Genomic DNA, 57,671 nt, shown 5'->3' with positions numbered 1-57,671 from the left:
GGAACAGCAGATCCTGGTGCCGCTGTTTGGTGAGACGCCGGTAGAGCAGGGCATCAACGACGACAACCTGGAAACGGTATTGACGCGGCTGCGGGACGAGCCGGTGTACCCACCGCTGTTCGAGGCGGCTTTCCCGGGGCGGGGCTCAGTGATTGACATGGCCGCCGTGGTCAAGGCGCTGGCGTCGTTTGTGCGCGGTATGGTGTCGTTCGATAGCGCCTTTGATCGTCATGAGCGTGGGGACCTGCAGGCCCTGGACGCCAGTGCACGGCGGGGGCGGGCGCTGTTTTTCAGCGAACAGCTCGAATGCTTCCACTGCCATGGCGGCTACCACCTAAGCGATTCCACCCTGGATCGCACCATGAGCTTTATCGAGCGGCCGTTTCACAACACCGGGCTGTTCAACATCGGCGGTCGCGGTGATTATCCGGAGGACAACCAGGGACTGTTCGAGATTACCGGTGATCCTTCCGACATGGGCAAGTTCCGTGCTCCCACCCTCCGTAACATCGCCCTCACGGCGCCGTACATGCACGATGGCAGCATGGCGGATCTGGCTGAAGTCATTGAATTCTACGCCGCCGGTGGGCGCCAGATTGCCGTTGGCCCCGAGGCGGGCGATGGCCGCCAGAACCCGTTCAAGGACAGCTTTGTGAACGGCTTTGAGCTGCGCCAGCAGGATCAGGAGGATCTCATCGCTTTTCTCAACAGCCTGACCGATTTCAGCTTCATCGCAGACCCCCGATTCTCCAATCCCTGGGAGGCGACCCCATGACCACACCCGTGTTCTCCATCCTGTCCAAACGCCGCTGTCGACGCGGTCGCCTGGTGGCTGCCATGGCTCTGGCGCTGCCTGCCGTGGCAACGGCTCATGGCATCGTGTCCAGCGAGCGGGAGGATTCCCCGCTCAGTGTTGGCGCTGGTGTCTCCGCCAGTCATCGCTGGGATTCGGTGATTGCCGACAGCGGCCGCTGGCAGGTGCCAGGCGTGCTGATGGGCGGCGAGGCTCTGGGCTCGGAGCAGGGATTTACCCTGGATGCCGCCAGCGTCCAGCTGGACTGGCGCGCCGGGGAACGGACCCATGTCCGGCTGGATATCGGTTCCCACCATGCCGGTGAGATCGAACTGGAAGAGGCCCTGGTGGGCTATCGGCTGGCGGACTCGCTGGGCCTTCAGATCGAGGCCGGCCGCATGAAAGCCCGGTTCTCAACGGAGAACCTGAGCCACGCCTACGCCCGGCCCTTCAGTGACAACAACCTGGTGTATGACGCCTTCTACGGCGGCCACGTTGTTGATGAGGGCGCGCGCCTGATGGTGACGCCCTGGGCGGGAATCACCCTGGGGGTGGAAGGCTGGCGCGGCAGCCAGTTCCCGGCGACGGCGGGAGACGATGGCGGTGCCCGGGATGTGTTCCTGCACTGGCGCTGGCAAGATGGCGCCTGGCAGGTGGAGCTGGGCACCTGGGCGCAGTGGGCGGAGGCCCGGGACCGGAGCGACAGCCGCTACACCGGTGGTCACAGTCACGGTGGTGATAGTGACACCGCCGCCGATGCGCTGCGGTTTGATGGTGACCAGGACAGCCAGGGGGCCGGGGCAAGGCTGGCCTGGCAACGTGGTGACTGGTCTGCGGGGCTGGCCGCGGAATTTGTTCAGGTGGATGTGTCCGGTACGCTGCGGGATACAACCCGCCAGGCGGCGTTGTCAGGGGATTACCGGGGCTGGTGGTTGCAGCCCGAGTTGCGCTGGCGGCGTCAGGCACTGACCTTGCGTTACACCAAACTGGTACTGGACAACCATCTGACCGGAGTGGCCGGCCCGGATCTGGCGGCCGTGGCCGGACTCAATCACGCCGGCCATGACCCTGACCAATGGGCCGTGAGCTACCGCTACCAACTGCAGGACGGCCTCGGCCTGCGGCTGGAATGGACCCGCAATCGTGCCACGGCGGAGCCGGTCAATTACCTGGCGGCCGGGCTCTACTGGTCCGGCGCACTCTGGCCGGCGGGTAACTGATCCAGTCGGCGTCCGGACACGGCCAGCGCAACGACTGCCACACCACCACAACCGCCGGCGATCAGCATCAGCGTGCTGTAGCCGGCAACCTCCGCCAACAGACCGCCGGCAACGCCGAACAGACCGGCCGCCACCACCTGCAGCGACGCCTGCACGGTAAAGTCGGTGCCCTCCCAGCCCCGCCGGCACAGGCTCATCATCACCGCGAACAGGGCCACGGTGGAGGCACCATCGGCCAGCTGCTCCAGCATGCCGATGGTATAGACCCGCAGCGGGTCCGCACTGGCCTGATCCACCAGCGCCCAGCCGGCGATGGTCACGGCCTGGGCCAGCCCGGCTGCGAGCAAGCTGCGGCGGCTGCCCAGCATCTGATACAGCCAGCCACCCAGGGCTGCGCCCAACAGACCCACCAGCGATGTCCAGAGCGTGAATTCGCCAATTGCCGTACTACTCCAGCCGCCATCGGTCAGCAGCGGGCGAATCATGCCTGAGGCCAGGGCGTCCGCTACCTTGTAGCTGGCCATCAGCCCCAGCCAGGTCACCATGCCGGGCATACTCACCAAGCCCATCAGGCCAGCCTGCCAACCGGATTCACTGTCCTGGCGAGGCACCGTCTGTGTCAGCAGCCGACCGTTGCGGATCGCCAGAAACAGCACCACCAGCAGTAGTGCGGGCATCAACACCGCCTGGGTTGTTGGCAGCACATCCGCCAGTACCAGTAACAGCGCACCTCCGGCCAGCATCCCCACCTTGTAGCCTGCCACCTGGAGGGTATTGGCGTACCCGCGCCAGCGCGCGGGCAGGGCGCGGACGGCGAGACCGTCGGTGACGATGTCCTGGGTGGCAAGCAGCAGGTTGATGGCCAGTATCAGCATCAGCACCGGCGCCATGCCCGGGCCTGATGGCGCAATGCCATAGAGGGCGAGGGTGGCCAGCAGCAAGGCGGCGGTCAGTTGCAGGACGCCCACCCACCGGCCCGGTGGGCTGCCGTGCTGAAGCCGACGATCCACCATCGGTGCCCATAGCGCCTTCAGCACCCAGGGCAGGGCCAGCAGCTTGAGTGCGCCGATCCAGGCCAGATCGACACCGGCCTGTCGCCAGAACACTGGCAGGGCATGGGCGAACAGCCCGGAGGGCAGGCCCTGGGCGATGTAGAGCGCCAGCAGTACTGGCATCACGGATGAGGTTGGCATCGGATCACGGGTCTGGTGTGGGGGAGACCGGCATAGTCAGCAATAGCGGTGTTCCTGGCAAGGGCGTTGGGAGTATTGGTTGGCAAAAGTGGCATCGACCACTGGACAGGGACCGATTTATTGATCTACTGTAATATTGTCAGACAATAAGTCAATTTTGAATAATGGGAGAGAAGTCATGAATGCCAAGGTGTCCCAATCATCCGTTGAGCCAACGGCCGAAACCCTCCAGCCCGACGAGCTTCAGCCGGGGCCGGCGCCGTCTTCGCGGGCTGATTCGCAGGATGGCAGTGACTGGAAGGACCCCAAACGCTACCTGTGGCTGTTGGGGCCGGGGTTGCCGGTGATTGGGCTGGCAGCGCTGACGGGCTACGCCATTGCGCCGAAGAAGCTGCGGGCCCTGGCCTGGACCGGCCCGGCGCTGGTGCACGGCATTATTCCGTCGCTGGACCAGCTGATCGGCGAAGACGCCAGTAATCCTCCAGAGGCTGCGGTGAAGGTGCTGGAGAATGACAAGTATTACGACCGCATCGTCAAGGCCTTCATCCCCACCCAGTACGCCATGACCGTTCTCGGGGCCTGGCTGGCCAGTCGCAAGAAAACACCGCTGGCGGACAAGGTGGGGTTGACCCTGACCGTTGGTGCCATCAATGGCGTCGGTATCAACACCGCCCATGAACTGGGCCACAAATCCAGCAAGCTGAACAAGCTGATGGCGATGGCGGCGCTGGCGCCCACCGGTTACACCCACTTTGTGGTGGAACACAACTATGGCCACCACCGCCGTGTCGCCACCCCGGAGGACCCCGCCAGCAGCCGGATGGGAGAGAGCTTCTGGAAATTCCTGCCGCGCACTGTGCTGGGCGGCATGAAATCCGCGGTGAAGATCGAAAAGGCCCGCCTCAAACGCCGTGGCAAGTCGTTCTGGTCAACGGACAACGAGCTGTTGCAGGGGTGGGCGATGAGTGCCGGCTTCTTTGGTGCCACCACACTGCTTTGCGGCCCACGCGCCGTGCCGTTCCTGGCGGCCCAGGCGGTTTATGGCGCCAGCCTGCTGGAGACCGTCAATTACCTGGAGCACTACGGCCTGAAGCGTCAGCAGGACGACAACGGCAAGTATGAGCGTACCCGTCCCGAACACAGCTGGAACAGCAACCATGTGGTGACCAACCTGTTCCTCTACCAGTTGCAGCGTCATTCCGACCATCACGCCAACCCGACCCGCAGTTTCCAGGCGCTGCGTAACTTCGAGAATGTGCCGGAGCTGCCGGGTGGCTACGCGTCGATGATTATGCCGGCCTACGTGCCGACCTGGTGGTACGAGATGATGGACAAGCGGGTGATCGAGCACTACAAGGGCGACCTCAGCCGAATCAACTGGGACCCGGACCGCAAGGAGGAACTGATGGCCAAGTACCGCGAGTTTGCCGCCGAAGTGGCCGCCCGCCATCAGGCCGGGGATGCGGACAACGCCAGTGTCGAGGAGGACGGTTCGCAGGCAGCCTGACGTTGGCTGCGCTCTCGGCCGAGTCGCTGTCGTGACAGCCTCGCCACCCTCAACCATAGTGACAGTAACGCCGTCGCGTTCGCCAGACGGGACAGCGGGTTCTCCGGGACTCGATGGTGGTGACTGACCGGCCGCAGCGGATGCGTCCGGCCGGCCGGTGGCAGGCTGGCGGCAAGGGGGTGGCAGAAGTGCGGCAGGAAGGCGGCAGGAGTGCGGCGAGAGCGTGGCGATGAAGGCAGCGATTAAGGCGTTGTGGCACGGGGGAATCTGGCTGTTGCTGGCCGCTTCCACCGGCGCGGTCGCTGCCGGCCAGGACGGTGATACCTCGGTGTGGGCGCTGTCGATGGATAACGACCTGTTTGGGCCGGATCAGGACGATCGGGACTTCACCGCAGGCATGGCCCTGACCTACACCGGCCACCGTGGACGACGGTTCTGGGGGCCACTCGATGATGGCCTGGGCTGGCTCGATCGTACCGGGCCGCTGGCAAGCTACCTGCCGGAGGAAGCGCGCAATGTGCCCTCCATCGAGTTGGGTATCTACGGCTTTACCCCGGACCTGATCACCACGTCCCGGGTGGTCCTGAACGACCGTCCTTACGCCAGCCTGCTGTATCTCGCGGCCGGACGCATCTATTGGGACCCGCGCAGTGGCGATGCCTGGACCTCGTCCCTGACCCTGGGCCTGCTGGGGTTGGACCTGTTTGAGGCCGGGCAGCGCCAGACCCACAGAATTCTCAGTAACTTCCGGGCCGAAGGCTGGGACAACCAGGTGTCCGACGGTGGCGAGCCAACCTTCCGTTACCACCTCGGCTACCACGATCTACACGGTCGCAACCAGGGTCGGGGACGGTGGAAGACCACCTATTACCTCTCGCTGGGGTACCTCACCGAGGCGGGCATGGCGCTGAGTTACCGCAACGGCCTGATTTCGTCACCGGACCACCGGTTTAATCCGGAACTGACGGCCTACGGCGAACGCCTCAATGAATCCAGCCTGGGCGTGGCTTCGGGTGATGAGAGTTATCTGTGGGCGGGTGTGGCGCTGAAGGCCCGCGCCTACAACGTCTTCCTGGAAGGTCAGTTTCGCGACAGTCGCCATACCATCGATCGCAGCCGGGTTCGGTCGACGCTGATGGAAGCCTGGGTAGGGTACACCCTGTCGGTCGCCCGGGACTGGCGGCTGAGTTACGTGTTGCGGGCGCAGTCATCGGAAGTGGAAGGTGGCAAGGCCGACCGGGTGATGCTGTGGGGCGGGCTGGTGTTCAGCCATACCCTGCGGTAGATGACCGCCGGCCTTCAGGCGCGGCGGAAACTGGCCAGGGCGACGGCGGCGGCGACAAACAGGCTGCCAAACACCCGGTTCATCAACTGCTGTTTTTCCGGGGTGGTCATCCAGCGGAACAACTGGCTGGCCAAGAGGGCGTATCCCAGCATGACCACGCAGTCCACGACGATCAGCGTCAGCCCCATGATCGCCAACTGTTCCCCGTGCGCTTCTCCGGCGTGCAGGAACTGGGGAAACAGCGCCACCAGAAACACCGTCGCCTTGGGGTTGGTGAGATTGACCAGCGCTGATTGCCAGAACCGGCGGCTGGCAGCCTCGCTGGCGTTCTCGGTATCGCCGGAGGTCACCGGTTTCTCGTGCCATTTCTTCCAGCCCAGCCACACCAGGTAGGCAACCCCCAGCCATTTGATGACGACCAATGCCCAGGCGGACGAGGCCATGATGGCACCAAGTCCCAGTCCCACCAGCAGGATCTGGGCGCCGTAGCCCAGCTGCAGGCCGAGGATTGCCGGCAGGCTGTTGCGGACGCCGTAACGCAGGCCGCTGCTCATGGTATTCACCGCGCCAGCGCCGGGGGAGATGCTGATCAGCACCGCCGCCACCAGGAATGCCAGCCAGACGCTTGTTGTCATGGTTCGCCTCCGTTATCCCCGGTGATCGGCCACAAAGGGATTGCTTTGTCGTTCGGTGCCAAAGTCCGACATTGGGCCGTGGCCTGGAATGAAGCTGACCTGATCCCCCAGCGGGAACAGCTTTTCCCGGATCGACCGGATCAGCGTGGGGTGATCCCCCTTGGGAAAGTCGGTCCGCCCAATGGAGCCATGAAACAGCACGTCGCCGACCAGCGCCAGCTGCGACTCCGGATGATAGAACACCACATGCCCCGGAGTATGGCCGGGGCAGTGCAATACCTTGAGCGTCTGGTTGCCGATCGTCACTTCCTCGCCATCGTCGAGCCAGCGGTCCGGGGTAAACACGTCCGGCTCGGGAAAACCAAACATCTGGCTCTGCATCGGCAGTCCCTTGATCCAGAATTCGTCCTCCCGGTGCGGACCCTCAATCGGCGCAGCGAGCGCCCGCGCCAGTTCGGCGGTGCCGCCGGCGTGATCAATGTGGGCGTGGGTGAGGAGAATCTTCGCCACCGTCACGCCTTCGGCATTGATTGCCGCCTGGATCCGTTCCAGATCGCCACCGGGGTCGACAACGGCAGCCTTCAGGGTGTCCTCGCACCATAGCAGGGAACAGTTCTGTTGGAACGGCGTGACAGGAATAATGCGGTACTTCAGCGACATAACGAAAACCCGGTGTTGTGATGCAGTGATAACGGTGGGGGACCGATCATGGTACTCCCAAGCGCAGCGGTGGAAAACCGGTGATGGGGCATCCGACGCCGGTCGGTGTAACATTCTCTGTCTGGCGGTGTCTGAAGTGACGAATCCGGAGCGTGATGGCGCGTCTGCGATCGCCAAACACCTTAAACCACGGCTCACTCAAGCCGTCTATGCACCTGCGAAAGGAATTCCAATGGGATATCGACAGATTCTGCTCCTGCTCACTGTGCTGCTGGCCTGGCCGGCTGTGAGCGCAGCCGATGTGAACGCCACGGTCTACCGCCATTACCAGGTTCTGCTGTCGGACCATCTGGTGGAGAAAACCCTTCCGGAAAACGGTCTGGTGTCGGCCTTCGACTACGACGCGGCCCTGACTGGCGAGGGGCTGATGGAGCGGCTGTCGGCGCAGAAGCAGGCATTGAGGGAGTTCAACCCAGGTGAGCTGGAAGGCCGTGAGGCGTCAGTGGCGTTCTGGATCAACGCCTACAACTTCTTCATGCTGGCCCAGATCCTGAGCGAGCAGCCGGAGGGGGCTCTGGTGTCGTCCGTCTGGGATTACGGTGGCCGGCTGAATCCCTTTGTTGACAACGTGTTTGAGCGGCAGCGCTTTAATGTGGGTGGACAAAACTACAGCCTCAACGACATCGAGAAGGGCATCTTGCTGGGTCAGGCCTACGCTGACAAAGGCTGGAAGGATGCCCGGGTCCATTTCGCCGTCAACTGTGCCTCGGTTGGTTGCCCACCGCTCAGAGCCCGTGTCTACACCGCCGACAACCTGGAAACCCTGCTCGCGGAAAACACCCGCCGCGCCTTCAACACCGGCCGCCATTTGCGGGTCGAGGGTGACACGCTCTACCTGACCGAACTGTTCAAGTGGTACGAAGACGACTTCATCCAGGCCGCCGGCTCCGAGCAGGCATTCATCAGTCAATGGGCTACCCCTGCCGTAGCCGAGGCAGTGAAGCAAACCGAATCCATCCGCTACATCGATTACGACTGGCGCCTGAACCGGCCGGATAACTTCGAGATTTTGCAGTGAGATACTGGGAGCAAATGGATACAAGAAAATTGATGGTGCCCCCGACAGGAATCGAACCTGTGACCTAGCGCTTAGGAGGCGCTCGCTCTATCCTACTGAGCTACGGGGGCATTGGGGAAAGTCCGCGGTATGATAGCGATACCGGCGGTGGGTCTCAAGGCGCCCGGTGAATGATCGTCGGTGCGGAGGTTGGAGAAAGGTTTGTCGCAACGCTGCAAGGTGAGTGTGGTGATGCCGGTCTGGCGGGAAGCCGCCGGGATTGAGGCGACGTTGCGGTTGCTGCAACCACTTCGTGCCGAGGGTCATGAGCTGATTGTGGTGGATGGCGGCAGCGATGACGATACGGCGGCGCTGGCGCAGCGCTGGTGCGACCGGCTGCTGATTGCTGAGCCGGGCCGGGCGCGGCAGATGAATGCCGGTGCGAAGGTGGCCTGCGGCGAGGTGTTGCTTTTTCTCCATGCCGATACCTGTCTTCCCGATGGTGCGCTGACGCAGGCAGCTGCCGTGGCTGCGGGTCAGCAGGTCTGGGGTCGGTTTGATGTCCGCCTCAGCGGCCAGCGTCCCCTGTTCCGGGTAATTGCGTTGTTGATGAACCTGCGCTCCCGGCTGACAGCCATCGCCACCGGGGATCAGGCGCTGTTCGTCCGCCGGTCTGTGTTTGAGGCGCTCGGCGGCTATGCGGAGATCCCGCTGATGGAAGACGTGGAACTGAGCCGGCGACTGCGGCTGGCGTCCCGTCCCCGGTGTGTCCGCCCTCCGGTGATCACCGACAGTCGCCGCTGGGAACAGCAGGGCGCCTGGCGGACCATCCTGTTAATGTGGCGGTTGCGCTGGCGCTACTGGCGCGGCGAATCGCCGGAATCCCTTGCACGAGCCTACCGATCCGATGTCCGACACTGAGAACCCTCGTCCCGAATGCGCGTCGCCCGAAGCGGTGGTCATGCAGTTTGCCAAGTGGCCGGTGCCTGGCCGGGTAAAGACCCGACTCAGCCCCCTGCTGGGGGATGAGGGCGCGATGAACGCCCATGTCCGGCTGTCGCGGCGGGTGCTGGCGAACCTGGCGGAGGCCAGGCTGCCCCTGCAATTCTGGTGGGACCGCGCCCTGGTGGCGCCTCCGGTGGCGGCCGGCCCGATTCTGGCCGACCTGGAAACCCTGGGAGTCAGCCAGTGCATCCAGCAGGGCAATGACCTCGGGCAGCGAATGCACGGCGCCCTGGAACTGGCGTTGCAGCGGCATGATAAGGCCGTGATTGTGGGCAGTGACTGCCCGTCAGTGGAGGCCCGCTATGTGCAGGCGGCCCTGGCACTGCTGGATCGGCACGATGTGGTCATGGGGCCTTCGGACGACGGTGGTTACGTGTTGCTGGCGGCAAAACGGACGGTGCCGGCCATGCTCGATGACATCGAGTGGGGCAGTGGGCGGGTTCTGGTGCAGACCCGTGACCGGCTCGACCGGCTGGGGTTGAGTCATGCCTGCCTGGAGCCGCGCTGGGATGTCGACGAACCGGAGGATTGGCAGCGATTTCTGCGGGAGCTGGCGGAAGCCCCGGAGGGGTGAGCGTTTCGGGGAAGAACGGCTGGTGATACCGGGGCGTCATCCTGGGACGCCCCGGTATGTCGATCAGCTGGCAGGCACCGCCGGCTGACTGGTGAGTTGCTCCACCAGTTGCTGGATGGCCTTGGACTGGTCGTCGCTGGGCTGGTCGGTGGAGACCGCCCGCAGGGCCCGGGCGCGCTCCAGCAAGGCCCGACGGAAGGTCTGGTGCAATTCCTCCGCCGAAATGGCCTGCACCGCATCGGCCAGGCGCTGACGTGAGTCGAAACTCAGCTGCTCCCGGTCAATTTCCCGCCAGAACCGCTGTGAGGCATCGCCCAGCTTGCGGTCCTGATCCAGCAGGCCACTGATCACCGCCTGTTTCTCCCGCGCCAACTCGGTTTCGGTCAGTTCCGTCAGCTGTTGATCGAAGGCTTCGGTGAAGTCGGTGACGGCCACCTCGATGTCATCTGCCGAGGCCTCCGGTGACTGCACCACCAGCCCCAGAGCCGGGGTTTCCAGCATCTCAAACGACGTGGCGTAGACGATGTAGCCGAGCTGTCGGCGGGTACGGATTTCCTCGTAGAAGGGACTGCCGATCACCTGGGCCAGCAGGCGGAAGCGGGCGCGCTCGCGGAAGCTGCTGTCTTCGCCCTGGCTGTAGAGGGTGTAGCCGGTATCCGGGTGCTCGATGGCCACCGCAGCTTGGGTTTCACCGTCGGGCAGGGCACGGACGCTACGACTGGCAACCTGCGCCGGTCGGGTATCGGTCAGCAGCAGCGCATTCACCAGCGCCGCCAGGTTCAGGGCCGAGGCTTCGGTGACGTTGCCGTGCACCATCAGCACCGGATCGAGCGCCCGGGTAAAGCGCTGGGCATAGGCCTGCAGTTCCTCAAAGGTGACCGCTTCTGCTGCGGCAATCTGGGCGTCGGTGGGCCAGGCACCCTGGATCAGGCTGGTCTGGATGAAGTCTGCCAGTTGCTGAACCGGGCGGGCCTGGGCCTTGTTGCGTAGGGCGTCCAGCAGGTTGCGCCGGGCAATGGCAAACCGCTGTGGGTCCAGGGTGGGGTTGGCGATCTGAGGCAGGATGCGGGTGAGCAGGCGATGCTGCTTGTCGTTGTAGCCGCCAATTCGCAGCGTCAATCCCCGCAGGTGGGCATACAGGCTGTAGTCGAGCCCGGCCAGCCGGGCGGGGTAGGCCCAGGCATTGAGGTTGGTCTTGATGGCGTCCACCAGCAGCTTCGACAACACCGCGTCGCGGGCGGTATCCCGGGCAACTGGCGAGCGCAGGCTGAGAAAGACGTTGGCCTTGGGCGTATCAAAACGGGTGTCGCGGGCGTACCAGGTGGTCAGCAGATCGTCACTGGCAATGATTTCCGGCTGATCCATGGTCTCGCCGGCCACCAGTTCCAGGTTTTCCGGCAGGAAGGGATTGGGTTCCGGCAGTGCCAGTTGATCGGCCATCCCGGCCGGTGTGGTCAGTGCTTCGGTATCCAGCGGAACCAGTCGGTAGGGGGTGTCGTACCAGGCGGTGGTCGGGGCATCGTCGCCCAGGTCCTGCTGCGACAGCTCCGACACCAGCACGTTGTCCGGGGTCAGCTGGTTCAGTACAGCGCGGTACCCTTGCGGGTCATAGCGCTCCATCATCCAGGGCGCCCGCAAGACATCTTCCGGGGCAACGTGGCGCAACTCCATCGACAGCCGGGTGACCCGGTGTATCGGCTCCTGCTTCTCCTGGAAACGGAAATTGATGGTGGCCTGTTGCTGCATTTCCTCAAAGCGCTGTTCGGAGATGCCGTGCTGCCGCACCTGGTCGATGTAGGCGAAGGTCAGGCCGAGGATGTCATCGCGATGCTCCAGACCCTTGGGTGTCAGCGACATGTTGAGCTCCAGGGTGGCCTGGTGACCGTCATCGGTACCGGAACCGGCGGACAGGGACTCCACCCAGCCCGCGGTCTTGAGCACATCGAACAGACTGCCCGGACCTTCGTGCCCCAGCAGGGAGGCGACGTAGCTGGCAGGCTTGGTGCGGTAATTGGCGATCTGTGACGCAATCGGGAAAGACAGGGTCAGGGTGCGGAGGTCCCGCAGGGCCTCAACCTGCAGCAGAGCTGGCAGATCGCCGTCCCGGAACATCGATGGGTAGTCACGGCTGGTGCCCAGTTGATGGTTCTCGATGGCGCCAAAGCGTGGCAGGACCATGGCCTCCAGTTGGTCGAGGGTCTGGGGGCCGTACACCGCCAGGGTCATCCGGTCGGCGGAGTAGTGCTCGCGCCAGAATTGCACCAGGTCAGGCCGCAGCGGGTTGGTTTCGGTGTCTTCCAGGGTGGTCATGTTGCCAACGGAAAAACCGGTGTAGGGATGGTCCGGATTGAAGGCCTCTTTCTTGGCGGCGTGAAAGCGACGACCGTCTTCCCGCATTTTGGCGGTGAACTCGGAGTGCACCGCCCGCCGTTCCCGTTCCACCAGATCGGCGGTGAACAGCGGTGCGGAAAACTGCTGGGCAAAGCGGTCAAGCGCCGGCTGCAGGTGCTCGGCCTGTACATCGAAGAAGTAGTTGGTGTCCCGGAACGCAGTGAAGGCGTTGTGATGGCCGCCGTGGCTGCTGATGAACTGCTGGTATTCGCCCGGTTCCGGGTATTTTTCGGTACCCAGGAACAGCATGTGCTCAAGGAAGTGGGCGAGGCCGGCGCGATCTGCGGGATCATCACCACTGCCGATGGCCACGTTCAGCGAGGCGGCGGCCTTTTCTGAACCTGGCGCGGAAACCAGCAGCACTTGCAGGCCGTTCTCCAGGGTCAGGTGACGGTAGTGGTTGCGATCGTTACTGCTTTTGACCGGCGTCTGCGCGGCCAGGGTAGGGGAGGTCAACAGAGTCATGGTCAGGGTCAACAGCAGCCAGCGTAGGGCCCGGGGCAGGCCCGGGGTGAAAAAGGCGGTTCTCGGCATGCTCGGCTCTCGCGATCAGGTCAGTGGATGATGGCGTTGCGGGTGCTTTCCGGTTGCTGGTCCAAGGTCTTGCGCGCCAGCTTGGCGGCGGCATCGGCGTCCAGCTGGCCGGAACCAATGCGCTCCAGCACTGAAGCCATCACCGCGACAGACTGGCGATACTCGGCGAACTCGGCCTGGAAGGCGTCGTCGATGGCCTGGTACACCGCCTGGATTTTCTGCTCCCGGGAACTGTCTCCGGCGGCGGTGTCGTTGATGGCTTTCAGGCAGGCCCGGGCGATGGCGATATAACGTTGGGCGTTGGGATCTTGCTGGGACATGTCGGTATCCGTCGGTTGCAGGTAGTCGGGAATGTGATGCCCCGGATTATCGCACTGCCGGCGGGGGCTTGCATGTCTGGTTTGTAATGGCGTGGCGGGTGGCTGCGGTCAGCGCCTGCTGCTGTGCTAGTCTCTGGCAATGTGCCTGGTGGATGTCACCGTTTCAGCGGTGATCCCGGGCTCTGGAAGTGTGCAGTGTGTCACAGGGATGTAGAGCAGATACTCTATTCAAATCAATAAGATAAAAGAGTAAAGACTCTAATAAAGTGGAATACTTGTCAGTCATACTAAAGTACAATCCTACTCGTTTTGGGGCGCCTAACCCGGTTGCTGCACTGGTGCCGGCTACGCGTGACGCCATGGCAGCCCTGAACAGCAAGGACATAACAACAGAATCAATGGAGTGAGGTGGTGAGGCCTGAGGGCGTCCGAGCCGGAAGCTGACCAGGCGAACCTTCCCGCACTCCCCAAGCAGGATGGACAAGCTATGAATTACTTTTTGACGGGTGGTACCGGCTTCATTGGTCGTTTTCTGGTGGAAAAACTGCTTGCCCGAGGCGGCACGGTGCACGTGCTGGTGCGGGAGCAGTCCCAGGACAAGCTGGAGCGTCTGCGGGAACGTTGGGGTGCCGATTCGGATCGGGTGAAGGCGGTGATTGGTGATCTTTCCCGTCCCGGTCTGGGCATTGCCAGTGCCGAACTGGAAGCGCTGCGGGGCAAGGTGGATCACTTTTTCCATCTGGCGGCGGTCTACGACATGGGCGCCGACGAAGATGCCCAGCAAACGGCCAACATTGAAGGCACCCGTCATGCCCTGGAGGCGGCTGAGCAGATGCAGGCCGGCTGCTTTCACCACGTCTCCTCCATCGCTGCGGCGGGGCTTTTCAAGGGCACCTTCCGCGAAGACATGTTCGAGGAAGCGGAAAAGCTTGACCATCCTTACCTGCTGACCAAGCACGAATCCGAACGGGTCGTGCGTGAGAGCTGCAAAGTGCCGTTTCGGATCTACCGCCCGGGAATGGTGATCGGCCATTCCAGCACCGGTGAAATGGATAAAGTGGACGGCCCCTACTACTTCTTCAAATTGATCCAGAAGATCCGCCACGCCATTCCCCAGTGGGTGCCGACCATTGGCATTGAAGGCGGCCGCCTGAACATTGTGCCGGTGGACTTTGTGGTTGATGCGCTGGATCACATAGCCCATGCCGAAGGTGAAGATGGTCAGTGTTTCCATCTGGTGGACACCGACCCCTACAAAGTGGGTGAGATTCTCAATATTTTCTCCGACGCCGGCCATGCACCGCGGATGGCGATGCGGATCGATTCCCGCATGTTTGGCTTTGTGCCGCCGTTTATCCGCCAGAGCCTGAAAAATCTGCCGCCGGTCAAACGCCTGACGGGCGCGGTGCTGGACGATCTGGGCATTCCGCCTTCGGTGATGTCCTTTATCAACTACCCCACCCGGTTTGATGCCCGGGAAACCGAGCGGGTGCTGAAGGGCTCCGGCATCGAGGTGCCCCGGCTGCCGGATTACGCACCGGCGATCTGGGACTACTGGGAACGTCACCTGGACCCGGACCTGTTCAAGGATCGTACCCTCAAGGGTACGGTCGAAGGACGGGTGTGTGTGGTCACCGGTGCCACGTCCGGTATTGGTCTGGCCACGGCCCGCAAGCTGGCCGAAGCCGGTGCGGTGCTGGTGATTGGTGCCCGCACCAAGGAAAAGCTGGATGAAGTGGTGGCGGAACTGGAAGAGCTGGGCGGCAACGTCCACGCCTACCAGTGTGATTTCGCTGACATGGACGACTGCGACCGGTTCGTCAAAACCGTGCTCGACAACCACGGCAAGGTGGACGTTCTGGTGAACAACGCCGGCCGTTCCATTCGTCGTTCGCTGGCGCTGTCGTTTGACCGCTTCCACGATTTTGAGCGCACCATGCAGCTCAACTACTTCGGGGCCGTGCGGCTGATCATGGGCTTTGCGCCGTCGATGCTGGAGCACAACCGGGGCCATGTGGTGAACATTTCCTCCATTGGTGTCCTCACCAATGCGCCCCGCTTCTCATCCTACGTCGCCTCCAAGTCGGCGCTGGATGCGTTCAGTCGCTGTGCGGCGGCAGAATGGTCGGATCGCAACGTTACCTTCACCACCATCAACATGCCGCTGGTGAAGACGCCGATGATCGCGCCCACCAAGATCTATGACTCGGTGCCCACCCTGACGCCAGAGGAAGCGGCGCAGATGGTGGCAGACGCCATCGTCTATCGGCCCAAGCGCATCGCTACCCGCCTGGGGATCTTCGCCCAGGTGCTCCACGCCCTGGCGCCGAAGATGGGTGAGATTGTGATGAACACCGGTTACCGGATGTTCCCGGATACCGCCGCGGCGGCTGGCACCAAATCCGGCGAGAAGCCCAAGGTGTCCACCGAGCAGGTGGCGTTTGCGGCCATCATGCGGGGGATCTACTGGTAACGGCGGGCAATTCAACCGGCTGTAAAGAAACCCCGGCGCTGGCGTCGGGGTTTTTTATTGGCTGTTTGCTGCCTGACGTTCATCACGCTGTGACAAAACCCTCGGTATAGTGCGCCGATGACGGGTTGAATTTGCAGTCGTCTGCCGCAATATCCCCGTAGCAACAGATCATTACGCCGGGCTGGACCCGGCAACACCCCAACTCAGATCATATGGAGATCACACCATGGGCGTACTCGTAGGCAAACCGGCTCCCGACTTTACCGTTCCTGCCGTACTGGGCGATGGCAGCATCGTCGATGAATTCAACCTGGCGGATACCATCAAGGGCAAGCCGGCAATCATCTTCTTCTACCCACTGGACTTCACCTTCGTGTGCCCGTCTGAACTGATTGCCCTGGACAAGCGCATGGATGCCCTGAAAGAGCGTGGCGTGGAAGTGATCAGCGTATCCATCGACTCCCACTTCACCCACAACGCCTGGCGTAACACCCCGGTCAACAATGGCGGCATCGGCCCAGTGAAATACACCATGGCCGCCGACATGAACCACGACATCAGCAAGGCCTATGACGTGGAATCCGAAGGTGGCATGGCGTTCCGTGGCGCCTTCCTGATCGACAAGAACGGCATCGTACGTTCCCAGATCATCAACGACCTGCCACTGGGCCGTAACATTGACGAGCTGGTGCGTCTGGTTGATGCCCTGCAGTTCCACGAAGAGCACGGTGAAGTGTGCCCGGCTGGCTGGAACAAGGGCGACAAGGGCATGAACGCGTCTCCCGAAGGCGTGGCCAAGTACCTGAGTGAGGAAGTTGAAGGCCTGTAAGACAGGTTTCGGCTGACTCAGAGAACCCCGCTTCGGCGGGGATTTTTTATGGCGTCAGAAACAGGGCTGAGCTTTCAGTCACACTGGATCACCAATCTGGCGACTCAGTCCGCCGCTGCGAAGTGTGCCATCTGGTCGGCGTAGGCTTTTTTGAAGGCCGGCCGCGCCGTGGCCCGACACACGTAGTCGTGGCAGTGTGGAGCCTCGGCCAGGCCATCGAACCGGTCAACCAGTCGTAACACATCGGCCATCAGGATATCGGCAATCGAGAAGCCACCAGTAAGCCAGTCACGGTTGGCCAGAATGCCTTCCAGATGCTCCAGGCGAGATGCTAGAAACCCCTCCAGGACGTCGCGCCCGGGGGTGCTTTCCTCGTCGCCGGAGAACTTGTAAAGGGACCAGGGCAGGGTGGCCATCTCAACCGAATTGAGAGCGGCAAACACCCACTGGATCGCATCGCTGCGAGCGGCCGGGTCGGATGGCAGCAGAGTTTCACTGCGTTCACCCAGGTGGAGCAGGATGGCGCCCGTCTCGAAGATCGACTGATCGCCATCGGTCAGCCAGGGAGCCTGACCAAACGGATGGTGGGCAAAATGTGCCTCGCCCCGTTCGCTGAAGGGTGTGGATTCCACCCGATAGGGAAGTCCGGCCTCTTCCAGTGCCCAACGCACGCGTAGATCCCGAACATACCCACGGGGAATGTCGGGCACCCAGTCGAAGGTGGTCAGAATCAGTTCGGTCATACAGCGTCTCCCTTCGCTTGCACCGTTTTGTTGAGGTTCCGGCAGTATGGTTGGAATTTCGCTGGCGGGCCAGGTGGAGTTGGGATGTTTGCCCGATCTGCGGGCATGCTGATAAAGGCTCTTGACCTCAAGTTGGCTTGAGGTCCTAGGCTGTGCCTGACTTGATCTGAGAGGAAGGCGAAATGAACCCGCATGTCATCATTTTTTCCAGCGCGAGACCCGATGGTAATACCCGCCAGGCCGCAGAGACTCTGGCTGGCAAACTGGACGCCAGGGTCATTGTGCTCAACGACTATCGTATCAATCCCTACCGTTACGACCTGCCGGACCAGGCCGATGATTTCAGGCCCCTGGTCACCGAGTTGCTGGCTTTCAAGCATTGGGTGTTTGCCTCCCCGGTTTACTGGTACAACACCACACCGCAGATGAAGGCCTTCTTTGATCGCCTGACCGAGTACATGGATCCGCCCGAGCTGCGGGAACAACTGAGGCAACTGCGCCGAAAACAGGCGTCTTTGCTGTCAACCAGCTACACCAAGCATGCGCCCCATGCCTTTGTGGACCCGTTCATCCATACCGTAAATTATCTGGGAATGGAGTTCGTACACCACTATCACGCCCGCGACAAAACCCCTGATGACGTTCGTCGACAACCGGCTCCCGGGCAGGCTTGGTGGCGGAAGCTCCCGGCGCTGGTTGACCGCAGGGCGGCCTGGGTGGAGTAGAGCCAAAGTGGAATGGGGCGCGGCTGTTGCAGGAAGTCCGTGCTCTTAGGCATTACAATGCAGACGTCATCGCCGCCACAGGGTAGGTGCCGGCATTAGATCCGATAAAGCGTTCGATCATCATGCAAGAGAGCAGGGAGGTGGTAGTGATATCCAGAGAACAGGCAGACGACGTTGCCGAAGCGATACTGGAGCCCTACCGTCGTGAACGGGCGATGAGGCAAAGAAAGAAACGAGCCAGACAACTCCGGCGTTAGTGCTTCCGGTTCGGGGTTGGTGGTTTCTGTTTTGGTGCGGTGCTCGGGGATTATTTTGTTGGCGATGCTTACCCCTGGAGTCTCATCGGGCTGGTAATTGGGTTGCTTCTGGTCGCGTTGTTCAGACGGCTACCTTCGAGTGCCGGAAACTCGGACTGAAGCAGCCGGCCTGCTGCTCGGTATTCGCACGCCAGGCTTTGTTTGAACGAGCAGGACGGCTCGCTGCCGTGCCGTCCTGGCATCTTTCCTTTTCTAACCGGCCACGTCGGCTTCAGCCGCCATCAACTGCAGGATCTGTTCTTCCGCCCTCTGCTTGGCGGGGCGTGCCAGCAGGGGTTTGAGATAGGCTTCAAACACCGGCTTCTTGGGGATCAGATCGAACAGGATGCCAAAGTTCAGCAGTGACGCCACGTAGACATCGGCGGCGCTGAACTGGTCGCCTGCCACGTAGGTGCGATCGCTCAGCCAGTCCGCCATGACCTCAAACGTCTGCTCGAAGCTGCCGTAGCCAAAGCGTTTCTGCAGTTCCGGCGTGTTGGCGTCCCAGCCGGTGGCATGATCACTCATGGCAGGCTCTCCACAGGCGGCGGCAAAAAACAGCCAGCGGTAGTACTCGCCGCGGTTGGTAGGAGCAAGTCCAGCCTCCGGGAACGCGTCTGCCAGGTAGGCACAGATAGCCGCCGCTTCGGTGACCACCACATCGCCGTGCTGGATGGCGGGGACTTTGCCCATAGGATTAATGGCCAGATACTCCGGTGCTTTCATGGTGTTTTCATAGTGCAGCACGTGAGTGGTGTAGGGCTGGCCCAGCTCTTCGAGCATCCAGTGCACGATGTTGCCGCGGGATTGTGGGTTGGTGTAGAACTGCAGTTCCCTGGTCATGTCGGTCTCCTTGCGGTGTTTGGGCGTCGGGACTGACGCCTTCGGTGTGGAGAGACTGTACCCTGGTCTGCTGTCAGTTTTTGTCAGCAGGGTGTTTCAGGACGGTGCTGCAGGACGGTTCTGCAGGATCGTGTCCCGCCACTCTTTCTGCAGGTCCCGGCGCCGCCTTGGCATCCTTGCCGGTAACAGGGTGACGTGTTCAATGCGGTCGACCCGGAAGTGGCGATAGTCGCCACGCAGTTCGCACCAGGCGGCCAGGATCTGGGTGGCGTCCATGTAGCCAACGGTGATCGGCCAGACCACGCGCTCGCTCCGGGCGCCGTGCTGGTCGGCGTAGCCGAGCAACAGCTTGCGCTCCTCGCCCAGGGCCTGACGGATCACTGGCAGGTCTTCCCGCTCCGCGGCTTCCCAGCGGGGAATCACCGCCAGGGCGTCATCTTCGAAGCGATGGCGCAGCTCCGGTGGCAGCACTGCCCCGACCTTGGCCATAGCGTTGCGGGCGGCTTCGCCCATGGGGGCGTCGGTTCGCTGACTGGCCCATTTCAGACCCAGGGCCAGGGCCTCGATTTCTGTGGGTGACAACATCAGTGGTGGCAACAGAAACCCCGGTTTCAGGACATAGCCCATACCGGGTTCGCCGTCGATCTCCGCGCCCATCGACTGCAGTGTGGCGATGTCGCGGTAGAGTGTGCGCAGGGATACGCCGGTTTCCTGCGCCAATACCGCCCCGCTCACCGGTCGGCGATGGCGTCGCAGAATCTGCAGGATGTCGAGCAGGCGCTCCGTTCGTGACATGGCAAAGACCTTTACAATCCCAACTGCAGCAGGGCGCTGACACTGTCCCGGTCGGTCATCGGCGTATCGTCGCTGCGGGTGTACTCCACCCCCACCCGGATCGGGGCGATGTTGAATGCCACCAGTTCCAGCGTCAGGCCCACCCCAAACTGGTTGAAGCTGACGTCTCCGCCCCGGGTGGCGTCGCGGGTATCAACATGGCGGTAACGCAGCGACAGGGCCTCCCGCCGCAGGCTCAGGGGAAAATGGAAGGAATAGGCGTCCAGATTGAGGACCTTGGCCAGGTGAACCTCGCCGTAGTTGGCCTCCCGGGCATAGGTGGCGCCCACCAGGCCGGGGATAACCAGCAGGCTGGGGTCGTCACTGAGGGTGTCGGGGGCGTTGTCGAGAAAGACCCCGCGACGTTGGCCGTGGTGCACGCTGGCGTCGCTGCGGGCGTACTTGCCGCTGACACCGCCATAGAATTGTGCGGGGAAATCGGTGGCCAGGGCCAGGGTACCGCCGCTTACGCTGTCTCCGCGGTCGTTCACCGCGAAGCCCTGAATAAAGGCACGGCTGTTGGGGTAGAAACTGTGACCGAACTGTTCGGTGCGGCTGACCTGAAGCTGTCCGCCGGTTGGCTCCCGTTCCCGCTTGCGGTAGTCCAGATAATGGAAGCCGCTGGCTTCGCCGTACCAGTAGCCGTTTCGCAGGAACGGCCAGCGCAGTTCCGCCCGTACCCCAAAGCCGCGGGAATCGTCGGGCACTTCCAGGTCTTCCAGTTGTTCGTCCAGCACGCCGTAGCCGCGCACGCCCGCCAGCACCGGATACTGGCTGTTGGTGTAACTCACGCCGGCCAGGTGAGACAGGTCGCCGTCCCGCAATGCGAACACGCCAAGGCGATTCTGGGTCAGTGGGTCGGCAAACTGGGCGTTCAGGGTGTAGAGCCAGTGGTCGTCGTCCTCGCCATCCCGATGGCGGGTGGAGACCGTGGAGAGATAGATTTCGGTGCCCTGGTAGTGCAGGTTGCCGAGGGGATGGTAGCGATGCTCAACCCCCGGATTACTGCCATTGGCGACGGATGTCGCGGCCACGTTGTCAGTCTCCGGCACTGGCTGGCGGTCCCAAAACAGCTTTGGCGCATGTGGCTGTCCTGCCACGGGGCGCAGTGGTTGGCGGGTGTACTCGTAGCCGTCCAGGGTCACCGCCATGACCACAGCGTTGTTGTCATCCAGCAACCTAGCGTCGGCCACGTTGTCGCCGGCCAGGACCTGTTCAATGCCCCGGCCGTCAGTGCGGAACAGCCCGGAACCGTGCCTGGTGTTGGTGATGAAGTAGATCCGCCCGCGACTGTCGATGTCTGCCAGGCGGCCGTAGTAACTGTCCAGGCTGAGTAGTGGCTCGTGATTACGGTAAAGCGTTCGCTCACGGCCATCCTGCACAAAGTAGTAGAGCGCGTCATCGGCTCCGATCAGTACCGAGGAATTCACTTCTCGGTAGAAACGGTCACCAACGTAAAGCTGAGGCTCACTGAAAGAGCTGGGAACATCAAAGTACACCGCCCGGCCATCGGACAGATAGCCCTGAACGATACGGCCCTCGGTGCCAGCAAGGATCTGCGCACTGGCATCAAACAGTCCCTGGTGAATGCGGTTGGGGCAGGTGTGGCGACTGCCCTGGACATAACGCTCTCCCTGATGCTCGATCAGTTTGCCGAGGGCATAGGACTGACGCTGCTTGCGAACCGCGCCGCTGTTGCGGTTGATGGTCACCAGCTCCGGTGCCCTGACACCGTTGGGTTGAGCGAGAAAGAACACCTCGTTGTCGTTGCGGTTGAGGTAGCCGGCACTTTGCGAGTGGGCCAGGGGAGGACCGGACACCAGGTTCATGGTGGCGGCCTCGTTGGCCAGGGTTCGGCTCCAGTCATTGATCAGGGTGTTGAAACTGTGGCCAAAGGTGTCCCGGGTGGGCGCATTGACCAGCAGCGGCCAGTGCCAGTACTCGGAGCGGTTCAGAAAGTAGCGGTTGGTACGGTCGAGCCCGAATCGCTCGGCGAGATAGTACTGGTAATAACCACCAAAGACGTAGTGGGCCTCGCGATAGGGGAACGCCAGCGGTTCGTTGTACAGCCGCTCCGGGGTGAGTTGACCGGCCCTGGCCTGCAGCAGGGTCATTGCCTTCATTCGGCCGTTGTAGAGTCGGCCGCCATTGCCGTGCCAGGATTCGTTCAGCACAGCGTTGCCTTCCAGGATGAACGAGGACTCGAACAGGTTGGGGGTGATTGCCGGCACCACTGGCGTGTAGAGGGCTCCGACGCCCAGTAATTCGTAGAGCCCCCGGGATACCGGGTTATTACGGGCATTGGTCTGGTAGTTGTGGGCGGTCTCGTGGTGGATCAGGGTATCGAGCCAGGAGGTGGTGGCGAACCGGTCGACGCTGAGCGCACCACCGCCGTAATTGACCTGGCGGTTGACCGGAAACTGGGTTGAGAAACCGTTGGCAACCTGGTTGTAATCCGACGCCAGAGCGACGTAGAGCCGCTCCCCCAGGGAGAAACCGAAGCTGGCTTCATATCGCGGTTGCAGCGTGGCTTGCAGTTCCGCCACCCGGGCCGCGAAGGCCTGGTTCTGTTCGGTATAGATCAGCCGGGTGTTGCGTACATCGTGGGTGTAATAGGGCTGATCGCCGGCCACCACGGTAGGATTTGGCGTGACCAGTGGGGCGGCATGGCTGGTGGCGATGGACAGGCTGGCCAACAAGGCGACAAACGGTGAATACCGGCGTGCCGGGAACTGCACCCCCATGGAACTCCCTCCCTGGCTGAAAAGGCCTGTTATAGCACACAAGCAGCAGCGCGTGGCATTGACCGGGAAGGATGACCGCAACGCCCCGTCGGATGGGACGCCGCGGTGTTCAGTTTAGACGTCGGTCGGATCCAGGGTGGGCGGTGGGAAACCGCCGAGGTCACGCCAGCGGTTGACGATACCGCAGAACAGATCGGCCGTTTTCTCGGCGTCGTAAGCCGCTGCGTGGGCTTCCTTGTTGCTGAATGCAATGCCGGCAAGCTTGCAGGCCTGGGCCAGTACCGTGTGGCCGTAGGCAAGGCCGGCCAGGGTAGCAGTGTCAAAGGTGGAAAACGGATGGAACGGATTGCGCTTGATGTCGGCACGGGCGGCGGCGGCAAACAGGAAGTTGTGATCAAAGGTGGCGTTGTGACCAACCAGGATCGCACGTTTGCAGTCGTGCAGTTTCACCGCCTTGCGGATCGGGCTGAAGATCTCGCTCAGACCTTCCCGCTCCGGCACGGCTTCCCGGTTGGGATCCCAGGGATCAATGCCGGTAAAGTCCAGCGCCGACTGCTCCAGATTGGCGCCCTCGAAGGGGTCGAGGTGCTGGACGTGGGTTTCGCCCCGTCGCAGGGTGCCGTCATCATCCATGGTCAGCAGAACCGCAGCCACTTCCAGCAGGGCATCGGTGCGGGCGTTGAAGCCGGCGGTTTCCACATCCACCACCACGGGCAGGAATCCGCGAAATCGGGCGGACAGGGGGTGGGGGGCGTTGTTGTCGTCAGTCACTGGGACTCCTAGGTTTCAAATGTCGTTGACGAATATGGGGCGTCCTTCTCGCCCCGTCTTCAGGCCTCGGCCAGGCGCCAGTTCAGGGTCTCACCGGCTTTCAGTGGCACGATGTCACCACCGGCCAGTGGCAGACGCTCCGGCATGTTCCACGGCTCCCGCACCAGGGTGATGGTATCGGTGTTGCGGGGCAGGCCGTAGAAGTCGGCGCCGTTGAAGCTGGCAAAGGCTTCCAGCTGGTCAAGAATGCCCAACTCCTCGAACACATCGGCGTACAGTTCGATGGCGCCGTAGGCGGAGTAGCAACCGGCGCAGCCGCAGCTTGCTTCTTTGCGGTCACGGGCGTGGGGGGCGGAGTCCGTGCCCAGGAAAAAGCGCGGGTTGCCGCTGACCACCGCGTCCCGCAACGCCTGCTGATGGCGGTTGCGCTTGAGGATCGGCAGGCAGTACAGGTGCGGGCGGATGCCGCCCACCAGCATGTGATTACGGTTGTACATCAGGTGCTGGGGCGTCAGCGTGGCGGCAAGGTTGTCGCCGCTGTGCTGCTGTACGAACTCGGCGGAATCGGCGGTGGTGATGTGTTCCAGCACCACCTTCAGGGTCGGGAACCGCTCCAGGGTAGGGGCCAGCACCCGGTCGAGGAACACTTTTTCGCGATCGAAGATATCAATCTCGGCGTCGGTCACTTCGCCGTGCACCAGCAGCAGCATGCCACAGTCCGCCATCGCGGCGAGCACCGGGTCGATGTTGCGGATGTCGGTGACCCCGGAGGCGGAATTGGTGGTGGCGCCGGCCGGGTAGAGTTTGGCGGCCACAATGCCGGCGGCCCGGGCGGCGTGAATGTCCTCGGCGCTGGTGGTCTCGGTCAGGTACAGGGTTACCAGAGGATCGAAACCACTGTCGGTGGGGGTGGCGGCCAGGATACGATCCCGGTACGCCATCGCCTGTTCGACATTGACCACCGGCGGTACCAGATTGGGCATGATGATGGCCCGACCAAAACAGCGCGCCGTTGCCGGTACCACGTCGTTCAGGATGTCGCCATCGCGTACGTGCAGGTGCCAGTCGTCGGGGCGGGTCAGGGTGAGGGTGTTGGTCATGTCCGGTGTCCTGGTCGCAGGGCGCCTTTCCGCCAGGCCTGGCGGATGGAGCCGTGGGTATCGATGCCCATGTGTGTTGATTACTTCGTGGGCGGGAGTATACCAGAACAGACCGGAGGCGCCTTGCTCAACCTGGGATTCCACTGCCACGTGCTTCTTGAGACATTATTCAAAATCCTGGTGATGGATGGCTAAAGAACGCGGGTCAGCAGCCGATACGAGTACAAAGACAACGGACAGGCATCCAGCGGATACGACCATGCTCAGGATTTCCACCATCACAGCAGCCATTGCCCTGACCGCCCTTGGGGTGTCGGGGAATGTATCGGCGGGCAGCTTTGGCGCCGGCATCGAGAACAGCCAATGGTATCTGTCGGAGTCGGTCTTTGACTGCACCCTGAGTCACGATGTGCCGGGCTATGGCAAGGCCATCTTCCAGCATCGTGCCGGCGAATCCCTGCGTTTCTACCTGGAACCGCAGCTGCCTATGATGAAGCCGGGACTGGCCTCGGTGTCGGTGGAAGCGCCGTCCTGGCGGCCGGGCGCGCGGCCAATGCCAGTCGCCCGGGTGAAGGTGGAGGAGAGTGAGCGGCCGCTGTCGCTGGGGCCTCGCCACACCATGCAGCTGGTTCAGGGACTGTTGCGGGGTATGGCACCCACGGTCACCCGTGAGGCTTGGTATGGTCCGGACCCGGTTCGGGTACGGGTGTCCAACATCAATTTTGCCAACCAGTACGATGGCTATCGCCGCTGTGCGGGCGGGCTGCTGCCGGCCAACTATGACCAGATCAAGCGCTCGCGGATTCCGTTTGCGGTGGACAGTGCCCGACTGTCCCAGGCTGATCGCACCCTGCTTGATAACATTGCCACCTATATCCAGGCCGATCCCACGGTCGAGCGGATTTTTGTAGATGGTCACACCGACCGCACCGGTCGCCGAATCCACAACCGGGCGTTGTCGGAAGAACGCGCCGAGGTGGTGGTGGAATACCTCAAGGCCCGCGGTGTGCCCGAGGACATGATTACCTCCCGTGCCCACGGCGACCGCTTCCCGGCGGGGTCACGACTGTCTGAAAACCGCCGCACCACCATCCGCTTGCAGCGTCAGGGGGACCGGCCTGAGTTGCAGCAGGCCAACGGTTACGGCGGTAGCCCCAGCAACGGCTGATCGCCGGTTCTCGAATTGATGTCGGTGTACTGGAAGGGGCTGTTGCGCTAACGAATGCTGGCCAGACCTTCCAGGTGGGCGGCTACGCTTTCAGCCAGACCTTTGAGGTGGTAGCCACCTTCCAGCGTCGACACCAGGCGATCATTGGCGTGATCCGCTGCGACGCTGGTGAGCATGTCGGTGAGCCAGCGGTAGTCTTCCGCTTCCAGGTTCAGTTCGGCCATCGGGTCCAGCCGGTGGCCATCAAACCCCGCCGATACCAGCACCAGCTGGGGGCGAAAGTCCTGTAACCGATGCAGCCAGTCGGCTTCCACCCGCTTACGGTATTCCGCCGCTGAAGTGTTCGCCTCAATCGGGGTGTTGATAATGTTGTCGGCCTGACGGTAAACGTGGGAGTGAGGGTAGAAGGGGTGCTGGAAACTGGAGCACATCAGGATGCGCTCATCGCCCTGGACAATGTCGACCGTGCCATTGCCCTGATGGACATCAAAGTCGACGATGGCAACCCGTTCCAGGCCATGGAAGTTGAGGGCCCGCATCGCCGCCAGGGCGATGTTGTTGTAGAAACAGAACCCCATCGATTTGGACCGTTCCGCGTGATGACCGGGGGGCCGGGCGCAGACAAAGGCGTTGGTGACCTGTCCGCTCATCACCATGTCCACCGCCTGTACATTGGCGCCGGCGGCCAGCCGGGCAGCGCGCAGGGTATCGGGCATCATTGCGGTGTCCGGATCGGTGAAGATGCGGCCGTGTGTCGGTTGCATCATGTCGAGCTGTTGGACGTAGCGATCAGGATGTACGGATAGCAACTGGTCGCGGGTGATTTCTTCGGGTTTGATCCAATCCAGGGTACCCATCAGCTCGGTGTCGCCGAGATAACTGATGATCGCCGAAAGCCGCTCAGGACACTCTGGGTGCTCCGCTCCCATGTTGTGTTTGGCGCAATCGTCGTGTGAGAAGAAGGCTGTGGTCATGTTTGTCCCGGCTTGCCGGCGGTTTTGTTTATCCCATGTTATCAAGGATATCGATAGCCTGCTCTGTTTCTTTGGTCGTAATCGGTCGTCGCATTGTCATGACCTGGCCAGCGCAATCGGACCGTTCTGGCATCGCCTGTCGGCGGCTTTTCCGCCATTCATCTGCAATCACGCATAAATCCGTTTTACATCAAATCCCGAGCGCCTAAGATAGTGTAAAACAACGCCTTGAAGTCATCGCCGCAAGGAGTCCCGAGCTTGGGTACCCGTTATCTGGAAAACCTGTTCAATCCGTCATCCATCGCTGTTGTCGGGGCCTCAGAGCGGGCCGACAGCCTGGGCGGCATGGTCTTGCGTAACCTGATGGGGGGCGGGTATCCCGGCCGCCTGCTAGTGATCAACCAGAGCGATTACGACGATGTTCACGGTGTGCCCTGCGTCAAGAAAGTATCACGCATGGGCTTCACGCCGGATCTGGCCATCGTCTGTACGCCGCCGGACACGGTACCGAAGATGATCCGCCGGTTGGGGGAAGAGGGCGTGCGCACCGCCATCGTGATGACCGGGGGGATGTCCCGGGCCCACAGCAAGACCGGTCAGCCGCTGATGTACTCGGTGCGCGACGCTGCCCGGGATACCGGCATCCGGGTGCTTGGCCCCAACACCATCGGGCTGATGGTGCCGGCCAGGAGCCTTAACGCCACATACGCGCACATGGGCGCGATTCCCGGCAAGGTCGCGTTCGTGGGGCAGTCAGGTACCATCGCCAGTTCGGTGATCGACTGGGCGTTTGCCCGCGGTGTCGGCTTCTCCTACTTTCTGACCCTTGGCGATGGCATGGACATCGATCACGATGACCTGATCGATTACCTGGCTCAGGACAGCAAGACCCGGGCGATCCTTCTGCATATCGAGAACATCCCCAATGCCCGCCGTTTCATGTCGGCGGTTCGGGTGGCATCACGTACCAAACCGGTGATCGCGGTCAAGAGTGGGCGGGTGCCGGAATCAGAGTGGTTCCCTTATGACCTGCCGGTGGGGCTGACCCGTACTGACCCGATCTTCGACGCGGTGCTGCAGCGGGCCGGTGTATTGCGGGTTGATGGCCTGGGCCAGATGTTCGACGCGCTGGAAACCCTGACCCGGATGCGGCCGCTGCGCCAGGAGTCCCTGGCGATCATGTCCAACGGCGTTGGCCCTGGCGTACTGGCGGTGGACCGGCTGGCCCGTTCCGGCGGCCAGCTGGCCAAGCTGTCGGATCGCACCATTGATGAACTGGCAGACCTGTTGCCCCAGTACTGGACCCGCCGCAACCCCATCGATCTCAACTACGATGCATCGCCGGAACTCTACGCCAAGGCCGTCAAGATTCTGGCCCGGGACCCGGAAGTGGCCAATGTACTGGTGATGTATTCCCCCAGCCTGACCGAAGACAACCTGCAGATTGCCGATGCGGTGGTGCAGGCGGTGAAGGGCACCCGGCTCAATGTGTTCACCTGTTGGCTGGGGCAGAGCACGGTGATGGAAGCCCGGGATGAGTTCTATCGCGCTGGCATCCCATCGTTCTTTTCTCCGGAGAAGGCCGTCAAGGCCTTCATGCAGCACGTCAATCACCAGCGGGTGCAGCGATTGTTGTCGGAGACTCCGGAGTCGTTTACCGATCACTTCGCTGATCACAGCCACACCCGCAAGCTGGTATTGCGCACGCTGCGATCAAAACGTCGCCACCTGTCCAACCGGGAGGCGCGGGAGGTGATCCGTGACTATGGTCTCAACACCATCGAGACCTACTACTGCGATGACGTTGAGGAGGTGCTGGAAGCCTTTGCTGTCGAGCGGCGTCCAGTGGATGTCACCCTGATTCACGAGTTGTCCTGTCACCCTTTCATGGAGCAGCGCACCGGCCGTGGGCGCTATAAATCCACCATCCAGGGCCTGAACAGTGAGGGAGCGATTCTGGATTCCTGCAAGATCCTGATGGAGGAGTACCGGCGTTTCTACGCTGACAGCGGCTTCCTCGGGTTTGCGGTCCAGCACTCCTACCAGCATGTGGGGGGCATTGAGTTCAGCGTCGGCATCACCCGGGATGCCAATTTTGGCCCGTTGGTGGTGTGTGGTGCCGCCGGTGCCCAGATCAACGTGATGACCGACCGGCAGATTGCGTTGCCGCCACTGAACATGGTGCTGGCGCGGCAGTTGTTGCAGCGCACCTATATGTACAAGCTGCTGCAGGAGTACAGCCTGCGACCGGAAGAGGACATCCGGGCGGTGGCGGAAACCCTGGTGACGCTGTCCCAGATCGTCATCGACAACCCGGAAATCAAGGGACTGGAGATTTCACCACTGCTGTTCAACGAGCAGGGCACGGTCGCGGTGGATGTGGCCATCGATGTCTCCGATACCCCGGGACGCCCGATCATTCAGCCCTATCCCCGTGAGCTTGAGGAGTGGATTGTTCTGCCCAAGTCTGGTCGCCGGGTGATTATCCGACCGGTACTGGCGGAAGATGAACCGGCCCACCGGGCCTTCCACGAGATCCAGTCACCGGAGTCGATCCGCTATCGTTTCTTCCAGTTCCGCAAGCACTTCTCCCGCGAGGATGTGGCGCAGATGGTACAGATCGACTACGACCGGGAGATGGTGTTCATCGCCAACGCGCCGAAAGAGGACGGCGAGGGCGAGGAAACTCTCGGTACTGTTCGGGTCTGGACTGATGCCGACAACCTGCGCTGCGAGTTCGCGGTGATGGTGCACGACAAGATGAAAGGCGAGGGCCTGGGAGTGGCGTTGATGCAGAAGATGATCGACTACTGCCGTTCCCGGGGCACCATGGAAATGGTGGGCAACGTGTTGCCGGACAACCGGCCAATGCTGGCGCTGGCGGAACATCTGGGCTTTGAGGTGAGCTACAACCGGGAGGAGGAAGTGATGGACCTGCGGCTGGTGCTCAACGAGCCGGAGAAAGACTGGCAGCGGGAGCGCCTGAGCAGCGACTCCCACTGACATCGGACCGTTTACTCCGATTCGATGATCGCGGAGCGGTCCTCGCCACCAAGGGCCTCGAGAAGGCCCGGCACCAGCCGTGAAACCTCCAGGGTCATCAGCGAGAAGGCGGCGTCAAAGCGGGCCACGGCGTCGTCGGCTTCCACGTCGTCGAGCTTTTCCTGCAGGGTATCGCCAAACTTGAGCCGGCGGATGCCCAGTTCTTCGTCGAGGATAAAGGACAGGCTGTCCTCCCAGGTCAGGGCCAGTTTGGTGACCTGCATACCGGCGTCGAGATGGCTGCGAATCTCATCCCCCTGCAGGTCCAGGCCCTTGCAGCGCACCACGCCACCGTCTTCGGACGGGTCCTTGAGTTCGCATTCGTCGCCCAGTGTCAGGGTGGCAGGCAGATCGATACTTTCAGTGAGCCAGCCGGTGAGGGTAAAGGCCGGTGCCTGTTCTACCGCCGGCGGCCGCACCGGCAGTGAGCCCAGGCTCTTGCGCAGGAACGAGGCCAGATCCTCCGCCTGTTTGGCGGAACTGGCATCCACTACCAGCAGACCGTCCTGGGGCGCCAGGTAGGCGTAGCAACGACGGTTCTTGGAGAATGCCCGGGGCAGCATTTCCAGGGTGACCTGTTCCTTGATTTCGTCTTTTTCCTTGCGGCGGACCTTGCGGTGCTGTTCCGCTTCGATCACTTCCACCCGCTCTTCCATCAGCTCTTTGATCACCGGCCCTGGCAGCAGCTTCTCTTCTTTGCGCAGGGTAATCAGGTGATAGCCGCCGGCGCTGTGGACCAGCTGATCGCCGTGCTTGCCCAGGGGTGCAACCCAGCCCTGGCGGGAAATCTCCTGGGGGCCGCAGGGTTGAAAGGCGTCGGCCTGCAACTGCTCTTCCAGCGACTCGGCGCTGATTTCAAAAGGTTTGCTGAAACGGTATACGCGGGCATTACGAAACCACATGGTATCGGGTCCTCATCGGTCTGGCGGCCGAGCCGCAACCGGGGTTGGCCGGTAGCTGGGTTGGCAAATTTACTGGGGGGAGGATGATACGGCCACCACCGGTGACCGTAAAGGGAAAGGAAAAAGCCGGCTATAGATTCATGACTTCGACCAGCACGGTCTTGATCAGAAAGCCCATGACGCCGGTGCCGAGCACAATGAACAGGGCGATGGTGCCGAAACGGCCGGCCTGGGATTTCTTGGCCAGATCCCAGACGATGAAGCCCATCCAGCCGATCAGGCCGGTCAGCATCACCACCATGGCGATCTGGGAGAATACTGCTTCACTCATGTAGTCACCTTTTGCACGCTAAGCTCTGAAACATCAAAGGGTCAGTCTTCCTTGCGCAGGAATACCCAGTTGTTCTGATCCGACTGTTCTGCACTGAAGCGGTAACCCTCGAGGTCGAAGCCTTTGAGGTCCTCCGCCTGGCGGATGCGATTCTGGATGGCGTAGCGGCACATCAGACCGCGGGCCTTCTTGGCGTAGAAACTGATCATCTTGTACTGGCCGTTCTTCCAGTCCTTGAACTGGGGCGTGACCAGGCGGCCGTCGAGGGCTTTCTTGCGAATGCTCTTGAAGTACTCGTTGGAGGCCAGGTTGACCAGCACGCCGTCATCGGCTGCCAGCAGGCGGTTCACTTCCTCGGTCAGCTGGTCTCCCCAGAAGGCATAGAGATCCTTGCCACGCCGGTTCTCGAACCGGGTGCCCATTTCCAGGCGATAGGGCTGCATCAGGTCCAGCGGTCGCAGCAGGCCGTAGAGGCCGGACAGCATTCGCAGGTGATCCTGGGCAAATTCGAAATCGTCGTCGCTGAACGTTTCCGCCTGCAGCCCGGTGTAAACGTCGCCCTTGAAGGCGAGGACCGCCTGGCGGGCGTTATCGGGAGTGAATGGCAGTTGCCAGTTGCGGAAACGCTCGGCATTGAGCTGGCCGAGTTTGTCGCTGATGTGCATCAGGTTACTGACCTGATGGGGCTCCAGTTCCTTGAGCTGATCGATCAGTTCGCAGGCATCGTCGAGAAAGTCCGGCTGGGTATGGCGATCGGTGGCCAGCGGGCTATCGTAGTCCAGGGTCTTGGCCGGGGAAATAACCATCAACATGGGAAACAGAGTCCTCAATCGTTCGGTAGCGTGGGCGTCAGGATTGCAGGAAGGTGATCAACTGGGCCTGGTTGAAGGGCCAGCCCAGCTCGGCGCCGGTGTCACTGCGCTGGAGCACCGGAATGCGGGTGCCATAGCGCGTCACCAGCTCGGCGGATTCGGCGATGTCCACCACCTCCACCGGGATCGGACCCGGCAGCGGGGTGGCCACCAGCAGCGCTTCGGCCTGCTCGCACAGGTGGCACTGGGCAGTTGTGTAGAACGTGATTTCCATGGGCGATCCGGTGTTACGGCTTGGGCTGGGCGTCCAGCTGCTGGCCGTTGACGCCCTTGCTGTCCGCACCCATCAGGTAAAGATAGATCGGCATCAGCTCTTCCGGTGCCGGGTTCTTTTGGGGGCTTTCCGCCGGGTAGGCGTGGGCTCGCATGTTGGTGCGGGTGGCGCCGGGGTTCAGGCTGTTGACGCGGACGTTGTGGCGTTCATCGTCAAGCTCATCGGACAGCAGCTGGCTGAGCCCTTCCAGTGCAAACTTGGACACTGCGTAGGCCCCCCAGTAGGCCTTGGCCTGACGACCCACACCGGAGGAGGTGAAAATCACCGAGGCGCCGTCGGACTGGCGCAGCAGTGGAATCAACGCCCGGGTCAGCAGGAAGGGGGCGGTGGCGTTCACCTGCATTACCCGGTTCCAGGTTTCCGGATCGTACAGTTCCACCGGGCTGCGGGTGCCGAGGATGGCGGCGTTGTGGAGGATGCCGTCAAGGCGCCCGAAGGTTTCCTCGATGGTCATCGCCATCTCTTCGTATTCCTTGACCGCCGCTCCCTCCAGATTCATCGGAACGATGGCGGGTTGCGGGTAACCGGCAGCCTCGATCTCGTCGTAGAGCTCCTCAAGTTTCGAGGTAGTGCGGCCCAGCAGGATGACGGTGGCGCCGTGGGCGGCGTAGGCCAGGGCGGCGGCCCGGCCAATGCCACTGCCGGCGCCGGTTACCAGGATGACTCGATCCTTCAGCAGGTCAGCCGGCGCTTGGTAGTCGTGCATAGAGGGTCTCCGTGGTCGGAATTCGGTGAAGCGGGCCGTCCGGTCAACGTCCCACCGTCAATCAGCGGTATTGTATCAGCTTTGCAAGCTCGTCGACCGTGGCGGCCACCTCGTCGGCTTGCCAGAGATCAACCTCCTCAGGCTGCTCGATATAGCCATAACGCACGGCAATGGTGGTCATACCGGCGTTGCGGCCCGCCTCGATGTCGCGACGGTGGTCGCCTACGTAAATGCCGTGATCCGGCACCACGTTCAGTTGGCGGCAGGCCAACAGTATCGACTCCGGATGGGGCTTGCGCTGGCTGACGTGGTCGGGGCAGACCACCGCGGCACAGCGGTCATCCAGCGCCAGGGCTGCCAGCAGGGGGGTGGTGAAGCGGGCGGGCTTGTTGGTGACGATGCCCCAGGGAATGCCTTCCCCCTCCAGCCAGACCAGCAGTTCCTCCATGCCGGGGAACAGGGTCGTTTCCTCGGCGACACCGTCCTCGTAGAGGTCCAGGAACGCGCTGTGGTGTTCCAGATAGTCCTGATCATCGGGGCCAAGCCCAAAGCCCACGTCGATCATTGCCCGAGCACCGTTGGAGACCGAGCGGCGGATCTGCTCCGCCGGCAGCGCGGGGAGCCCCCGCTGCTGACGCAGCAGATTGAGGCAGCGAATAAAATCCGGCGCGGTGTCGATCAGGGTGCCGTCCAGGTCGAACAGCACCGTGGACGGCCGGCGGCTCACGCCGAGGCCTCCGGGTTGTTGCTGTCAGCAGCGGGATCGCGCGGGTCGACGGCGTGCATCAGATAGTTGACGTCGACATCCCGACCCAAACGGTAGCTTTTGGTGATCGGGTTGTAGGTCATGCCGGTGAGATCACGAATTTCCAGACCGGCGTGGCGGAGGTGGTCGGACATCTCGGACGGCCGGATGAACTTACGCCATTCGTGGGTGCCCTTGGGCAGCATGTTGAGGACGTACTCGGCGCCCACAATCGCAAACAGGAACGACTTCGGGTTGCGATTGATGGTGGAGACGAACAGGTGGCCGCGGGGCTTGAGCATGGCGGCGCAGGCCCGAATCACCGAGTCCGGCTGGGGCACGTGCTCCAGCATTTCCAGACAGGTGACCACATCGTACTGGCCGGCATGGGCAGGATCGGCGGCCAGTTCCTCCACCGTGATGCGCTGGTAGTCAACCTTGACGCCGCTCTCCAGGCCATGGAGTTTGGCCACCGACAGGGGCGCCTCGCCCATATCGATGCCGGTCACGTGGGCGCCGTGCCGAGCCATGCCTTCGGAAAGCAGGCCACCACCACAACCAACATCCAACACTTTCTTGCCGGCCAGTTGCGCTTTCTGGTCAATGTAATTGAGGCGCAGCGGGTTGATGTCGTGCAACGGCTTGAACTCGCTGCCGGGGTCCCACCAGCGGCTGGCCAGGGCTTCAAACTTGGCGACTTCGTTGCGGTCTACGTTCTGATTGGTCATGGTCGATTCCAGTCGGGCGATCGGGCCGGGGCCGCGATTCGGATAGCGGTGTCAGCCGGTCTGGCCGGAGCGGATGGTGTCGGCCCAGGCCTGAACCTTGAACATCAGGTCCGGAACATCGATCCGGGTTAACCGGCCATCCTGAACCTGAGGTACGCCATTGATCCAGCTATGGCTCACCTGGCGGCTGTGGTTACTGTATACGAGATGTGAAGCCGGGTCATACACTGGCTGCAGGAACGGATCGCCCAGGTCGACGGCGATCAGATCCGCACGTTTGCCGGCAACCAGTGAGCCCAGTTCGTGGTCCCGCCCCAGCGCCTTGGCGCCATTCAGGGTGGCCATGGCCAGGGCCTGGTGGGCGGACAGTGCGGCGGCGTCATCCGCCACCACCTTGGCGAGCATGGCGGCGGTGCGGATTTCGCCGAACAGATCCAGATCGTTATTGCTGGCGGCACCGTCGGTACCGATGGTGACGTTGACACCAGCCTGACGCAGGCGTTCGGTCGGGCACAGCCCGCTGGCCAGTTTGAGGTTGGATTCCGGGCAATGAACCACGTGGGCACCAGACTCCCGGAGCAGGCGAACGTCCGTATCGTCGATCTGGGTCATGTGTACGCACTGGAGTCCCGGGCCCAGCAGCCCCAGTTCCGCCAAGCGCTCGGTCGGTCGTCGACCGGTCTTGGCCAGTGCGTCGGAAACCTCAAAGGCGGTTTCGTGAAGATGGATCTGAATGGCCACCTGCTTGTCCTGAGCCAGCGCCAGGCACTGTCTCAGGGGCTCATCCGAAACGGTGTAGGGGGCGTGGGGACCGATGGCCGGGGCGACGTAGTCGTCGCCCTGCCAGCGCTCAATCAGTGCGGTGCCTTTTGCCAGGTAGTCATCAGGACCGCTGCCCCACATGGTGGGAAAGTCCAGCAGCGGGAAGCATACCTGGGCGCGGATGCCGGTATCGTGGGCCAGTTCCGCCACCACCTCGGGAAAGAAGTACATGTCTGAGAAGGTGGTGGTGCCGGTACGCAGCATTTCGGCGATAGCCAGCCGGGTGCCGTCGAAGATAAAGGACTCGTCCACATAGCGGCCCTCGGCGGGCCAGATGTGGTCGTTGAGCCAGGTCATCAGCGGCAGGTCATCCGCCAGCCCCCGAAACAGCGACATGGCGGCGTGGCCGTGAAGGTTGATCAGCCCCGGCATCACCACGTGACTGTCCAGGCGGATGGTTTCCTTGGCGCGGTACCCGGTGTCGGCTTCCTGCTGGGGAATCACCGCGGCAATGCGATCACCCTGAATCAGCACGGCGTGATGTTCCAGCACCACACCGGCTGGCTCGATGGGGATTACCCAGCGGGCGTCGATGCGCAGATCGGCGGCATGGATGGTTTTGGGGGAGACTCCGGAGTCTGACGTCATTGCATACCCTTTTGTTGTCGCGTACCGGTTGTTGTCGCGTACCGGCCGAGTTCACCGTGGCCTGTCCGTCATCAGGCTGGAAAGTATAACGGTCGCGGGGAATGGCCTCCAGCCTACAGACTTCCTAACGTATACTGACGGCTTTCCCCCAGAGCTGGAGTTTGCCCATGTCCGAATTCAATCCCGCCTTGGCCCTCGCTTCCCAGGGCGGTGCGCAGAGCGATGCCCAGAACCGTACTCTGGGTACCGTGGCCATCCGCTGGTTTGGCGATCGCCTGGAACTGCTGGATCAGCGTCTGTTGCCGGGGCAGGAGCAGTGGCTGAGCCTGGCTTCTGCCGTCGAGGTGGCCAGCTGTATCCGTGACATGGTGGTGCGTGGTGCACCGGCCATCGGCATCAGCGCGGCCTATGGCATGGCGTTGGCCGCGCAACAGGCGCGGGCGGATCAGTGGCGCCACGACCTGGCCGAGGCATCGCGGGTACTGGCGGCGTCACGCCCGACCGCCGTTAATCTGTTCTGGGCCTTGAAGCGGATTGCCACCGTACTGGATGACTGTGAGGATCTGGCCGCCGCCCGGGCACGGTTGACCGAGACCGCCGAGGCCATCCATCGGGAAGATCTGGCCGCGAACCTGGCGATGGCGGATCACGCTCTTTCGGTGATGGCGGAGGAGGCTCCGTTCTCAGTACTCACACACTGCAACACCGGTGCCCTGGCGACCGGAGGCTACGGTACCGCGCTGGGGGTGATTCGTCGCCTTCATGAGTGTGGCCGGCTGCAACGGGTGTACGCCGATGAAACCCGTCCCTGGCTTCAGGGCAGTCGGCTGACCGCCTGGGAGCTGACCCGCGATGGCATTCCGGTCACGCTCAATGCCGATGGGGCTGCCGCCTGGGTCCTGGCCCGGGGGGACGTCCGCTGGGTGGTGGTGGGCGCTGACCGCATTACCGCCAATGGCGACGTCGCCAACAAGATTGGCACCTACAGCCTGGCGGTGCTGGCGCGCCATCACGGCGTGAAGTTTATGGTGGTGGCACCGTCGAGCACCGTGGACATGTCGTTGCAGTCTGGAGAATCGATACCCATCGAAGAGCGCGGGGGCGATGAGGTCCGTCAGGTTCAGGGGCAGCCGCTGGCGCCAGCGCAGGTGGATGTGTTCAATCCGGTGTTTGACGTCACACCCGCGGGGCTGATTGATGCCATCGTTACCGAGAAGGGGGTGATCGAGCAGCCTGGCCCGACCGCCATGGCGGCGGTGTTCGGGGCACACTGACCGGCGTTTGCTGAAAACGCCTCTTGGGAACTGCTTCAGGCGTCTGCTTTAAGGGGGCTTTTAGGGACTATTTTCCCGTCGGGGGCTCGTTGTTCTCGGACGGGTCTTCGCCGCCCTGAGCGTTCCGCCAGCGGGCCATTTCCTGTTCCTGCTCTTCGACAAAATGCAGTGACATCTCGAAACTCTGGCGGGTGAATTCCAGTACCTTCTGGAACCCCTCGTCGGAGAGGTTTCTGGCATCATCGTGGCTGCGGAAAATGTTGATGAACTGGCGTTCCCGTTCGAACTGCAATGGCAGTCGGCCGACTCCCCAGTCGTTCAGCAGCTGCCAGACTTCCGGATTGTAGGTGCGTGCGGTACGCAGGATGAATGGAATCGGGTCGTTGCGGGCCACCAGCGCGGCCAGTCGCAGGATCAGTTCGAACGACAGGGTGGCGGTGCCGTTTTCGATCGCCTCCAGCACCGACTTGTCCCGGAGGTTGAGGGCGTCGCTCATCTCGTTGAGGGTCAGCCCCAGCACCTGACGGATATCACTGAGGGACTGACCCGCTGCCAGCATCATGCGGAGCTGGTCCTGGGATTTCATCAGGGCCTTGCCGAGGCGGATGGAGGTATCGGTGGATCGGGAGGCAAAGCGCAGGGCCGAACCGGTGAGGCCTGCGAGCCGATCAAACAGGGAGTCTTCGCGGCTGGAGGCCGGCCCGGAACGATCCGGGCCGGTGGGGGGCGGTGACAGCGCCGGATCGTCCAGGCGCTCCACCTGTTCCATGGACGTCATGGCGTGCATGGCGTCCATCAGCAGGCTTTCGATGGCACGGGCCCGGTTCTGGCTGTCGTCTTTGGCCATGAGTCGGTTCCCCGCGCCGGTCAGTTGGCCTGGGCGGCAATGGTTTCCATGGCGCCAATGGAAGCCAGTCGGCGATCCAGTTCCAGCATGTCGGCCATGATGTGGCCCCCTTCGCGGAGGATGAAGTCGAGCTCGTCTTCCTGGCCGTCCGGATCGGCAGCCTGGGCGGTTTGCCAGTCTTCCAGCTCCTCCAGCGTCTCGAACGTGCTTTCGCCCTGAATCTCCCGGCGGGCATTGGCGATGCGCAGGCGGGTATCCTCGATCTGCTGCAATTCAACCGCGCGCACGTCGGCATTCAGGCTGACGTAGTCCTGGGCGCGCTGCTCGGTGAGGAAGTCGATCTCCTGCTGCAGCAGTTGAAACTCCGGATCGGTGGCAAAACGCTCGTCGTGATTCTTGCGAAGCTGGTCGATGATGCCGCTGAAATCGAAGTAGCGGGTATGGGGCACCGCCTCGATCTGGTCCCAGGGCAGGGCGTGATCAAGGGCGTCCTCACCGATGCGGGAGAAGTCGACGCGGGACGGAATCTCAATGTCCGGCACCACGCCCTTGTGCTGGGTGGAGCCCCCCGAAACCCGGTAAAACTTCGACTGGGTGATCTTGAGCTGGCCGTGGTTGAGCGGTCGTACCGCCTGAACGGTGCCCTTGCCAAAGGTCTGGGAGCCCACCACCAGGCCGCGGCCGTAGTCCTGGATGGCGCCGGCGAAAATCTCCGAGGCGGATGCGCTCATGCGATTGACCATAACCACCATGGGGCCGTCATAGGACACGGTCGGGTCCTGGTCGGTCAGCACCTGCACGTCGTTATTGGCGTTGCGGATCTGTACCGTCGGACCCTCATCAATGAACAGGCCCACCAGGTCGTTGGCCTCGTGCAGGGCGCCGCCGCCGTTGTTGCGCAGGTCCACCACCAATCCATCGATCCCGTCGTCTTCAAGCTCATCGATCAGCTGACGGACATCGCGGGTGGTGCTCTTGTAGTTGGGGTCGCCTTTCTGCATGGCCCGGAAATCGGCGTAAAAGGTGGGAATGGTGATCACACCGATACGGTAGTTGCTGCCGTCGCGCTGGAGCTGAATCACCTCGCTGCTGGCGCTTTGCTCCTCCAGCTTGACCTGGTCACGCTTGATGGCAATGGTGCGGGTCATGCTGTCATCGGAGGCGCTGGCGGGGATGACTTCCAGGGTGACCACGGAATTGCGCGGGCCACGGATCAGGTCCACCACCTCGTCCAGGCGCCAGCCGATGACGTTGACCGGGGTGTCTTCGTCTTCCTGGGTCACCGAGACAATGCGATCTGCCGGCTGCAACTGGCCCTGCTTGGAGGCCGGTCCACCGGGGACCAGGCGAACCACCTTGGTGTATTCGTTGTCGCCCTGCAACACGGCGCCGATGCCCTCAAGGGAAAGGCTCATGTTGATGTTGAAGTTCTCCGAGGTGCGTGGCGAGAAGTAGGAGGTGTGCGGGTCCCACATGCCGGCGAAGGCGTTCATGTAGGCCTGAAAGGCGTCTTCACTGCGGGCCTGACGCGAGCGATTGAGTTGGCTCTCGTAGCGACGCTTGAGACTCTTCTCGATGTCTTCATCACTCTTGTCGGAAAGGCGCTGTGCCAGCACGGCGTTCTTGATACGCTTGCGCCATAGTTCGTCGAGCTCTTGCTGATTGGCGACCCAGTTGGCCTCGGAGCGGTCCAGCAGCAGCGATTCGTCTCGGTCGAAGTCGAGCTGGTCAATGCCTTGATTCACCAGCTCGAGTGCGAACTCCAGCCGCTCGATCACACGTTGCTGCACGGTGTTGTAGATATCGAAACCCGGTTGCAGGCGACCGGTCTTGAGGGCTGCACCCAGACCAAAACGAAGGGGTTCAAAGCGCTCCAGGTCTTGCTGAGTCAGATAGACCCGCTGACCATCCAGATAGTCGAGGTAGGCGTCGAAGACCTCACTCGACAGGCTGTCGTCGATGGACAGATCACGGAAGTGGGTGAACTGTAGCTGGCGGGCGATCAGAATGTTGGCGCGGGCCTGATCCACCGTCGGTGAGACGGGCTCATAACTGGCTTCGCGATCAATGCTGGCATGCAACGCCAGCGGGGCGATGCCGGTCATCAGTGCAATTGCCACGCCCCGTCCCAGTTTGCCCAGTCCTCCTGACCGGGTGTATCCGCGACGGGCTTTGCTACGTTCCGTAATCTTCATCATTGTAATTACCTGATTCTGGGGGTGGACCCCGCCGGGGAGCTTCCTTGACCGTTACGCTCCTGAGACTGTTTCAGATGCCACGCCACGACCCCGAGCGACAATCTTTGAAGACGCCTTTGGATACCCCCGGGATGTCCGCTGGCACCAGGCACAGACGGTTGGGGATATTCAAAGACCCTTCATTCATTGTAGGCAAGCGCCTACCCGGTTGCCATAGTCGACAACGGCTGTCAGGTGACAATCTGTACATCAATGGTGACGGTTGTCGCCGCCCCCGAGCATACAGAGAGATCTCGTGAAAACAAGGGGTTGCAAATTGGGGAGGGAAGGGGCCAGCTCCCCGGTCGGGAAGCTGGCAGGGATCAGATTACTTGAAGGGGGTGTTGGACTCGGCTTTCTCCACCAGCAGCGCCGGAGGGCTGAAGCGGTCGCCGTACTGGTCGGCCAGTTCGCGGGCCCGGTTGACGAAATCACGCAGGCCGTACTGGTTAATAAACTGAATGGCACCGCCGGTCCAGGGGGCGTAGCCAATGCCGAAGATGCTGCCGATGTTGGCGTCCTCGATCGAGCGCAGCACGTCCTCCTCCAGGCAGCGAACGGTTTCAATGGCCTGGATGAAGAGGATGCGGTCTTTCAGGTCCTGGAGCTGGACCTGAGGAGCCTTTTCCTGGTCGACGAACAGATTTTCCAGTTCCGGCCAGAGGAACTTCTTGCCTTTCTCCGGGTACTCGTAGAAGCCGGCACCGGCGGCCTTGCCCTTGCGGCCCTGGTTCTCGACCATCTGGTCGATCACGGCTTCCGCGGGGTGGGGAACCCAGGTGCCTCCGGCGGCCTCGGTGTCTTTGCGGCTTTGGGCACGAATGTGCTGCATCAGCGTCAGGCTGACCTCGTCGGAAATCGCCAGGGGCCCGACCGGCATGCCTGCCAGCACACCGGCATTCTCGATGCTGGACGGGTGAACGCCTTCCGCCAGCATGGCGATGCCCTCGTTGACGAAGGTGCCGAACACCCGCGAGGTGAAGAAACCACGGCTGTCGTTCACCACGATCGGGATCTTGCCGATCTGCAGCACATAGTCGAAGGCCCGGGCGAGGGTGTCGTCGGAGGTCTTTTCGCCCACGATGATCTCAACCAGTTGCATCTTGTCCACCGGTGAGAAAAAGTGCAGGCCAATGAAGTTCTCCGGCTTGCCGGAGGCCTCTGCCAACTGGGTGATGGGGATGGTGGAGGTGTTGGAAGCAAAGATGCCGTTGTCGGTGAGTCGAGGCTCAGCTTCCTGGGTAACCTTGGCTTTCAGGTCGCTGTCCTCGAACACGGCTTCGATGATCAGGTCACAGCCGGCCAGATCGTCGGCTGCGGCTGTCGCAGTGATTCGCGCCAGTACCTCCGCTTTCTGGTCTTCGGTCATCCGCTTGCGGCTGACTTTCTTGGCCAGCAACTGTTCAGAGTAGCTTTTGCCTTTCTCGGCGTTCTCCGCGGAGATGTCCTTCAGCACCACGTCGATGCCGCGGGTGGCGGTGGAGTAAGCAATGCCTGCGCCCATCATACCGGCACCCAGAATGCCCACCTTGCTGAAGCGGGCCTGGTCGATGCCCTGGGGGCGGCTGCCTCCGGCCTTGATGGCGTTGAGCTGGAACCAGAAGGTGCCGGTCATGTTCTTGGCAACCTGGCCGATCACCAGTTCGGCGAAGTAGCGGGTTTCAATTCGGCTGCCATTGTCGAAGTCAACCTGGCAACCTTCTACCGCGGCCGACAGGATACGTTCCGGTGCCGGGTAACAGCCTTTGGTTTTCTGTTTCAGCATGGCCGGTGCGATGGCCAGTTTCTGGGCCATGGCCGGATGATGGGGGGCGCCGCCGGGCAGCTTGAAGCCTTTCTTGTCCCAGGGCTGCTGGCAGCTGGGATTGGCATCGATAAAGGCCCGCGCCTTGCTGATCAGCTCATCGGCGGAGGTGGCCAGGTCATCGACGATGCCCGCTTTCAGGGCCGCTTTGGGAGCCACTTTCTTGCCTTCCATCAGGTACGGGAAAGCCGCTTCCAGACCGATCATTCGCGGCAGGCGCTGGGTGCCGCCACCGCCCGGGAGCAGGCCCAGGGTAACTTCCGGCAGACCCAGCTGGATGCGGTCATCGTCCAGCACGACCCGGTGGTGACAGGCCAGGGCGATTTCCAGTCCGCCGCCCAGGGCAGTACCGTTGATGGCGGCGACCACTGGTTTGCCGCAGGTTTCCAGTGCCCGCATGGAGCCCTTCAGTCCGTCCACCATGGACTCGAATTCCCGGGCCTGGTCGCGGGTTACCTGGTGCAGTTCGTTGAGGTCGCCGCCGGCGAAGAAGGTCTTTTTGGCGGAGGCGATGACAATGCCGCGAATACCCTCGAGATCAGCGCGGACACGCTCTACGGTCTCGGTCAGGGCGGTGCGGAACTCCGCGTTCATGGTATTGGCGGACTGGCCCGGCATGTCGATGGTCAGGGTGAGGATCTGGTCAGCACCCAAGTCGTAGCGAATAGCGCTCATAATCGGTTCTCCTGTCAGGTTCGGTCGTCGGCTCAGCAGCGTTCGATGATGGTGGCAATACCCATGCCGCCGCCCACGCACAGGGTGGCCAGGCCGAAACGCTGATCGCGTCGCTCGAGCTCATCGAGCAGGGTGCCGAGAATGATAGCGCCGGTGGCGCCCAGGGGATGGCCCATGGCAATGGAGCCGCCGTTGACGTTGACTTTGTCATCGGGCACGGACAGTTCCCGCTGGAACCGCATGACCACCGATGCGAAGGCTTCGTTGACCTCGAACAGGTCAATCTGGTCAGCGGTCATGCCGGCTTTTGCCAGCGCCTTGCGGGCGGCGGGGGCCGGACCGGTGAGCATGATGGTGGGGTCGGTGCTGGTGACCGCGGTGGCGACGATCCGGGCGCGGGGTTTGAGACCAAGCTCCTTGCCCTTGGCCTCGCTGCCAATCAGCATGGCTGTGGCGCCATCAACAATACCGGAGGAATTACCGGCGTGGTGGACGTGGTTGATCTGCTCAACGTAGTGGTATTTTTCCCGCGCGACACCATCGAAGCCCATCTCTCCCATCATCTGGAATGACGGTTTGAGCTGGCCGAGGGACTCCGTCGTGGTGTTGCCACGGACGTGTTCGTCGCGATCCAGGATAGTGACGCCATTCTGGTCCGTTACCGGCACGATGGAGCGGCTGAAATAACCCTTTTCCCAGGCGTTTGCGGCTTTCTGCTGGGAGCGCACGGCAAACTGGTCGACATCCTCGCGACTGAAGCCTTCGATGGTGGCGATCAGGTCGGCGCCAATGCCCTGGGGCATGAAGCCGGTGTGCAGATTGGTGGCCGGGTCCATTGCCCAGGCTCCGCCGTCGGAGCCCATCGGCACCCGGGACATGGCTTCCACGCCGCCTGCAACCACGAGGTCTTCCCAGCCGGAGCGGACCTTCATCGCCGCCAGGTTTACGGCTTCCAGTCCAGAGGCGCAGAAACGGTTGAGGGTGACGCCGGCAACCGCCTCGTCCCAGTCGGCGGCCAGTGCGGCGGTCTTGGCGATATCGGCACCCTGGTCACCCACAGCGGTGACACAGCCCAGGACGATGTCATCAACCTGAGCGGTGTCCAGGCTGTTTCTCTGCTGCAACGCGTTGAGGACGGTGGTCATCAGGGTGATGGGCTTGACGCTGTGGAGGGCGCCGTCTTTCTTGCCACGGCCTCGGGGCGTGCGCACTGCATCGAAGATGTAGGCCTCGGTGCTCATGTTGTTTCCTCTGGTGTTGTTAGTCTTGGTCGCTAACCATAGCGGTTCGTTCCTTGGCTGTGTAATGACAGGCTCTGCCAATCCAATTAGCGAAAGCGCTCAGGTCGGGCAGTCCGCACTGGTTGCGGTGGGGTCTGGAGGCTATGGTTAGGGAGGCTGCGTTGACATTCCGGTGCGAGATGCGCGATTCCGGTAGGTTGGCCAGCTGAGAAGGTTAACCAATGGTGTGGTCGGGAGGAGCGAGCCGATGTCGTTACTTGATGCGATAGATAACTTTAACGAGCGCCTGGTCGCCGATGCGCTGGAGGCGGCGCGACAGCCGGAGGATGATCCGGCGTTTCTGGCCGATGTCATGTGTGTTGCGCTTAACCAGCTGCCGCCGCGTTACTACCGTCACACCATTGACATGAGGTTTTACCTGTCCGACCAGGAGCTGGAGGAAATGAAGGAGCGGGCCCGGTCCGAGGTTGACCGGGCCTACGCGTTCGTTCGTACCAACCAGCGGGAGCCGGGCACGGACGAGTAGGGGCGTTAGAGGTTCTTCAGTGCCTGCAACAGGCGCTGTTGCAGCTCAGGCGTTCGCTGTTCCGAGGCCTGGGTCAGGCACCAGGCGGCGACCAGAGATTCCAGCTGGTCGCTGGTGCTGCCGGAGTTGGAACCACCGCCGAGTCCTTCGGACAGGCGCTGTACCTGGATCTCCATGCGCTGGGCCTGATCGCTGTCCGGTGACGGCGTCTCGGTGAGGATTTCGGCGCGGATCACGATGTCCTGGGCCGACAGTGCTTGCAGCTCCGTACTGCGTTTCTGCCAGTCTTTCTTCTGCTGCTCCGGTTCGCCGTCGCCGCTGACGAGATCCATCCATTGCTCCACACGAGCCCTGAATTTGGCGGACTCCAGCAGCACCGTGAGCCGATCCCGTTCCGAACGGGCGCGTTCAGCCATGGCCTTCGACAGTGGCGACTGCTGCAGGGTTTGCAGACGGTTGCGGGCGTCCACCAGCGCAGATTCGGGCGCCAGGCCATCGAGGGCAGCGGTCTCTGTCAGCAGGGTTTCCAACTGGTCTTCCGCTTCCCGGGACTGTTGTTCCTGTTGATTGCGCTGAGCTTCGCGACGGGCAAAAATGTCGTCACAGGCCTGGCGGAAGGCGCGCCAGAGCTTGCGGTCCTCGCGGTGACGGGTAACGCCAATGTCACTCCACTCGGTTTGCAGGGCCTTGGCCTGATCCATGGCATCCCGCAGGGGCTCGTGACTGATCAGTGCCTGGGCGCGGTCAACGATGTCCTGCTTCAGGGCTTCGTTACGGCCACGTTCTTCGTTCAGTGGCGCTTCAATACGCTGGATCAGGTCGTCGAAACGTTTTTGCACCGACCGGTTGTCGCGGAACTCCACCGGCCAGGCGGCTTTCCATTCGTTGCGGGCGGTCCGCAGGATCTGGTCGACGGCTTTCCAGTCGACGCTCTGCCAGTCGGCGTTGTCGACGAATACCTGCAGCTCGTCGCAAATGGCTTCCCGTTTCTGCAGGTTGTTCTGTTTCAGGCCGGACTTGGCCGCGAAATAGGCCTTGCACGGCTCATAGGCACGATCAGAAGCCTGCTTGAACCGGGTCCACAGGTTGCGATCTGACGAACCGCCGAGGTTGCGCCATTCGTGTTGCAGTTCGCGGATGCGTTCGGCCTTGGCTTCAGGCTCAATGGGCTGTTCCGCCAGGTATTCCATTTGCTCGCAGAGTGCTTCCTGCTTGGGCTGGGTTGCAAATCCCTGCCAGTCATTGAGTTCCCGCAGGCGACCGCCAAGCACCTGCAGGCGGGCGTTGAGTGTCCTGCCATTGTGCTGAGACAGCGCTTTGTGTTGTTGCTGGGCTTTCTTGAACAGTTGGCGGGAGTCCTTCAGGCGGTCCGCTTCCAGGGCCTGCTCCAGGGTATCCAGAGTGGCCTTCAGCTCCTTGACCAGGGCTTTCTGGTCATCGGCGGGCTGCACCGGGGCCGGGGCTGGCTGGCGGGCCCGAAGCTGAGCCACCAGGGTCTCAATAGGTTCCGGGCGAGGGAAACCAGTCGGCCAGTCAATGTCGTTGAGCAGCGTCTTGATGGCAGCACTCTGCTCGTCGCCATCCTCGCGGGAGGTCAGGGCCTCTATGTCGGCGGTTTTCTGGCTCAACCGTCGGGCCGCTGCCAGGTAGGCTTTGAGAGCCTGCATTGCGGATTCGTAGCGCTTCTGTTCGGTCTTGTCGACGCTGGTCTCCCGGGTCGCTTCCAGCCAGCGGTTCTCCTGGGTTTTCTGCAGCGCATCCAGTGACGCAACGGAGGGAGAGGATTCGCCGGGCTGGCGGAGGCCTGAAAGGGTGTCCTCCAGCAGGCCCAAGGTATCCGCCCGCTCGCGGGCCTGGTCGATATGGCGTGCCTGCTCTGCCGCTTCCGCCTTCAGGGCGTCAGCACGTTCGCGGCATGCCTGGAAGGCGCTGAGGAAGTCGGTATTGTTCTGGGGGCTGGCCTGCTGGCTAACCTCCTGCCATTGTTGGTGCAGTGCTTCGAGCCGGGCCTGGAACAGCTTGGTATCATCACTGCGGGCCTGATCCCGGGCATTCTGGATCAGTGCCTGAATGCGGGTCTGAAGCCTGGCTTCCGCCTCTTCGCTCTGGCGCAGGTCCTGCAATTTCTGGCGTGCAATCTGGAAGACGGCTTTGTCTTTCCCTTTGGCCAGTTTTTGCAGGCGTTGCAGGGCGTCCGGAGAGTCGATGGCCTGGGCAGCCTGACGACGGATGTCCGCTGTCACCCCCTGACTGGCCAGTGTTTCCAATTGCTCAATTGACGGAGAGGCTGATAACTGGCGTTGTTGCTCGGCCCTGAGTTCATCCTGTCGATCCGGTTGCGGTTCGGCCTCTGGTACGGCGGCCTTGGGGGCCGGGGCAGTCGGTTGTTTGCGACTCTTGAACAGCTTCTGGATGAATGCGGCCATAGCGGTATCCTTAATGTTGAAACCCGGGAGCCCTTGCGCCACACCACATTGCCCGCGGATAACCAGCCTCGTTCACGCTTGTGTCGCAACTGCTTGAAAGGCCTCGGCCATTGCTGCAAAGTCGCGGCTTATTGGTGAACCGCGCTGATCGTCCAGGACGATCCGGGGTGGTTCAGAGGCTCCCCAGACATCGGTGTCCGGCCATTGTGGCCGGCACCACTCATCGGTCCTGCCGGCTGCGCCGGAGTCCGGTTGGGGGAGTGATCGCGCGCTAGTCTAGCGCTTTGTTCGTGCGGGCGGGAAGAGTCAATTGGCAAATCGGGGTAAACCGGAGGATCCGGAACAGCTGGCAAAATCCATCGCCCTGCGCCTGCTGGCGCGGCGTGAACACAGTCGGTTCGAGCTGGCCACCAAGCTGCGACAACGGCGGGTGGACAGCCGTGTGATTGATCCGGTTCTGGATGAATTCGAGGCTGAAGGCTGGCTCAGCGACGAGCGATTCGCCGATGTGTACGCTCGTCAGCGCTTCGAACTGGGCTATGGACCATTGCGGATTCGCAGCGAACTGCAACAGCGAGGCATCCGTTTCACTCCGGCGTGTATAAACGATGTGTCCGAGCACCGCTGGCGGCAACAGGCAATTGCTGTCCGGCGGCGACGGTTTGGGCTGACGGACCTTCGGGACGACTGGAAAGAGAAGGGGCGCCAGGCCCGGTTCCTTTCCCAGCGGGGCTTCAGCGGCGAGCAGGTGGAACAGGCGCTGGAGATCACCGGGCCTGAAGACGATGAGTTGGGCCTGGCTGACTACCCACACTGACTGCCGATACCGGCGAACAGTACTGGCAACCAGTGCCGACTACAGCGTGGGAGGGGTCACCCCAAGGGATTTGGGCAGGCTGGGATGGCTGTCATCCAGTGTCTGGCCCTCGCCGATCACCATGTCTTCCGACAGCGAGGGCACCTCCTGGCTGGCCAGGTGTTCCGTGTTCTGGGCCGGGTCCCGCATCCACGCCAGCACGTCGTAATAGCGGCGAATGTTCTGCACATAGATCACCGGCTCGTAGCCTCGGGCGTAACCAAACCGGGTCTTGCTGTACCACTCTTTCTGGGCCAGCAATGGCAGGAACTCCTTCACGTCCATCCAGCGATCAGGATCTTTGCCGGCGCCCTCGGTGAGGCGGCGGGCATCTTCAAGGTGGCCAAAGCCAACGTTGTAGGATGCCAGCGCAAACCAGGTCCGGTCCGGCTCGGGGATGCGATCGGGAATGCGGTTGTAAACCATGGTGAAGTAGCGGGCGCCACCCTCCACACTCTGTTTTGGGTCCAGGCGATTGTCGATGCCAACGTAGCTGGCGGTGTTGCGGGTCAGCATCATCAGGCCTCGAACGCCCGTTGGCGAGACCGCATTGGGGCGCCAGTGGGATTCCTGATAGCCGATGGCCGCCAGCAGTCGCCAGTCCAGATCGTGACGATCGGCGAACTCCCGGAACAGGTCTTCATAACGGGGCAGTCGGTTACGAACGTGGTGAACAAAGGTGCGGGCGCCGACGTAATTGAGACGATCCAGATGGCCGTAGTAGCGCTCTTTCAGTTGGGCCAGGGTGCCATCGCTGGCCAGTTCACCAAGAAAGCCTTCAACCGCCTCGACCAGGGATGGGTCCTGCTCCGCTGGCAGCAGCCAGGCCAGGTTCTCAGGCTCGTTGAGACTGAACGCTTTTTTCACGGCAGGAAAGAACACATGGTTGATCGCCAGTTCGTTGGAGGCGATCACAGCCACCGGCAACTCTCCCGATTCCACCCGTTCCAGGATACCGGCGGCATCCAGCTCAGGGTGCTGTTGCCATTCCAATCCAGGTACCTCAGCTTTCAGTGCTTCGAGGTGAGGCAAGTGATTACTGTCGGCAATGAGATGCAGCGGCGTGCCGGCCAGATCAGCCACGGATTCCGGGCGCGGGGTGTCGCGATTGTAGATCACCACTGATTCCGCGCTCAGGCCAATGGGCACGGCTCGGAATCGGTCGCTGTATACCGGGTTGTCGGCAAAGCCGGCGAGGCCAATGTGGGCGTAATTGCGATCAAGCACCGACAGGATCTCGGTGTTGTCGTCGGCGACCCGAACCCGGAGTTCCACGCCCAGGTGATCGGCAAAGCGCTTGGCCAGCTCGTACTCGAAGCCTGCGGGGCCATCCCGGTCTTCGTAATAGATGGAGGGCGCATTGCGGGTAATGACGTGCAACACACCCTCGGACCGGATTTCAGCCAGGGTCGTGGGGCGTGAGCAGCCACCAATCAGCAGCGAGCTGAACAGCGTCAGCCAGAACAGGCGCGCCTGCCAGTACTGCCCGCTCAGCAGGTGTTGAATTGTTGCCAAATCCATTGTCTCCCGTACGACGGTACCGAGGTGATGGTGCCTCACTCAGGCCGAAACGATCGTGATGTCCAACCCCTGGTTTCCTCACGGATGCCTGGTTGGTCGCCCCGGACAGCACGCGGGTAGGCGATCCTTGCCTGACTGAATACTCGCCCAGCTGTCACGTCGGGTCAATTGCGCTGATTAAAAACTGTGCAAAACTTGGCGTATTGTACGTGGTATCCACGGTACTGAAGTGGCTGCATTGACGTGTTTGGTCCGCGTGGCCAGTTGATAACACCAGTGTGGGGGCTGGGCGGCGATTTACAAATCCTGCATTGGTCGGATTCCCCGCCGTTGGTCTCTGTATCCACGCAGCGCTTTCCAGTATTATGGCCGCCGTTCAGATCGACAGGTGTTCCGGCTCAATTGGCGGGACACGCCTGATTCCCAGACTCGCGCGATACAGGTTTAAACCATGCTGGAACTTCGCGGCGCTCCGGCGCTCTCGCCTTTCCGTTCTCAGAAACTCCTTGCCCAGCTCCAGGCTGCTGTTCCTGAGGTGGCTCATGTCTATGCGGAATTCATGCACTTCACAGACCTCGATGCGCCGCTGGCGCCCGAGGAAGAGCAGGTTCTGACCCGACTGCTGACCTACGGCCCGAGCGTGGCGGTGGAAGAGCCGGAGGGTATTCTGTTCCTGGTTGTTCCGCGGCCGGGTACGGTATCACCCTGGTCCAGCAAGGCAACCGATATCGCCCGTAACTGCAACCTCAAGCAGATTCGTCGTATTGAGCGGGGCACAGCGTTTTATATTCAGGCGTCTGCCAAGCTGGGACTGGAGCAGCGTGAGCAGATCGCTACTCTGCTGCACGACCGTATGACCCAGAAGGTGTTCCATGAAATGGGCGGCGCCGAGTTGCTGTTCCATCGTGAGGAGCCGCGGACCCTCAATCGGGTGAGTATTCTGGCTGGCGGTCGCAAGGCGCTCGAGCAGGCGAACCGTGAGCTGGGACTGGCACTCGCGGACGATGAGGTGGATTACCTGGTTGAGGCCTTCACGGGCCTGCAGCGTGATCCGACCGACGTCGAGCTGATGATGTTTGCCCAGGCCAATTCGGAGCACTGTCGTCACAAGATATTCAATGCGTCCTGGGATATTGATGGCGAGGCTCAGGAAAAGTCGCTGTTTGCGATGATACGCAATACCCATGAAATGAATGGCGAAGGCGTGTTGTCGGCCTACAAGGACAATGCTGCGGTGATCGAGGGCAGTCGCGCGGGGCGCTTCTACCCGCAAGCCGATTCCGGTGTTTATCGCTACCATGAGGAAGATGTTCACATCCTCATGAAGGTGGAAACCCACAACCATCCCACCGCTATCTCGCCGTTTGCCGGTTCTGCCACCGGTTCCGGTGGTGAGATCCGTGATGAGGGCGCAACCGGACGTGGCGCCAAACCCAAGGCGGGTCTGACTGGCTTTACTGTGTCCAACCTGAATCTGCCAAACGATCCCCAGCCCTGGGAAGGCGGTTACGGCAAGCCGGACCGCATCGCTTCGGCCCTGGATATCATGATCGAGGGGCCGATTGGGGGCGCTGCGTTCAACAACGAGTTTGGTCGTCCCGCTCTGGCTGGTTATTTCCGTACCTTTGAAGAGAAGGTGGCCGGACCGGAAGGCGAGGAAGTGCGTGGCTACCACAAGCCGATCATGATTGCCGGTGGCATGGGTAACATCCGTGCCGACCATGTTGAGAAGGGCACCATCCCGGTTGGCGCCAAGCTGATTGTGCTGGGCGGACCGTCGATGCTGATCGGCCTGGGTGGTGGCGCCGCGTCCTCCATGGATTCCGGTTCCAGCCATGAGAACCTGGACTTCGCATCGGTCCAGCGGGACAACCCGGAAATGGAGCGTCGCTGCCAGGAAGTGATTGACCGCTGCTGGCAGATGGGCGAGGCCAATCCGATCAGCTTTATCCACGACGTCGGCGCCGGCGGTCTGTCCAACGCCATGCCTGAGCTGGTGAAGGACGGTGGCCGTGGTGGCAAGTTCGAGCTGCGGGATATTCCCAACGACGAGCCTGGCATGTCACCACTGGAAATCTGGTGCAACGAGTCCCAGGAGCGCTACGTGCTGGCGGTGGCTCCAGACCAGCTGGAGCGTTTCGACGCCATCTGTCGACGCGAGCGGTGCCCGTACGCGGTGATTGGTGAGGCAACCGAGACCCATCACCTGGAGCTGGCCGACTCCTACTTCAACGACAAGGCGGTCGACCTGCCCATGGACGTGCTGTTCGGCAAGCCGCCGAAAATGCACCGCAGTGTCGCTCGCTCTTCGTTTACCAAGCCGATCTTTGACAGTTCCGAGATTGATCTGGGCGACGCCATCCGGCGCGTGTTGCGGCTGCCTTCGGTGGGCAGCAAGAGCTTCCTGATCACCATCGGTGATCGCACCATCACCGGTTTGGTCGCCCGTGACCAGATGGTTGGTCCCTGGCAGGTGCCGGTGAGTGACGTGGCGGTTACGGCGACCTCTTTTGATGTCACCACCGGGGAAGCCATGGCGATGGGTGAGCGCACACCAGTGGCGACGATTGATTCGCCTGCGTCCGGTCGCATGGCGGTGGGTGAAACCATCACCAACTTGGCGGCAGCGCCTATTGGGCGGATTGCCGATATTCGCCTGTCAGCCAACTGGATGGCGGCAGCCGGTCACCCGGGTGAAGACGAAAACCTCTACGAAACCGTAAAAGCGGTTGGAATGGAACTGTGTCCCGCGCTGGGAATTGCCATCCCGGTCGGCAAGGATTCCATGTCCATGAAGACCGTCTGGGACGAGGACAACGGTGAGCAGAAGAGCGTGACCTCGCCGCTGTCACTGATCGTCAGTGGCTTTGCGCCGGTGACTGATGTGCGTCGTACTTTGACTCCGCAGCTGCGCTCTGACGCTGGTGAAACCGATTTGATCCTGGTGGACCTGGCGGCCGGCCAGAACCGTCTGGGTGGTTCCGCGTTGGCGCAGGTCTACGGCCAGGTGGGTGCGGTGGCACCGGACCTGGACGATCCTGAAGATCTGAAAGCGTTCTTTGCGGTGATCCAGGGTCTCAACAGTGATGGCAAGCTTTTGGCCTACCACGACCGTTCGGATGGCGGGCTGTTCGTCACCCTGACGGAGATGGCGTTCGCCGGCCACGTTGGCATTGATGCCAAGCTGGATGGTCTGGCGGAAGAATCGTCCCAGTTTGCCCGTGAGCTGTTCAACGAGGAACTGGGCGCGGTGATTCAGGTTCGTCGGGAAGACACCGAATTTGTGCTGCAGCAGTTCTCCGGAGCGGGGCTGGGGGAACATACCTCGGTGATCGGTACGCTGAATGTGGACGACCGGGTGCGGTTTACCTTTGGGGATGATCCGGTCATTGATGAACCCCGTGCTGAGCTCCAGCGGTTGTGGGCAGAGACCAGCTACCGCATTCAGTCGCTGCGGGACAACGCCGATTGCGCCCAGGAAGAGTTTGATAACCTGCTGGACGCCGAAGACCCGGGTCTCCACGCTGAGTTGACTTTTGATATCAACGAAGACGTGGCAGCGCCATACATCAACACCGGACAGCGTCCAAGGGTGGGCGTGTTACGTGAGCAGGGTGTCAATGGGCAGGTTGAAATGGCCGCCGCTTTTGATAGGGCCGGTTTCGAGTCAGTCGACGTTCACATGAGCGATCTGCTGTCCGGTCGGGTCAGTCTGGACGGCTTCAAGACTCTGGTAGCCTGCGGCGGCTTCTCCTATGGTGATGTATTGGGCGCGGGCGAGGGCTGGGCCAAGTCGATCCTGTTCAACGATCGGGTACGTGACCAGTTCGCTGCGTTCTTTGATCGCGATGACACCCTGACCCTTGGTGTGTGCAATGGCTGCCAGATGTTGTCCAACCTCCACGAGCTGATCCCCGGCAGCGACGGCTGGCCGCGCTTCGTGCGTAACCAGTCTGAGCAGTTCGAGGCGCGCCTGGCGATGGTTGAGGTGGCAGAGTCCAACTCGGCGTTCCTGGATGGCATGGTCGGCTCCCGCATGCCGATTGCTGTGGCTCATGGTGAGGGGCGTGCCGAGTTTGCCTCGGGGTCGGCTGAACAGCTGGCCGGCGACCAACTGGTGGCGTTGCGTTACGTTGATAACCGAGGCCAGGTGACCGAGCGTTATCCGTACAACCCCAATGGTTCGCCGGCAGGTATTTCCGGTGTGACCAGCCAGGACGGTCGGGTCACCATCATGATGCCCCACCCAGAGCGGGTATTCCGGGCACCTCAGTTCTCGTGGCGTCCAGACGAGTGGCGTGAAGACGGTCCCTGGCTGCGGATGTTCCGCAATGCCCGGCGCTGGCTTGGCTGATCCGGTTTGACGGATTCCGGCGGTTGAACTAAAACCGGTCATGGGCGGTGCGGGCAAGGCACCTTCCATGACCGGTTTTTTTGTATTCATTACCAGGGAGAGGAAATGTGTCGCGGTTTGATGCAGTCCTGCGTCAAAAATCAATAGAAAAATTGGTCATAAACGTTGATTTTTTACTTGACTCGCGATTTTTATGCACATTCCATCCCGCCGTTATGGCCTCTGTCGCCTGATTGCGCCCGTTTCTTGCCATCGCCGGGAGCAGTCAAGTAACCTGTTGAAATTAATGAACTTATTGTATTAGGTGAATTTGTCGCCAATTTGTCTTGATGCCAGTAATTCTGGGGGATTAGAGGCTCTACCCCAAATTTTCCCACAGACTTATCCACAGAATCTGTGGGTAACTCTCTGGTTGATTGGTTTGTACAAAATATAGACGACGGATGCGAACCGTCCAGGCAGCCAACGGAGGCGTGTGTGTTCAAGCTGTGTTTCTTTGTGCCGGAATCTCACCTGGAACAAACCAAGCGAGCATTGTTTGAGGTGGGGGCGGGTCGTATTGGCGATTACGATTGTTGCGCCTGGCAAACTCTGGGGCAGGGCCAGTTTCGGCCGCTGGATGGTAGTCAGCCGTTTCTGGGCGAGCGCGGCGAGCTGGAAGTCGTCAGCGAGTACAAGGTTGAGCTGGTTTGTGAGGATGGGCTGATCGCGCGCGCGGTTGAGGCCCTGAAGGCCGCGCACCCTTACGAGGAACCGGCCTACGAAGTGTATCGTCTGGAAGAGTTACCCTGATCGTCGGTCTGCGATGATTACTTTTTGCCCAGACGGAAGCGGATATCGCTGACGTGGACGGGAAAGTGTTCATTGTCGGTATCGGCAATAAACAGCTCCAGAGTCCGTTTGACCGTGGGGAACGAGATGTCATCCCAGGGGATCTCGTCCAGCCCGAATAGCCGGCTTTCCAGGGATTCCTCTCCCACCCCATATTCGCCATTCTTCAGCGTGGCCCGGTAGAACATATGGACCTGGTCGATGTGGGGAACGTGGATGATGGTGTAGAGGTCGTCAATATTGACGTCAGCCAGGGCCTCTTCCCAGGTTTCCCGCGCCGCCGCCTCCAGGGTGGTCTCCGAGTTCTCCATGAAACCGGCAGGCAGGGTCCAGTAACCGTACCTGGGCTCGATAGCCCGTCGGCACAGCAATATCTGGCCATTCCAGATGGGCACGGTACCGGCGACGATACGGGGATTCTGGTAGTGTATGGTCTCGCAGCTGGGGCATACGTAGCGGGGACGGTTGTCGCCCTCCGGAATTCGGTGCTCGACGGTATGGCCGCAACTGCTGCAGTATTTCATTGAGTTCCTCGTATACTGTTCCGGTGGATGCCGGAACAGTGTATCCCCCTCATCCGCCGCTGTCTCATCTGTTCCTTTTCTGCATTAGGGAGTTGTGAATTGCGAGACCTTCTAACCGAACGCCTGGCTGGCTATGCCCCCCGACAGCTGGCGCTGGACTACCCTGAAGCTGGTGTGCTGGTCCCGGTAACCGATAACCCTGGCAATCCCGAGCTGGTGTTTACTCTGCGTTCTGCCAACCTCAAGACCCATCGCGGTCAGGTGGCTTTCCCCGGTGGTAAACGGGACAGCGATGACGCCTCCCTGACCGCGACCGCGTTGCGGGAGACTCATGAGGAGATCGGGCTGGCTCCGGATCTGGTGCAGGTTGTGGCGCCCTTGAGTCAGGTGATGTCCCGTCATGGCATTCTGGTGACGCCGTTTGTCGGCGTGATTCCCAAACACTCGGAGCTGATGGCCAACCCGGCGGAGATTGAAAGCATCTTCCAGGTGCCCATCGAGTTCTTCCTTGCCGATGAGCGTGAGCGGACCGACGTCATTACCTTTTTGAATCACACCCTTCATGTGCCTTGCTACCGCTGGGATCGCTATCAGATCTGGGGGTTGTCAGCGATCATTCTGGTCGACTTCCTGAATGCTGTGTACGATGCCGGCATCGACCTGTTGGAGCCAAGGCGCCCCTGACCGGCGGCTGCCAATCGGCATGGTTTGGCCAGCTCGGGCGGCCACGGGGGTTCCCGCGTCATAAAAATAACGATGAGGAGAGACTGTATGTTGTACGAACTGGCGGATCGCCGTCCTGAGTTTCGCGGCGAAGGGCAGTTTGTGGCGGAGAACGCCACCGTTATTGGTAGCGTAGTGTTGGAGGAGCGCAGCAGCGTCTGGTTCAACGTTGTGATCCGCGGTGACAACGACCTGATTACCATCGGACCTGAAAGCAATGTGCAGGACGGGACCGTTATCCATACCGATGCCGGCATCAAGGTGACGCTGGGTCGTGGTGTCACGGTTGGCCATAAGGCCATGCTCCATGGCTGCGAAATTGGCGATTATTCGCTGATTGGCATCAATGCGGTGGTGTTGAATGGGGCCCGGATTGGCAAGCACTGCCTGATCGGTGCCAACACCCTGATTCCCGAAGGTATGGTCGTGCCGGATGGGTCGATGGTGATTGGTTCACCGGGGCGAATCAAAAAAGAGCTGAACGATAACCAGAAGAAAATGCTGGAACTGAGCGCTGCCCACTATGTTCAGAATGGTGAGCGTTATCGTTCCAGCTTGAAGGTAATAGGAGACTGAAGTGAATCGACAGGACCGGGTGGCTTCACCCTGCGTCAGTATCTGCGCGCTGGATGAGCAGGACGTCTGTATTGGTTGTCATCGCACTGGCGATGAAATCCTGCGCTGGACCCAGATGAGCAATGACGAAAAGCGGGAAGTTCTGGTCAAGGTCGCCCAGCGGGAGCGGGCGGTCTCGCTCTGATCGCGTCAGTCCGGCAACAGATCATCTATCAATAGGGGAGTAAGCATCGTGAGCATGGATTCAACGGTCAGCCTGGGAACGCCACTGAAAGGCAACGCCTATCGGGTACTGATGTGCGGTTCCGGAGAGCTCGGCAAGGAAGTGGTCATCGAGTTGCAGCGACTGGGGGTGGAAGTGATCGCGGTGGATCGCTACGCCAATGCGCCAGCCATGCAGGTGGCCCATCGTAGCCATGTCATCGATATGCTCGATGCGCAGCAGCTTCGGAAGGTCATTGAGCAGGAGCGCCCCAATCTGGTCGTGCCGGAGATTGAGGCTATCGCAACACCCGAACTGGTGCGCCTGGAGGAAGAGGGCTACAACGTTGTGCCCACTGCCCGGGCGGTGAACCTGACCATGAACCGTGAAGGCATTCGCCGGCTGGCAGCGGAAGAGCTGGGACTGCCGACGTCGCCCTACCAGTTTGCGGATTCCGAAGAGAGCTTCATGGCAGCGGCGGAAGCCATTGGTCTGCCTCTGGTGGTTAAGCCGGTGATGAGTTCGTCCGGTAAGGGACAAAGTACAGTAAAGAACCAAAGTGAGCTTAAGGCCGCCTGGGATTATGCCCAAACCGGTGGGCGTGCGGGTAAAGGACGGGTCATCGTGGAAGGGTTTGTGCCTTTTGACTATGAGATCACGCTGTTGACGTTGCGCCATCGTGATGGTGTCAGCTTCTGCGACCCCATCGGCCATCGTCAGGAAGATGGCGACTACCGGGAGTCCTGGCAGCCTCAGCCCATGAGCGACAAGGCGCTGGCTCGTTCCCGGGAGATCGCCGCAGCGGTAACAGAGAACCTCGGTGGCTATGGGATATACGGGGTTGAACTGTTTGTGCGGGGCGATGATGTCTATTTTTCTGAAGTGTCGCCGCGACCACACGATACTGGCCTGGTCACTCTGGTGTCCCAGGACCTGTCGGAGTTTGCGCTTCATGCCCGGGCGATCCTTGGGTTGCCGGTTCCGTCGATTCGCCAGCTTGGGCCGGCGGCGTCTGCGGTGGTATTGCCCGAAGGGGAGTCGACGGCTCCTGCCTATTCTGGGCTTGAGCAGGCGCTGAGCGAAAGCGATGTACAGCTGCGGCTGTTTGGTAAACCGGAACTGTCTGGTCGCCGTCGGATGGGAGTGGCCCTGGCGAAAGGGGATTCCGTAGAGGAGGCCAAGGATAAAGCGATGCGCAGCGCCGCCGCTATTAAGGTCTCGTTGGGCTGAAGCATGCTCACTTAACAAGGTTTTTGAGATTTCTTCAAAAACCTTGTTGACGACCACCGAGAAGTCTGTAGAATGCGCATCTCTTTCGAGGGGCAAGCCGGTCAGGCGGGCTCGGAATCGAAAGGCAACCGTTTGGTTTT

At 61.7% G+C, this 57,671-nt stretch carries 48 protein-coding genes and 1 tRNA gene (1 of these 49 running past the window's edge); 21 read left to right on the top strand and 28 right to left on the bottom strand.

What is annotated here, in order from left to right:
• On the top strand, positions 1–775 hold the 3' portion of the coding sequence (locus MLD24_RS14825) for a methanobactin export MATE transporter MbnM (protein WP_248167525.1). Its footprint begins 422 nt before the window's first position; only the last 775 of its 1,197 coding nucleotides appear in the window; its start codon lies off the left edge, out of view; its stop codon occupies positions 773–775.
• Positions 772–2,013, top strand: a complete 1,242-nt coding sequence (locus MLD24_RS14820; protein WP_248167524.1) for a hypothetical protein — start codon at positions 772–774, stop codon at positions 2,011–2,013. Before MLD24_RS14825 ends, MLD24_RS14820 begins: the two co-directional genes overlap by 4 nt.
• On the opposite strand, the gene MLD24_RS14815 is transcribed toward MLD24_RS14820, so the two are convergent.
• Positions 1,977–3,206 carry an MFS transporter gene (locus tag MLD24_RS14815; RefSeq protein ID WP_248167523.1) on the bottom strand — a complete coding sequence of 410 codons (1,230 nt, stop codon included), beginning with the start codon at positions 3,204–3,206 and terminating at the stop codon, positions 1,977–1,979. The two genes, MLD24_RS14820 and MLD24_RS14815, sit on opposite strands and share 37 nt — an antisense overlap.
• A 178-nt stretch (positions 3,207–3,384) precedes the next feature.
• Between MLD24_RS14815 and MLD24_RS14810 the strand changes: the two genes are divergently transcribed.
• Both MLD24_RS14810 and MLD24_RS14805 read left to right on the top strand, forming a co-directional pair.
• Complete coding sequence (locus MLD24_RS14810; RefSeq protein ID WP_248167522.1) at positions 3,385–4,713, top strand: alkane 1-monooxygenase; 1,329 nt, start codon at positions 3,385–3,387, stop codon at positions 4,711–4,713.
• Between the two features lie 229 nt (positions 4,714–4,942).
• Positions 4,943–5,998, top strand: a complete 1,056-nt coding sequence (locus tag MLD24_RS14805; protein WP_248167520.1) for a lipid A-modifier LpxR family protein — start codon at positions 4,943–4,945, stop codon at positions 5,996–5,998.
• A 14-nt stretch (positions 5,999–6,012) separates the two neighbouring features.
• Here MLD24_RS14805 and rhtB read toward each other — a convergent pair whose 3' ends face one another.
• On the bottom strand, positions 6,013–6,633 hold the full coding sequence (gene rhtB / locus MLD24_RS14800) for a homoserine/homoserine lactone efflux protein (RefSeq protein WP_248167519.1): 621 nt from the start codon (positions 6,631–6,633) through the stop codon (positions 6,013–6,015).
• Between the two features lie 12 nt (positions 6,634–6,645).
• The gene (locus MLD24_RS14795) at positions 6,646–7,293 is read right to left on the bottom strand and encodes an MBL fold metallo-hydrolase (protein ID WP_282450667.1); all 648 of its coding nucleotides are present in this window, start codon (positions 7,291–7,293) and stop codon (positions 6,646–6,648) included.
• A gap of 232 nt (positions 7,294–7,525) precedes the next feature.
• Here MLD24_RS14795 and MLD24_RS14790 point away from each other — a divergent pair, with 232 nt between their 5' ends.
• Positions 7,526–8,371: a DUF547 domain-containing protein gene (locus tag MLD24_RS14790; protein WP_248167516.1), complete on the top strand. Its 846-nt coding sequence runs from the start codon at positions 7,526–7,528 to the stop codon at positions 8,369–8,371.
• Between the two features lie 33 nt (positions 8,372–8,404).
• On the opposite strand, the gene MLD24_RS14785 is transcribed toward MLD24_RS14790, so the two are convergent.
• Positions 8,405–8,481, bottom strand: a tRNA-Arg gene (locus tag MLD24_RS14785).
• Positions 8,482–8,572: 91 nt separating this feature from the next.
• Between MLD24_RS14785 and MLD24_RS14780 the strand changes: the two genes are divergently transcribed.
• Together MLD24_RS14780 and MLD24_RS14775 are read left to right on the top strand one after the other, a co-directional pair.
• Entirely contained in the window at positions 8,573–9,271 is a 699-nt protein-coding gene (locus MLD24_RS14780; RefSeq protein WP_248167514.1) for a TIGR04283 family arsenosugar biosynthesis glycosyltransferase, read from the top strand.
• Positions 9,258–9,929: a TIGR04282 family arsenosugar biosynthesis glycosyltransferase gene (locus MLD24_RS14775; protein WP_248167511.1), complete on the top strand. Its 672-nt coding sequence runs from the start codon at positions 9,258–9,260 to the stop codon at positions 9,927–9,929. The genes MLD24_RS14780 and MLD24_RS14775 overlap by 14 nt, the downstream gene beginning before the upstream one ends.
• A 63-nt stretch (positions 9,930–9,992) precedes the next feature.
• Here MLD24_RS14775 and MLD24_RS14770 read toward each other — a convergent pair whose 3' ends face one another.
• Both MLD24_RS14770 and MLD24_RS14765 read right to left on the bottom strand, forming a co-directional pair.
• Positions 9,993–12,854: an insulinase family protein gene (locus MLD24_RS14770; RefSeq protein WP_248167508.1), complete on the bottom strand. Its 2,862-nt coding sequence runs from the start codon at positions 12,852–12,854 to the stop codon at positions 9,993–9,995.
• Between the two features lie 20 nt (positions 12,855–12,874).
• Positions 12,875–13,174, bottom strand: a complete 300-nt coding sequence (locus MLD24_RS14765; RefSeq protein WP_227171639.1) for a hypothetical protein — start codon at positions 13,172–13,174, stop codon at positions 12,875–12,877.
• Positions 13,175–13,661: 487 nt separating this feature from the next.
• Between MLD24_RS14765 and MLD24_RS14760 the strand changes: the two genes are divergently transcribed.
• Together MLD24_RS14760 and MLD24_RS14755 are read left to right on the top strand one after the other, a co-directional pair.
• Positions 13,662–15,647 carry an SDR family oxidoreductase gene (locus tag MLD24_RS14760; protein WP_248167507.1) on the top strand — a complete coding sequence of 662 codons (1,986 nt, stop codon included), beginning with the start codon at positions 13,662–13,664 and terminating at the stop codon, positions 15,645–15,647.
• A gap of 226 nt (positions 15,648–15,873) precedes the next feature.
• Positions 15,874–16,476 (top strand): peroxiredoxin, encoded by a 603-nt coding sequence (locus tag MLD24_RS14755; protein ID WP_227171637.1) that lies wholly within the window; start codon positions 15,874–15,876, stop codon positions 16,474–16,476.
• Positions 16,477–16,580: 104 nt separating this feature from the next.
• On the opposite strand, the gene MLD24_RS14750 is transcribed toward MLD24_RS14755, so the two are convergent.
• Positions 16,581–17,219, bottom strand: a complete 639-nt coding sequence (locus MLD24_RS14750) for a glutathione S-transferase family protein (RefSeq protein ID WP_248167505.1) — start codon at positions 17,217–17,219, stop codon at positions 16,581–16,583.
• A gap of 182 nt (positions 17,220–17,401) precedes the next feature.
• Here MLD24_RS14750 and MLD24_RS14745 point away from each other — a divergent pair, with 182 nt between their 5' ends.
• Positions 17,402–17,944: a flavodoxin family protein gene (locus MLD24_RS14745; protein WP_248167502.1), complete on the top strand. Its 543-nt coding sequence runs from the start codon at positions 17,402–17,404 to the stop codon at positions 17,942–17,944.
• Positions 17,945–18,453: 509 nt separating this feature from the next.
• Here the strand turns inward: MLD24_RS14745 and MLD24_RS14740 are convergent.
• The 5 genes from MLD24_RS14740 to pyrC form a co-directional block, all read right to left on the bottom strand.
• The gene (locus MLD24_RS14740; RefSeq protein WP_248167501.1) at positions 18,454–19,083 is read right to left on the bottom strand and encodes a glutathione S-transferase family protein; all 630 of its coding nucleotides are present in this window, start codon (positions 19,081–19,083) and stop codon (positions 18,454–18,456) included.
• 96 nt (positions 19,084–19,179) lie between these two features.
• The gene (locus MLD24_RS14735) at positions 19,180–19,878 is read right to left on the bottom strand and encodes a helix-turn-helix transcriptional regulator (RefSeq protein ID WP_248167498.1); all 699 of its coding nucleotides are present in this window, start codon (positions 19,876–19,878) and stop codon (positions 19,180–19,182) included.
• Positions 19,879–19,889: 11 nt separating this feature from the next.
• Positions 19,890–22,661 (bottom strand): hypothetical protein, encoded by a 2,772-nt coding sequence (locus tag MLD24_RS14730; protein ID WP_248167497.1) that lies wholly within the window; start codon positions 22,659–22,661, stop codon positions 19,890–19,892.
• A gap of 114 nt (positions 22,662–22,775) precedes the next feature.
• The gene (gene rnt / locus MLD24_RS14725) at positions 22,776–23,432 is read right to left on the bottom strand and encodes a ribonuclease T (RefSeq protein WP_227171631.1); all 657 of its coding nucleotides are present in this window, start codon (positions 23,430–23,432) and stop codon (positions 22,776–22,778) included.
• A gap of 59 nt (positions 23,433–23,491) precedes the next feature.
• The gene (gene pyrC, locus MLD24_RS14720) at positions 23,492–24,532 is read right to left on the bottom strand and encodes a dihydroorotase (protein ID WP_248167494.1); all 1,041 of its coding nucleotides are present in this window, start codon (positions 24,530–24,532) and stop codon (positions 23,492–23,494) included.
• A gap of 259 nt (positions 24,533–24,791) precedes the next feature.
• On the opposite strand from pyrC, the gene MLD24_RS14715 reads away from it, so the two are divergent.
• Complete coding sequence (locus tag MLD24_RS14715) at positions 24,792–25,700, top strand: flagellar protein MotY (protein WP_248167492.1); 909 nt, start codon at positions 24,792–24,794, stop codon at positions 25,698–25,700.
• A 47-nt stretch (positions 25,701–25,747) separates the two neighbouring features.
• Here MLD24_RS14715 and MLD24_RS14710 read toward each other — a convergent pair whose 3' ends face one another.
• A complete protein-coding gene (locus MLD24_RS14710) occupies positions 25,748–26,674 on the bottom strand; it encodes a histone deacetylase family protein (RefSeq protein WP_248167490.1) in 927 nt (308 codons plus the stop codon).
• 258 nt (positions 26,675–26,932) lie between these two features.
• On the opposite strand from MLD24_RS14710, the gene MLD24_RS14705 reads away from it, so the two are divergent.
• Entirely contained in the window at positions 26,933–29,677 is a 2,745-nt protein-coding gene (locus MLD24_RS14705; protein WP_227171627.1) for a bifunctional acetate--CoA ligase family protein/GNAT family N-acetyltransferase, read from the top strand.
• Between the two features lie 11 nt (positions 29,678–29,688).
• Here the strand turns inward: MLD24_RS14705 and rdgC are convergent, their stop codons facing one another.
• From rdgC to MLD24_RS14665, 8 genes are all read right to left on the bottom strand, one after another.
• Positions 29,689–30,618: a recombination-associated protein RdgC gene (gene rdgC, locus MLD24_RS14700; protein ID WP_248167487.1), complete on the bottom strand. Its 930-nt coding sequence runs from the start codon at positions 30,616–30,618 to the stop codon at positions 29,689–29,691.
• A gap of 130 nt (positions 30,619–30,748) precedes the next feature.
• Complete coding sequence (locus tag MLD24_RS14695; RefSeq protein WP_227171625.1) at positions 30,749–30,949, bottom strand: DUF2788 domain-containing protein; 201 nt, start codon at positions 30,947–30,949, stop codon at positions 30,749–30,751.
• Between the two features lie 41 nt (positions 30,950–30,990).
• Entirely contained in the window at positions 30,991–31,761 is a 771-nt protein-coding gene (gene yaaA, locus MLD24_RS14690) for a peroxide stress protein YaaA (protein ID WP_248167485.1), read from the bottom strand.
• 37 nt (positions 31,762–31,798) lie between these two features.
• Positions 31,799–32,035: a glutaredoxin family protein gene (locus tag MLD24_RS14685; protein ID WP_227171623.1), complete on the bottom strand. Its 237-nt coding sequence runs from the start codon at positions 32,033–32,035 to the stop codon at positions 31,799–31,801.
• 13 nt (positions 32,036–32,048) lie between these two features.
• A complete protein-coding gene (locus MLD24_RS14680; RefSeq protein ID WP_227171622.1) occupies positions 32,049–32,801 on the bottom strand; it encodes a YciK family oxidoreductase in 753 nt (250 codons plus the stop codon).
• A 61-nt stretch (positions 32,802–32,862) separates the two neighbouring features.
• A complete protein-coding gene (locus tag MLD24_RS14675) occupies positions 32,863–33,528 on the bottom strand; it encodes an HAD family hydrolase (RefSeq protein WP_227171621.1) in 666 nt (221 codons plus the stop codon).
• Positions 33,525–34,274: a bifunctional 2-polyprenyl-6-hydroxyphenol methylase/3-demethylubiquinol 3-O-methyltransferase UbiG gene (gene ubiG / locus MLD24_RS14670; protein WP_227171620.1), complete on the bottom strand. Its 750-nt coding sequence runs from the start codon at positions 34,272–34,274 to the stop codon at positions 33,525–33,527. The genes MLD24_RS14675 and ubiG overlap by 4 nt, the downstream gene beginning before the upstream one ends.
• 51 nt (positions 34,275–34,325) lie before the next feature.
• Positions 34,326–35,684, bottom strand: coding sequence for a TRZ/ATZ family hydrolase (locus tag MLD24_RS14665; RefSeq protein ID WP_248167482.1), 1,359 nt, complete (start codon positions 35,682–35,684; stop codon positions 34,326–34,328).
• Between the two features lie 167 nt (positions 35,685–35,851).
• Here MLD24_RS14665 and mtnA point away from each other — a divergent pair, with 167 nt between their 5' ends.
• Positions 35,852–36,958 carry an S-methyl-5-thioribose-1-phosphate isomerase gene (gene mtnA, locus MLD24_RS14660; RefSeq protein WP_227171618.1) on the top strand — a complete coding sequence of 369 codons (1,107 nt, stop codon included), beginning with the start codon at positions 35,852–35,854 and terminating at the stop codon, positions 36,956–36,958.
• 67 nt (positions 36,959–37,025) lie between these two features.
• On the opposite strand, the gene MLD24_RS14655 is transcribed toward mtnA, so the two are convergent.
• From MLD24_RS14655 to MLD24_RS14640, 4 genes are all read right to left on the bottom strand, one after another.
• On the bottom strand, positions 37,026–37,805 hold the full coding sequence (locus MLD24_RS14655; protein WP_248167479.1) for a helix-turn-helix domain-containing protein: 780 nt from the start codon (positions 37,803–37,805) through the stop codon (positions 37,026–37,028).
• Between the two features lie 20 nt (positions 37,806–37,825).
• A complete protein-coding gene (locus MLD24_RS14650; protein WP_248167587.1) occupies positions 37,826–40,000 on the bottom strand; it encodes a carboxy terminal-processing peptidase in 2,175 nt (724 codons plus the stop codon).
• Between the two features lie 370 nt (positions 40,001–40,370).
• Entirely contained in the window at positions 40,371–42,521 is a 2,151-nt protein-coding gene (locus MLD24_RS14645) for a 3-hydroxyacyl-CoA dehydrogenase NAD-binding domain-containing protein (RefSeq protein WP_248167476.1), read from the bottom strand.
• 32 nt (positions 42,522–42,553) lie between these two features.
• The gene (locus MLD24_RS14640) at positions 42,554–43,762 is read right to left on the bottom strand and encodes an acetyl-CoA C-acetyltransferase (RefSeq protein ID WP_248167474.1); all 1,209 of its coding nucleotides are present in this window, start codon (positions 43,760–43,762) and stop codon (positions 42,554–42,556) included.
• Between the two features lie 247 nt (positions 43,763–44,009).
• On the opposite strand from MLD24_RS14640, the gene MLD24_RS14635 reads away from it, so the two are divergent.
• Complete coding sequence (locus MLD24_RS14635) at positions 44,010–44,288, top strand: late competence development ComFB family protein (protein WP_227171614.1); 279 nt, start codon at positions 44,010–44,012, stop codon at positions 44,286–44,288.
• A 5-nt stretch (positions 44,289–44,293) separates the two neighbouring features.
• Here MLD24_RS14635 and MLD24_RS14630 read toward each other — a convergent pair whose 3' ends face one another.
• Entirely contained in the window at positions 44,294–46,714 is a 2,421-nt protein-coding gene (locus MLD24_RS14630; protein WP_248167471.1) for a DUF349 domain-containing protein, read from the bottom strand.
• Between the two features lie 310 nt (positions 46,715–47,024).
• Between MLD24_RS14630 and MLD24_RS14625 the strand changes: the two genes are divergently transcribed.
• Positions 47,025–47,531, top strand: coding sequence for a regulatory protein RecX (locus MLD24_RS14625; RefSeq protein ID WP_227171612.1), 507 nt, complete (start codon positions 47,025–47,027; stop codon positions 47,529–47,531).
• A gap of 39 nt (positions 47,532–47,570) precedes the next feature.
• Here MLD24_RS14625 and mltF read toward each other — a convergent pair whose 3' ends face one another.
• A complete protein-coding gene (gene mltF, locus MLD24_RS14620) occupies positions 47,571–49,028 on the bottom strand; it encodes a membrane-bound lytic murein transglycosylase MltF (protein WP_425562334.1) in 1,458 nt (485 codons plus the stop codon).
• A 514-nt stretch (positions 49,029–49,542) separates the two neighbouring features.
• On the opposite strand from mltF, the gene purL reads away from it, so the two are divergent.
• Both purL and MLD24_RS14610 read left to right on the top strand, forming a co-directional pair.
• Positions 49,543–53,445 carry a phosphoribosylformylglycinamidine synthase gene (gene purL / locus MLD24_RS14615; RefSeq protein ID WP_248167468.1) on the top strand — a complete coding sequence of 1,301 codons (3,903 nt, stop codon included), beginning with the start codon at positions 49,543–49,545 and terminating at the stop codon, positions 53,443–53,445.
• Between the two features lie 477 nt (positions 53,446–53,922).
• The gene (locus MLD24_RS14610) at positions 53,923–54,237 is read left to right on the top strand and encodes a YqfO family protein (protein ID WP_227171610.1); all 315 of its coding nucleotides are present in this window, start codon (positions 53,923–53,925) and stop codon (positions 54,235–54,237) included.
• Positions 54,238–54,254: 17 nt separating this feature from the next.
• Here MLD24_RS14610 and MLD24_RS14605 read toward each other — a convergent pair whose 3' ends face one another.
• Positions 54,255–54,800, bottom strand: a complete 546-nt coding sequence (locus MLD24_RS14605) for an NUDIX hydrolase (RefSeq protein ID WP_227171609.1) — start codon at positions 54,798–54,800, stop codon at positions 54,255–54,257.
• A 99-nt stretch (positions 54,801–54,899) separates the two neighbouring features.
• Between MLD24_RS14605 and MLD24_RS14600 the strand changes: the two genes are divergently transcribed.
• The 4 genes from MLD24_RS14600 (at position 54,900) to purT (ending at position 57,531) form a co-directional block, all read left to right on the top strand.
• Positions 54,900–55,484 (top strand): NUDIX hydrolase, encoded by a 585-nt coding sequence (locus tag MLD24_RS14600; protein ID WP_227171608.1) that lies wholly within the window; start codon positions 54,900–54,902, stop codon positions 55,482–55,484.
• A gap of 87 nt (positions 55,485–55,571) precedes the next feature.
• A complete protein-coding gene (locus MLD24_RS14595; RefSeq protein WP_248167465.1) occupies positions 55,572–56,099 on the top strand; it encodes a gamma carbonic anhydrase family protein in 528 nt (175 codons plus the stop codon).
• A gap of 1 nt (position 56,100) precedes the next feature.
• A complete protein-coding gene (locus MLD24_RS14590; protein WP_227171606.1) occupies positions 56,101–56,283 on the top strand; it encodes a DUF1289 domain-containing protein in 183 nt (60 codons plus the stop codon).
• A gap of 54 nt (positions 56,284–56,337) precedes the next feature.
• On the top strand, positions 56,338–57,531 hold the full coding sequence (gene purT, locus MLD24_RS14585) for a formate-dependent phosphoribosylglycinamide formyltransferase (RefSeq protein ID WP_248167582.1): 1,194 nt from the start codon (positions 56,338–56,340) through the stop codon (positions 57,529–57,531).
• The last annotated feature ends 140 nt before the right edge of the window (positions 57,532–57,671 follow it).

The sequence above is a fragment of the Marinobacter xestospongiae genome, assembly GCF_023156385.1.
Classification (GTDB): domain Bacteria; phylum Pseudomonadota; class Gammaproteobacteria; order Pseudomonadales; family Oleiphilaceae; genus Marinobacter; species Marinobacter xestospongiae.
The sequence above is the reverse complement of the archived record's forward strand: the minus strand, read 5'-3'. Positions and strand labels throughout refer to the sequence as shown.

Bases quoted from the DNA above. Each gene is read 5' to 3' on its own strand.
- MLD24_RS14820 (WP_248167524.1), top strand. From the start codon at position 772: ATGACCACACCCGTGTTCTCCATCCTGTCCAAACGCCGCTGTCGACGC.
- MLD24_RS14815 (WP_248167523.1), bottom strand. From the start codon at position 3,206: ATGCCAACCTCATCCGTGATGCCAGTACTGCTGGCGCTCTACATCGCC.
- MLD24_RS14810 (WP_248167522.1), top strand. From the start codon at position 3,385: ATGAATGCCAAGGTGTCCCAATCATCCGTTGAGCCAACGGCCGAAACC.
- MLD24_RS14805 (WP_248167520.1), top strand. From the start codon at position 4,943: ATGAAGGCAGCGATTAAGGCGTTGTGGCACGGGGGAATCTGGCTGTTG.
- rhtB (WP_248167519.1), bottom strand. From the start codon at position 6,633: ATGACAACAAGCGTCTGGCTGGCATTCCTGGTGGCGGCGGTGCTGATC.
- MLD24_RS14795 (WP_282450667.1), bottom strand. From the start codon at position 7,293: ATGTCGCTGAAGTACCGCATTATTCCTGTCACGCCGTTCCAACAGAAC.
- MLD24_RS14790 (WP_248167516.1), top strand. From the start codon at position 7,526: ATGGGATATCGACAGATTCTGCTCCTGCTCACTGTGCTGCTGGCCTGG.
- MLD24_RS14775 (WP_248167511.1), top strand. From the start codon at position 9,258: ATGTCCGACACTGAGAACCCTCGTCCCGAATGCGCGTCGCCCGAAGCG.
- MLD24_RS14770 (WP_248167508.1), bottom strand. From the start codon at position 12,854: ATGCCGAGAACCGCCTTTTTCACCCCGGGCCTGCCCCGGGCCCTACGC.
- MLD24_RS14765 (WP_227171639.1), bottom strand. From the start codon at position 13,174: ATGTCCCAGCAAGATCCCAACGCCCAACGTTATATCGCCATCGCCCGG.
- MLD24_RS14760 (WP_248167507.1), top strand. From the start codon at position 13,662: ATGAATTACTTTTTGACGGGTGGTACCGGCTTCATTGGTCGTTTTCTG.
- MLD24_RS14755 (WP_227171637.1), top strand. From the start codon at position 15,874: ATGGGCGTACTCGTAGGCAAACCGGCTCCCGACTTTACCGTTCCTGCC.
- MLD24_RS14750 (WP_248167505.1), bottom strand. From the start codon at position 17,219: ATGACCGAACTGATTCTGACCACCTTCGACTGGGTGCCCGACATTCCC.
- MLD24_RS14745 (WP_248167502.1), top strand. From the start codon at position 17,402: ATGAACCCGCATGTCATCATTTTTTCCAGCGCGAGACCCGATGGTAAT.
- MLD24_RS14740 (WP_248167501.1), bottom strand. From the start codon at position 19,083: ATGACCAGGGAACTGCAGTTCTACACCAACCCACAATCCCGCGGCAAC.
- MLD24_RS14735 (WP_248167498.1), bottom strand. From the start codon at position 19,878: ATGTCACGAACGGAGCGCCTGCTCGACATCCTGCAGATTCTGCGACGC.
- MLD24_RS14730 (WP_248167497.1), bottom strand. From the start codon at position 22,661: ATGGGGGTGCAGTTCCCGGCACGCCGGTATTCACCGTTTGTCGCCTTG.
- pyrC (WP_248167494.1), bottom strand. From the start codon at position 24,532: ATGACCAACACCCTCACCCTGACCCGCCCCGACGACTGGCACCTGCAC.
- MLD24_RS14715 (WP_248167492.1), top strand. From the start codon at position 24,792: ATGCTCAGGATTTCCACCATCACAGCAGCCATTGCCCTGACCGCCCTT.
- MLD24_RS14710 (WP_248167490.1), bottom strand. From the start codon at position 26,674: ATGACCACAGCCTTCTTCTCACACGACGATTGCGCCAAACACAACATG.
- rdgC (WP_248167487.1), bottom strand. From the start codon at position 30,618: ATGTGGTTTCGTAATGCCCGCGTATACCGTTTCAGCAAACCTTTTGAA.
- MLD24_RS14695 (WP_227171625.1), bottom strand. From the start codon at position 30,949: ATGAGTGAAGCAGTATTCTCCCAGATCGCCATGGTGGTGATGCTGACC.
- yaaA (WP_248167485.1), bottom strand. From the start codon at position 31,761: ATGTTGATGGTTATTTCCCCGGCCAAGACCCTGGACTACGATAGCCCG.
- MLD24_RS14685 (WP_227171623.1), bottom strand. From the start codon at position 32,035: ATGGAAATCACGTTCTACACAACTGCCCAGTGCCACCTGTGCGAGCAG.
- MLD24_RS14680 (WP_227171622.1), bottom strand. From the start codon at position 32,801: ATGCACGACTACCAAGCGCCGGCTGACCTGCTGAAGGATCGAGTCATC.
- ubiG (WP_227171620.1), bottom strand. From the start codon at position 34,274: ATGACCAATCAGAACGTAGACCGCAACGAAGTCGCCAAGTTTGAAGCC.
- MLD24_RS14665 (WP_248167482.1), bottom strand. From the start codon at position 35,684: ATGACGTCAGACTCCGGAGTCTCCCCCAAAACCATCCATGCCGCCGAT.
- mtnA (WP_227171618.1), top strand. From the start codon at position 35,852: ATGTCCGAATTCAATCCCGCCTTGGCCCTCGCTTCCCAGGGCGGTGCG.
- MLD24_RS14655 (WP_248167479.1), bottom strand. From the start codon at position 37,805: ATGGCCAAAGACGACAGCCAGAACCGGGCCCGTGCCATCGAAAGCCTG.
- MLD24_RS14650 (WP_248167587.1), bottom strand. From the start codon at position 40,000: ATGAAGATTACGGAACGTAGCAAAGCCCGTCGCGGATACACCCGGTCA.
- MLD24_RS14645 (WP_248167476.1), bottom strand. From the start codon at position 42,521: ATGAGCGCTATTCGCTACGACTTGGGTGCTGACCAGATCCTCACCCTG.
- MLD24_RS14640 (WP_248167474.1), bottom strand. From the start codon at position 43,762: ATGAGCACCGAGGCCTACATCTTCGATGCAGTGCGCACGCCCCGAGGC.
- MLD24_RS14635 (WP_227171614.1), top strand. From the start codon at position 44,010: ATGTCGTTACTTGATGCGATAGATAACTTTAACGAGCGCCTGGTCGCC.
- MLD24_RS14630 (WP_248167471.1), bottom strand. From the start codon at position 46,714: ATGGCCGCATTCATCCAGAAGCTGTTCAAGAGTCGCAAACAACCGACT.
- purL (WP_248167468.1), top strand. From the start codon at position 49,543: ATGCTGGAACTTCGCGGCGCTCCGGCGCTCTCGCCTTTCCGTTCTCAG.
- MLD24_RS14605 (WP_227171609.1), bottom strand. From the start codon at position 54,800: ATGAAATACTGCAGCAGTTGCGGCCATACCGTCGAGCACCGAATTCCG.
- MLD24_RS14595 (WP_248167465.1), top strand. From the start codon at position 55,572: ATGTTGTACGAACTGGCGGATCGCCGTCCTGAGTTTCGCGGCGAAGGG.
- purT (WP_248167582.1), top strand. From the start codon at position 56,338: ATGGATTCAACGGTCAGCCTGGGAACGCCACTGAAAGGCAACGCCTAT.